The following is a 57,671-nucleotide window of genomic DNA, read 5'->3' as shown; positions in this document are numbered from 1 at the left end:
CTTCACATCTTCCCAGTCGGTATAATCGATCACCGCCTTAGGATCCGTTGGTCCTTTGGTGATTTTCATAATCAACTGGATCATCAGTCTGTCGTACCAGGGCCACGAGGGGTAATCCACCTTACCGGCGATAATCTTTAAATCGGCGGGAGTCCAAGGTGATAACGCAATGAATTTTTGCAGGTATTTATTGTTCTCAGGGATGCGTTTCTCAGGGTTACGCGCCACCACGTTGACGCAGAAGAAACTGTTTGGCAACGCGCTCAACGCTTGCGAATGTTGTTCAATAAACTGGAATACGCTTTTGTCATAGGTGCCATAGAGTACGCAAGCTCCCAAAGCCACCAGTTGATAATCGGGCCAGTTAATCCTTGTTGCAGCCGCACTATTGATGTCGACTAAGTCAACCTTAGCACCACGCAGAGTCAATTGCTGCGCGATTGCATTCGCAATCTTGGCCGTGTGGCCACCACGGGTAAAATAAAGCACCAAAATGCGTGTCATGGGGTATTCCCGTTCCGTTAAAGTGTGGCACCATTGTGGCAATCATCTGTTAAATAAACCCCTGATAGGATCACAAATCAGCGTTGTCTCATATTCTGAAATGCAAAAATTGAGATCTGAATTGCCGAGCAGTATGATTGCGTATAGAAACATGTTCAATTAGAATTATCTAATCAAAAGCGATCAAGTGAGTACCTTATGCAAAATGATATAGATGTAAATGCAATGGTAACTAATGCGGAAAGTGCGGCTAAATGGCTTAAAGCTATAGCGAATCCTTATCGCTTAATGATTCTGTGCCTTTTACTGGATAAAGAGCTGAGCGTGACGGAACTGAATGCGACAGTTCCTTTAAGCCAATCGGCACTATCACAGCATTTAGCAGTATTGCGAGCCGAAGACTTAGTCGATACCCGTAAGAGCTCCCAGATTGTGTATTACAAGCTTAAGAATGAACAAGTCACCCAAGTGATTTCCATTCTACATAGTCGTTACTGCGCGGTATAAATCGTTAAACGACGCCATGCAGTGATAAAGCCCTAGCTGAGACTAGGGCTTTATCATTTTTACAGCTTGCTAAAGTGCGTTCCGAAGGCTTCGACTTTACCCCAATCGGTAAACTCGAAGGTGCCCTTCAGGTCAGTCGGCCCTTTAGTCATCCACATGATAAAGCGGATCATGGTCCGGTCGAATAAGCCGTATTTAGGGTAATCAATCTTGCCTGCAAACACCGCCAATTGCTGTGGTTGCCACAGCGATAATTTAAGGAACTTTTGCATGTAAGGATTGGTTTCTGGCGTATTCTTTAATGGCTTACGCGCCACCACATTTACAGTGAAAAAACCGTTAATTTTTGCACTTAACACCGCGTGGTTGCGATTTACAAACTGATATAGCTCAGGTCTATGTTTACCATAACGAATACTCGCACCAATCAGCACTTTATCGAAATCGACAAGACTTAAGGCCTCGGCCTGTTCTAAGGTGACTAACGACACCTGCTCACCCGCTTGTTCGGCAAGCGTTTTGATTTTTTGGCAAATTTCCAGTGTTTGGCCATCGATTGTCGAATAGATTATTAATGTCTGCATATCAATCCTTCCAGAAAGTTGGCGTGAACAAAATCAACAAGGTAAAGACTTCGAGGCGACCAAATAACATGGCCACCACCAGCACCCATTTGGCGCCATCACCGATACTGGCATAGTTACTCGCCACTTCCCCAAGCCCTGGGCCAAGGTTATTTAAACAGGCAGCTGTGGCACTAAAAGCAGTAATATCGTCCAGCCCCATGGCCATTAGCGCCAACATACACAGTACGAAAACTAAAGCATAGGCAGAGAAAAATCCCCATACTGCATCGACAACCCGGTCAGGTAACGCCTTGGAACCGATACGAATCGAGAACATCGCCTTAGGGTGAACCAAGCGCTTAAGTTCACGAGAACCTTGCAATAACAGCAGGATAACCCGGATCACCTTAATCCCGCCCGCAGTTGAACCACCACAACCACCGATAAAGCTTGAGAAGATCAACAGAATCGGCAGGAAAAGCGGCCACATATGGAAACTTTCAGTACCAAAGCCAGCAGTTGTCGCCACAGAAACCGCTTGGAATAAGGCGTGATTTAAGGTTTCTTCTGGCGAGTCATAAATCCCGGAGTGATAAAGGGTTAAGAAACAAATCGCCGTTAGCACCAGCTGAATCGCCACCAGCATCTTGAACTCGGTATCTCGAAAATAGACTCTAAAATTGATACCGCGGCGCGAAAATGCCGCAAAGTGCACGCTAAAGTTCACCGCTGAGACAATCAAAAAGAACACACAAATCAGGTTGATTACAGGGCTGTTAAAGTAGCCCATACTGGCATCGTGGGTCGAAAAGCCTCCGATGGCGATGGTCGAAAACGAGTGACACACGGCATCGAATACGCTCATCCCCGCCAGCCAATAGGCGCCAGCACAGGTGATGGTTAGCAGTAGATAGATGTACCATAACGCCTTAGCCGTTTCGGCAATCCTCGGCGTCATCTTACTGTCCTTCACAGGCCCCGGGATCTCGGCGCGATACAGCTGCATGCCCCCAACGCCCAACACTGGCAGAATCGCCACAGCTAGAACGATGATCCCCATACCGCCGAGCCATTGCAGCAAATGTCGATAAAACAGAATGGCCTTAGGTAAGGAGTCCAGTCCGACAATGACTGTGGCTCCCGTGGTGGTCAGTGCGGAGAAGGATTCGAAGAAACTATCGGTCCAGCTGAGATCGGGTTGGCTTGAGAAGATAAAGGGTAAGGCACCGATGGAGCCAAGCACTGTCCAGAACAGGACCACAATCAGGAAACCCTCGCGAGTTCGTAATTCCTCTTTGCAGCGACGATTAGGATACCAGAGCCAAAAACCGATAAATAAGCTAACAAAAAATGCCTGAATAAACGCAGTACCACCGCCATCGTTATACCAAATGGCGATTAAGGCTGGCGGCAGCATAGTGATGGAGAACAGGCCGATAAGCAGACCTATGATTCTTATTATGGTTTTGTATTGCATTCCGCGTGTTCAATTATTCCATTGGCTGCAAAGGTATTTTCAGCATTTTGCATATTTTGGCATAATTTACGCAGGCATCACAGCTCAAACTCTGCTCGCAGGCTACCCTGACTCAACGTTGCCAGTGATTCATTCAATATACCCTGTTGCTGTTTGCCTATTTCAAAATGGATATCAACGGCTTCGGCAAATTGCTTATCGATGATCACCGCTTCTAACTGTTGTAATAAATGTTCGACATCCCTTAATTGAGTGTAATCACAATGCAGTTTGGCTGGATAACGTAATTGCTTCAATCGCGTCGGCAATTGCCCTAAACCTTGGCGTAATCCTGAGGTATAGGCACGCACTAAACCGCCCACACCTAACTTAGTACCGCCATAGAAACGCACCACCACGGCACCGACTTCACCAAGATTCGCGCCTTGTAATACTGCGAGCATTGGACGACCAGCGCTGCCCGCTGGCTCACCATCGTCACTCGAACCGATGGCAATGCTGTCGTTGGGCGCTCCAGTAATAAAGGCATAGCAGTAATGGCTGGCGCCGGGATAATCTCGCTTTATGTCAGTAAGTACCAACTTCAGCTGTTCTAAACTTGTGCAATGAAATAGAAAAGAGATAAAGCGGCTATGCTTTATCTCTTCTTCTATCTGCACATTTTCACTCGGTATCAGATAACTTTCGAGCACTCGCTCTCCCTAAAATCACGCTAAGCCCAGTTCGCGGGTCATATTTTCGTTTCGATCCTGATGCACAATCACATTATCTTCGATACGAATGCCGCCAAAAGGTCGCAGCTCATCAACGGTGCGCCAATTGATCTGCTGACCACGGCTATCTTGTTTTAGCTCATTGAGTAAAGTGTCGATAATGTATAATCCTGGCTCCATCGTAAGCACTTGGTTTGGCGCCAAAATACGGGTGCAACGCAGGAATGGATGGGCTTCAGGCGCCGGAATATGAGTGCCACGTTCATCGAAGGCAAAACCTCCCACATCATGCACTTGCAAGCCTAGCATATGACCGAGTCCATGGGGAAAGAAGGCACTGGTAATGCCTTGGTCGACTAAGCCTTGGGCATCGCCCGTGGCTAACTCAAAATCCAGCAGCATTTGTGCGACTTTACCATGGGTCGCCAAGTGTAAATCGGGATAACGCACACCCGGGCGCATCATATCGATCAGTTCGAGCTGCGCCTTGTTCATGGCAGTGAGCAATTCATCAAAGCGATTCTTCTCAAACGCATAGGTACGAGTGATATCCGACGCATAACCAAAATAACTAGCACCCGCATCGATTAAAAAAGATAAACGTCGCGCCGGATTTTGATGCTCGAGTGCGGTGTAATGCAAAATCGCCGCATTTTGGTTTAAGGCAATGATATTACCGTAGGGCACTTCGTTCTCGCCCTGTCCCACGGCAGATAAATACTGCTGCTGAATTTCAAACTCGCTGGCACCGTTATAGAAGGCATTTTTAGCCGCTAAATGCCCTTGCACCGCAATCTGGTTCGCTCGGCGCATACATTCGAGTTCATATTCGGTTTTAGTGGTACGGTGGAAATGCAGATAGCTCATCACAGAGTCAGGATTGCGACTGGTGAAACCCAGCACCTCAGCCACATCTAAATGCTCACCCAAATAAGCCCAGTTAGCGATATCGGCAGGCAATAGTTCGGCAACCTTATCGGCCTTAGTGAGTAATTTGATCTCAAAATGCTCGGTCCAGAACATCTCCGGCACGTCAGACACCTTATGCCAAAAATCCACTGGGCGATAAAAAATCAGTTGCGGCTTATCGCGACCATTCACCACTAACCAACAGTTAGGGTTATCCAACACAGGTAACCAAGCCTTGAAATGGGGATTGGCTTTAAAAGGATAATTAATGTCGTCCAAAAACATTCGATGTGGCTGACCCGAGTGGATCACTAAACCTGATAATGCTTCACGCGATACAATTTCAGCAACTCGACGATTAAGCTCGGCGATGTGGGCATGATAGTGATGAGCCAAGTGATCCATGTTTCATATCCTGTAATGAACGATAGTTAATAAAAAAACCGCAAATCTGACTAAGCCATATAGGCTCAGTGTTTTCCTCTACTTACGCCCTCATTTCGCACGGGGTAGCAAATTCTCGATTTAAGCCTATGCTTTTAATTCTAAAAATAAAATTACCCAACTAGCCAGCGAGTAATACCGCTAAAGTACAAATTCCCACTACGTACTCTTTCGCGTAATCTGGCACTTCTACACTTTGTGCAGTGTATCACAAAGCTGAAAATTCACTCTAGCCGACAAGAAATTAAACAGTCGTTTAAATTGGGTGTTGTAATTTATCGAATTTCGAAGCACACTGGCACACAACTGGTCAAATGATGGCCGAAGCTGCTGTGAGATAGAGAGTCGTACTAACACCAAAAAATAATGGTGGGTATCACTTTTAAGCCAAAAGGAAGCAAGCAATGATCTACCAAAGTCCTACAATTCAGGTTGAGTTACTCGAGGATAATATTGCCAAGCTGTGCTTTAACGCACCCGGTTCGGTGAACAAATTCGACAGAGAAACACTCGCCTCACTCGATGCCGCATTAGACAGCATTAAACAACAAACAAACATTCAGGCATTAGTGCTGACCTCAGGTAAAGATACCTTTATCGTAGGCGCAGACATTACTGAATTTTTAGGCTTATTCGCACAAGATGATTCAGTACTGCTCTCTTGGGTTGAACAGGCCAATGCCGTATTCAATAAACTTGAAGATTTACCTTTCCCAACCGCTTCAGCGATTAAAGGTTTTGCCCTAGGCGGCGGTTGTGAAACCATTCTGGCAACGGATTTCCGTATTGCTGACACCACAGCCAAAATCGGTCTACCCGAAACCAAGCTAGGCATCATCCCAGGCTTTGGTGGCACAGTGCGTTTACCACGTGTGATTGGTGCTGACAACGCCCTTGAGTGGATTACCACGGGTAAAGACCAAAGCGGCGAAGATGCATTAAAAGTCGGTGCGGTTGATGCCGTTGTTGCACCAGAAGCCTTAGAAGCTGCGGCGATTCAAATGCTAAAAGATGCAGTAGCAGAAAAACTTGATTGGCAAGCGCGTCGCCAACGCAAATTATCGCCACTGACACTGCCTAAACTCGAAGCCATGATGTCTTTCACGACCGCTAAAGGCATGGTTTTCTCTGTCGCAGGCAAACATTACCCAGCACCAATGGCAGCGGTAAACGTAGTTGAACAAGCGTCGACCAAAGGCCGCGCCGAAGCACTACAAATTGAACATCAAGCGTTTATCAAGTTAGCGAAAACCGATGTAGCCAAAGCACTAATCGGTATCTTCCTTAATGATCAATTCGTTAAAGGCAAAGCGAAGAAAGCGGGCAAACTCGCTAAAGATGTGAAAAGCGCAGCCGTATTAGGTGCTGGCATTATGGGTGGCGGTATCGCTTACCAAAGCGCCAGCAAAGGCACGCCAATCGTGATGAAGGATATCGCTCAACCTGCATTAGATTTAGGTTTAGGCGAAGCCGCCAAACTGTTATCTGCGCAAGTTGCTCGTGGCCGCTCTACCCCAGAAAAAATGGCTAAAGTGCTGAACAACATCACCCCAGCATTAGACTATGCCCCAGTGAAACATGCTGACGTAGTTGTCGAAGCTGTAGTTGAGCATCCCAAAGTTAAGGCACAAGTACTGGCGGAAGTTGAACAATACGTCAGTGAAGATGCGATTATCGCCTCTAACACTTCAACTATTTCAATCAACCTGCTAGCGAAGAGCATGAAGAAGCCAGAGCGCTTCTGTGGTATGCACTTCTTCAACCCAGTGCACAAAATGCCATTAGTTGAAGTTATCCGTGGCGAGCACAGCTCAGAAGAAACCATCGCATCAGTTGTCGCCTACGCCAGCAAAATGGGTAAAACCCCAATCGTTGTTAACGATTGCCCGGGCTTCTTCGTTAACCGCGTTCTCTTCCCTTACTTTGCTGGCTTTAACGGCCTGCTCGCCGAAGGTGGCGACTTTGCCGCTATCGACAAAGTGATGGAAAAACAATTCGGCTGGCCAATGGGCCCTGCTTATCTGCTAGACGTTGTCGGTTTAGACACAGGCCACCACGCCCAAGCAGTAATGGCCGAAGGCTTCCCCGATCGTATGGGCAAATCCGGCAATGACGCGATTGACGTGATGTTCGAGAACAAACGTCTTGGTCAGAAGAATGGCAAAGGCTTCTACGCTTACTCTGTGGATAGCCGCGGTAAGCCAAAGAAAGACGTCGACCCAACCAGCTACGAACTGCTAAAGGCTGCCTTTGGTGAACAAAAAGCATTCGATGCGGATGAAATCATCGCCCGCACTATGATCCCAATGATTATCGAAACCGTTCGCTGTTTAGAAGAAGGCATTGTGGCATCACCTGCCGAAGCGGATATGGGCTTAGTCTACGGTTTAGGCTTCCCACCATTCCGTGGTGGTGTGTTCCGTTACTTAGATACTATGGGCGTAGCCAACTTTGTCGCCTTAGCTGACAAATACGCACACTTAGGTGGTTTGTATCAAGTCACCGACGCCATGCGCGCCCTTGCAGCCAACAACGGTAGCTACTACCAAGCCTAATTAGCGGGAAAGGAATTTAATTATGAAACAAGCTGTTATCGTAGATTGCATTCGTACTCCTATGGGCCGTTCTAAGGCTGGGGTGTTCCGTAATGTACGTGCAGAAACACTCTCTGCCGAATTAATGAAAGGTCTATTACTGCGTAACCCGCAATTAGATCCCAATACGATTGAAGACGTTATTTGGGGCTGCGTGCAGCAAACCCTAGAGCAAGGCTTCAACATTGCCCGTAATGCATCATTGCTGGCAGGTATCCCGAAGACGGCTGGCGCCGTGACAGTCAACCGCCTATGTGGTTCTTCAATGGAAGCCATCCATCAAGCCGCTCGCGCAATCATGACTGGCATGGGCGACACCTTTATCATCGGCGGTGTTGAGCATATGGGCCACGTTCCGATGAACCACGGTGTGGATTTCCATCCTGGTTTAGCCAATAACGTTGCTAAAGCATCTGGCATGATGGGCTTAACCGCTGAGATGTTAGGTAAGCTTCACGGTATTACCCGTGAGCAGCAGGATGCCTTTGCCGTACGTTCACACCAACGCGCTTACGCTGCCACAGTTGAAGGTCGCTTTGCGAAAGAAATCTATGGCATTGAAGGCCATGATGCCACTGGCGCACTAATCAAAGTGCTACACGACGAGGTTATCCGCCCAGAAACAACTATGGAATCTTTAGCAGCGCTGCGCCCGGTATTTGATCCAGTAAACGGTACAGTGACAGCGGGGACTTCTTCAGCACTGTCTGATGGCGCTTCAGCCATGTTGATCATGGAAGAATCTAAAGCACGCGCACTTGGCTTACCAATTCGTGCACGTATTCGCTCTATGTCGGTTGCAGGTTGTGATGCGGCAATTATGGGTTACGGCCCAGTACCAGCCACGCAAAAAGCACTTGCTCGCGCCGGTATTACCGTTGCCGACTTAGATGTGATTGAACTTAACGAAGCGTTTGCTGCTCAGTCTTTACCTTGTGTGAAAGATTTAGGTTTAGCAGATGTGGTTGATGACAAAATCAACCTCAACGGCGGCGCAATTGCACTAGGTCACCCACTGGGTTGTTCTGGCGCGCGTATCTCTACGACGCTTATTAACTTGATGGAACACAAAGATGCAACCTTAGGTTTGGCAACCATGTGTATTGGTTTGGGCCAAGGTATTGCAACCGTTTTCGAACGCGTTTAATCCTTAACGATTCTTCCTTCAAAGCCGGACTTAGTTCCGGCTTTTTTATGCAGCTTTAAAATCATTGTGAAATAATGCAACGCTAAAACGTCGATGATAAAGTTGCTAAGCCAAAAAACGCTTATAGTTAGATTATCTCGATTTTATAGCAGCTATAAACTATAAAGGTCCCGTATTTTTTTATGATGAAGAGATCCATCCTATTCTCAAGCATTTGAGGAAGATTAGGGATCACGAAATAACATTGTTCCACGTGAAACATCTCACTAATCCTGACTCTCGAATAAATAAAACGGAATAAAACCAATTACCCGTTGCATCACAAAATCAGGCCGCCAACTTGGTTTATCCAAACCACTGGAGTAACATTAGCCAATTCTGTTTAACCGTTCAGTCGAGGTCATATGAACGACGTTTTCTCAACCGCACAACACAAACTGGATGCTCTTGGTTTGCGCTGCCCAGAACCAGTAATGATGGTGCGTAAAACGGTAAGACAAATGGCTCAAGGAGAAACACTGCTTATCATCGCGGATGATCCTGCTACTACACGTGATATTCCCAGTTTTTGTGAGTTTATGGATCACACACTGATCGCCAGTGAAACCAACCAAACACCCTATCAATATTTGATTAAAAAGGGACTCTAAGTCCCAATATCGACATTAGGATAAGGACATCAAACATGCCGAAACTAGTTGCTATCGCCTATAAAACGATTAAACGCGGACCAATGAATGAGGTGCTGTGCGCGAATGTCACCCAGCACAGCGGTATTGAAAAAGATGTATTTGGTCGCCCAGGCAAAAGGCAAGTCACAGTACTCTCGCTCCAGCAATGGCAAATAGCGTGTCAAAGTATAGGTGCAAATTTACCTTGGACGACTCGCCGAGCCAATCTTTTAGTCGATGGATTAACTTTTAGTCCTGCCGATGTGGGTAAGCAGTTACTGATTGGGGATCTCTGCCTCGAAGTCACAGGAGAAACTGATCCCTGTAAAAAGATGGACCAAGCTCATGCCGGCTTAGAGTCAGCACTAACACCTGATTGGCGAGGCGGTGTCACTTGCCGTGTTATCAATGATGCCATGATCCACATCGGCGATCCCGTCACATTAAACTAATCATCACTTCATGGAGAGTAAGCCGCATTACTCTCCCACAGTTTCTCCGCCTCAGCTGCTGCCCCTCGGTCATTAATTGAAACAGTATTTCCGTTTTCCTTACAGGGTATTTGTGCGATAACTTAGCGTAGCATTAACAAATATTTATCCAACCTGATAACAATCAAGCCCTAGAATAACGATAACAGGACATAACATGTTGAAACCTAAGCTGACACCGCTTTATATCGCCCTGATGCTTGGCCTTAACTCCCACGCTGTACAGGCAGCAGACGCCCAAAAAACGAGTTGGGACGTCAATGCGCCAGCCAATGCCCCGCTAGAAAAAGTGGCCATAGATGTAACCGAAGGCACTTGGATGAACATCAGTGTCAGTCCAGACGGCAAACATTTAGTATTCGATTTACTCGGTGATATTTATAAAATCCCAGTCACGGGTGGCGAAGCTAAACCATTAGCACAAGGCATAGCCTGGCAAATGCAGCCAGTTTATAGCCCTGATGGTAAACACATCGCCTTTACCTCGGATGCGGATGGTGGTGACAATATTTGGATTATGGATGCCGATGGCAGCAATCCACGCACCGTCACATCAGAAACTTTTCGCTTACTCAACAGCCCAGCGTGGAGCCCTGATTCGCAATATTTAGTGGGTCGTAAACATTTTACCGCCAGTCGTAGTTTAGGTGCCGGCGAAGTCTGGCTCTACCATGTAGCAGGTGGCGAAGGTGTAAAACTCACCGAACGCCCAAATGATGAGAAAGACTTAGGTGAACCCGCCTATTCACCCGATGGTCGCTATATCTATTTCAGTCAAGATGACACCCCAGGAAAAACCTTCCATTATTCCAAAGACTCAGTAAACGGCATCTATAAAATCAAGCGTTACGATACTAAAACAGGTGATATCGAAATTCTGATCGAAGGGACTGGCGGAGCCATTCGCCCAACCCCAAGCCCTGATGGCACCAAACTGGCCTACATCAAGCGTGATGATTTCCAATCATCCTTATATTTGCTTGATTTGAAATCCGGTGAAACCACTAAACTGTTCGGTGATTTAGACCGCGATATGCAAGAGACTTGGGCAATTCATGGTGTTTACCCGACGATGGCATGGACTCCAGACAACAAAGACATCTTCTTCTGGGCTAAGGGCAAAATTAACCGCCTCAACGTTGCTAATAAAACGGTCACCGATATTCCATTTTCTGTAAAAACCCAATTAGACGTTCAGCCTTCAGTACGCTTTAAACAAGATATTGATAAAGATGTATTCGATGTAAAAATGCTGCGAATGGCACAAGTATCCCCGGATGGTAGTAAGGTCGCCTTCGAAGCATTGGGTAAAATCTGGTTGAAGACACTTCCCGATGGCAAGATGTCGCGCTTAACCGAGTTAGATAACGATATAGAAGAACTCTATCCCCAGTGGTCGCGTGATGGCAAAAACATAGTCTTCACAACTTGGAATGACCAAGACCAAGGCACTGTACAAGTGATCAGCGCTAAAAGTGGCAAAGCGAAACAACTTACCACTGAGCCAGGAAAATACGTCGAGCCTACCTTTTCTCCCGATGGCGAACTTGTGGTGTATCGTAAAACCCAAGGCGGCCATCTCACACCTCGAACTTGGTCGCAAGAACCAGGTCTGTACAAGGTCGATTTAAAAACCAAACAAAATAAGAAAATCTCCGCAGAAGGCTATCAAGCACAATACGGAGCCTCAGCCGATCGCATTTTTTTTATGAATAGTGGTGAAGATGACACACCGCAGCTTGCCTCTATTAACTTGGATGGGTTTGATAAGCGCGTTCACTACAGCAGTAAACATGCAACCGAATTTAGAGTCTCACCCGACGGTAAACAGCTCGCCTTTGCCGAGCGCTTTAAAGTTTGGGTGACGCCCTTTGCTAAACATGGTGAAACCGTTGAAATTGGCCCTAACGCCAGCAATCTTCCAGTCACTCAGTTAAGTGTGCGAGCCGGCGAAAGTATCAGTTGGAATAGCAAGAGTAATCAACTCTATTGGACTCTTGGCCCAGAACTGTACCAAGCCGATGTTGATTCGCAGTATCTCAAAAAGGACGTGCAAGCTAAGCCAAGCATTATCAATTTAGGCTTTACTGAAAAAGCTGATGTTCCACGTGGAACAGTCGCCTTTGTCGGCGGTAAAGTGATCACCATGGAAAATGACCAAGTCATCGATAAGGGAGTCGTGATCGTCAAAGACAATCATATTGTTGCTGTTGGCGACGCTAACACGGCAATTCCAAAGGATGCACAAGTTATCGATATAAGCGGTAAATCCATTATGCCAGGTTTGTTTGACGCTCACGCCCATGGCGCCCAGGCCGATGACGAAATCGTGCCCCAACAAAACTGGGCACTCTACTCTGGATTATCCCTAGGCGTGACGACCATCCATGATCCATCGAACGATACCACTGAAATCTTTGCCGCTTCTGAGCAACAAAAGGCGGGGAACATCGTGGGCCCGCGGATTTTCTCCACTGGAACAATTCTCTACGGCGCAAATGCTCCCGGATACACCTCGCATATCGACTCACTCGATGATGCAAAATTCCATTTAGAGCGACTCAAAAAAGTCGGCGCCTTTAGCGTTAAGAGCTACAACCAACCGCGTCGCAATCAAAGACAACAGGTTATCGCTGCAGCTCGTGAACTCGAAATGATGGTCGTGCCAGAGGGTGGCAGCTTACTGCAACATAACCTGACCATGGTTGCCGATGGCCATACCACCGTAGAACACTCGTTACCCGTGGCAAATATTTATAACGATATTAAACAGTTCTGGAGCCAAACTAAGGTCGGTTACACTCCAACCTTAGTCGTCGCCTACGGCGGTATTTCGGGTGAAAACTATTGGTATGATAAGACCGATGTTTGGGCACATCCACGTTTGTCTATGTATGTGCCAAGCGATATTTTGCAAGCTCGCTCTATGCGTCGCCCCCATGCACCAGACGGTCACTACAATCATTTTAACGTTGCTAAAGTGGCGAATGAGTTTAATAAATTAGGCATTCATCCAAATATTGGTGCCCATGGTCAGCGTGAAGGTTTAGCCGCACATTGGGAAATGTGGATGTTCGCTCAAGGTGGCATGAGCAATATGGATGTACTCAAAACTGCGACCATTAACCCAGCCACCACCTTCGGCCTAGAGCATCAACTTGGCTCGATAAAGACAGGTAAGCTTGCAGATTTAATCGTTATTGATGGCGATCCATTAGCGGATATTCGAGTCACAGATAAAGTTACTTATACCATGGTCAATGGTAAGTTGTTCGATGCAGAGTCGATGAACCAACTCAATGGCAGCAAACAACAGCGTAAGCCTTTCTTCTTCGAGAAAATCTAATCTCAACAAGGTGAAATAACAAAAGGCATGTTCCACGTGGAACATGCCTTTTCTATTTCGCTGCCCATCAAAGCAAAATGAATTAATTATTGATGATCACAACAAGCTTGATAAGAAATACAGTCAACAAGATGATCGTTCACCATTCCCACCGCCTGCATAAAAGCATAACAAATTGTCGGACCAACAAAGTTAAAACCGAGCTTTTTTAATGCCTTGGACATAGCCTCTGATTCAGGTGTCTGCGCAGGCACCTGCGACATGGAAGTAAATTGATTAACCAAAGGCTTACCACCAACGAAGCTCCACAGAAATTCAGCAAAATCTTTGCCATCCGCAGTGTAGGCTAAATAGCCTTTTGCATTACGAATAATCGAATGGATCTTAAGGCGATTACGCACAATACCTGGATTGTTCATCAACTCTTCAACCTTAGCGTCGTCGAAAGTGGCAATTACTGTCGGCTCAAAATCCGCAAAAGCTTGTTCGTAGTTTTGCTGCTTCTTTAAGATAGTAATCCAAGACAACCCGGCTTGTTGGCCATCTAAACAGAGCTTGGCAAACAACTCCTTCGAATCATAAACTGGGCGTCCCCACACTTTATCGTGGTACTCACGATACAAGGGATCATCGCTGACCCAATTACAGCGGATTTCTTCCATGGCCTATCTACCTTAACGTTTTAACAAAGAAGGTAAAAAATAACCTACATAAGCAGAGATCTACAAGGTATAATCGAAACCATTTTCTATTCAAGCTGACGGCAGTAGACAAGTAGACATGACGACGAAACACGACGTAAAAACATTTCAGGGTTTCATTCTAACCCTACAGGAATATTGGGCGCAGCAAGGCTGTGCAATCGTTCAACCTTTAGATATGGAAGTCGGTGCGGGTACATTCCACCCACAAACTTTCCTACGCTCTCTAGGGCCTGAGCCAATGAGCAGTGCTTATGTGCAGCCATCGCGCCGCCCTACCGACGGCCGTTACGGTGAAAACCCAAACCGTCTGCAGCACTACTACCAATTCCAAGTCGTGTTAAAACCGTCACCTGATAATATCCAAGAACTCTATTTAGGTTCTCTGCAAGCCCTTGGTATTGATACACAAATCCATGATATCCGTTTTGTGGAAGACAACTGGGAATCACCAACGCTAGGCGCTTGGGGTCTGGGTTGGGAAGTCTGGTTAAACGGCATGGAAGTGACTCAGTTTACTTACTTCCAACAGGTCGGCGGCTTAGAGTGTAGCCCTGTCACGGGTGAGATCACCTACGGTTTAGAGCGTCTCGCCATGTATATCCAAGGTGTAGATAGCGTGTACGACCTCGTATGGACCGATGGCCCGATGGGTCGCATCACCTACGGCGATGTGTTCCACCAAAACGAAGTTGAGCAATCGACCTATAACTTTGAGCACGCAGACGTCGACTTTATGTTTGCCCTGTTCGATCAATGCGAAAAAATGTGCCAGCACTTATTGTCGCTTGAAAAACCATTACCTCTGCCAGCCTATGAGCAAGTGATGAAAGCCTCGCACGCCTTCAACCTGCTCGATGCACGCCACGCCATTTCAGTGACTGAACGTCAGCGTTATATCCTGCGCGTTCGTACAATGGCTAAAGCCGTTGCTGAATCCTATTATCAGGCACGCGAAGCGCTTGGCTTCCCAATGTGTAAGTAGAGGTAACACATGAATTTTGAAAACTTACTCATCGAGTTAGGCACCGAAGAACTGCCACCAAAGGCGCTGCGTAAACTGGCTGAGTCTTTCTTAGCGAACTTTACCGAAGAATTAATCAAAGCCGATTTAGCTTTTAAATCAGCTGTTTGGTATGCTGCGCCCCGCCGTCTTGCCATTAATGTGACAGAACTAGCGCTTGCTCAAGCGGACAAAATCGTTGAAAAACGCGGCCCCGCTGTGAGTTCAGCTTTTGATGCCGAAGGTAAACCAACGAAAGCCGCAGAAGGCTGGGCACGTGGTAACGGTATTACCGTTGACCAAGCTGAGCGTTTAGTGACCGACAAAGGCGAATGGCTGGTTTATAACGCCAAAGTCGAAGGCGTTGAAACTAAGAGCTTAATCGCAGCTATGACGCAACGAGCGCTGGATAAGTTACCCATTCCTAAGCCAATGCGCTGGGGAAGCAGCAAGACACAATTTATTCGTCCTGTTCACACCGCCACTATGCTGTTAGGCAGTGAGTTAATCGAAGGTGAATTGCTCGGCATTAAATCGGCACGTAATGTTCGTGGTCACCGCTTTATGGGTACAGGCTTCGAGCTTGACCATGCAGACAACTACCTGACACTGCTGAAAGAAAAAGGTAAAGTCATCGCCGACTACGAAAGCCGTAAAGCCTTAATCAAAGCCGATGCAGAAAAAGCGGCCGCTAAGATTGGTGGCACCGCCGATATCGAAGATGACCTGCTGGAAGAAGTCACCTCTTTAGTTGAATGGCCAGTCGTATTAACCGCAAGCTTTGAAGAGAAGTTCTTAAACGTGCCTTCAGAAGCCTTGGTTTATACGATGAAGGGCGATCAGAAATACTTCCCAGTATTCGATGATGCCGGTAAGTTACTGCCAAACTTTATCTTTGTCACCAATATCGAATCAAAAGATCCAGCGCAAATCATTGCTGGTAATGAGAAAGTGGTTCGTCCACGCTTGGCTGATGCTGAATTTTTCTTTAATACCGATAAGAAGCACACGCTGGAATCACGTTTGCCAAGCCTTGAGACTGTGTTGTTCCAGCAACAGCTCGGCACCTTAAAAGACAAAGTGACTCGTATCTCTGCCCTAGCCGCCTTTATTGCCGAGCAAACTGGCGCTAACGCAGTTGATGCAGCGCGCGCTGGTTTATTGTCTAAAACAGACTTAATGACCAATATGGTGATGGAGTTTACCGATACGCAAGGCACTATGGGCATGCATTACGCCCGCCTAGACGGTGAAACTGAAGCCGTAGCCTTAGCCATGGAAGAGCAATACAAGCCAAAATTCTCTGGCGATACGGTTCCAACAGCTGCCGTTTCTTGCGCAGTAGCCTTAGCGGATAAACTCGATACCTTAGTCGGTATCTTCGGTATTGGTCAGGCACCTAAGGGCGCTGCCGACCCATTCGCACTGCGCCGCGCCGCTATCGGTGTGCTACGCATTATCGTTGATAACAAGCTGCCACTAGACTTAGTGACCCTAATTGCTAAGGCTCAGGAACTCCATGGAACCAACTTAAGCAACGCGAATGCAAGCGATGAAGTGCTTGAGTTCTTGATGGCGCGTTTCCGTGCTTGGTACCAAGATAAAGGTATCGATGTTGACGTGATCCTCGCGGTATTAGCACGTCGCCCAACTCGCCCAGCTGATTTTGATAGCCGTATCAATGCGGTATCACACTTCAGAAGCTTAGAAGCCTCTAGCGCTCTGGCTGCGGCGAACAAGCGTGTATCTAACATTCTGGCGAAAGTGGAAGGCGAATTACCTACAGCAATTAATTCGGCTCTGTTAGCCGAAACCGCAGAACAAGCATTAGCCGCTAAGCTTGCCGAACTGCAACCTCAACTCGCTCCGCTGTTTGCAAATGCTGATTACCAACAGGCATTGACACTGCTGTCGAGCTTACGTGAAAGTGTTGACCAGTTCTTCGAAGACGTGATGGTTATGGCGGATGACGAAGCCCTGAAAAACAACCGTTTAGCCCTGCTAAATAACCTACGTGAGCAATTCTTACATGTAGCGGATATTTCTCTGCTTCAGTAAGTCGCACGTTAGGTGCCAATAAAAAACGCGCTGATAGCGCGTTTTTTATTGACTGCAATTTATTAAAATTGCTGGAGTTTTTCATGCAACGCCTCAAATTGAACTTGATCGAGTCCAACCAAGGCTAACAAGTTACTCAGCATGTCTGCAGGCAATTTACCCGCTTGCTGCAGCATCGAAATCTCACTGATGATATTCGCGCGCCAAACCACTGCGGCAATCCCCTCATGCGGCCGGGTATGTACGTGGGCAAGTTTATCCAGTTCAGCTTCAAAAATACTGGGCAACTGCCAATATCTTGCTAATAACGCACTTAAGGTAAGTGATTTGGCCGTCATCACTTGTCGGAATAACCAAGAATTTGGCTGCTCACCAGGCTCTGCTTGCACAAAAGCATCAAGCAACATTTTGAAGATGGCGAGCTTACCCACATCATGCAGTAATCCTAATAGGAATGCGGTGTCCCTATCTTCTTCACTCAGCTCGCTAGTTAAAAAGGCCACCTGCATTGAATGACGCCAAATCTCAGCGCCAAAACGCCGAAAATAAATGGGTTTAATATCTAGCATCTCACGCACTAGGCAGCTAGTCACAAAGCAACGTAACTGTTCACGGCCAAGTTGTACTAAAGCTTGCTGCAAGCTAGTCACTTCCCGCTCACCACGCTTAAAAGCCGGTGAGTTACACAGCTTAAGCACTTCGACGCTCAGTAAGGGATCTTGCTCGATTAACGCCAACAAGTCTTTAGTATCAAACTGTGGATCAGCTAACTTACGGTCTAACTCCAATACCTTAGAGGGAAGCTTCAGCACCTTTTCGGCTATCACTTGTGGCGATGCTAAGGCGAGCTCTATTTCAGCCATGACACGCCGTTCAAGGTTATTAGCAACGCCACCAGCATCTTTGGTTCTGGCGGGGAATAACAAACTATAAAACAGCGCCGCTAAGTCAATACTCATCGAAGTATCAAATTGCTCTTCTACACGTTTTTTAGGTGACGCTGTAGTTATAGGTTTGCTGAGATCGGTCTGACTAAAGCTTTTAGGTCGCTCAAGCGTTGCTTGTTCACGGATATTAAAAATTTTGTTGAATATGGACTTAATCAAAATATTCCAACCTATGAAAGCTGTGTGTACTGAGCCAGTATTACATTATCCGTCCATTGTAATTGATATGCTAGAGCAGCCACTATCAGTATTATGTGCAGCTTGAGTATATGTTGCCAAACTTAAGATAAGGTTACCAAGTCGAATTGTTTCACGTGAAACCATAGTCCAATTTAGCTTGATAGCGTGAGCAATTTGAATAGCTGAATATGAGCATGCAACAACTCAACGGCTCGGAGAAAAACAAACATAATGTATAGTGCTTAGCACGACTCAAAATTGGAAGGCGCTTATGAAACTCTATATCGGCAATAAAAACTACTCTAGCTGGTCGCTCCGAGCTTGGTTAATGGCTGCGAAATCAGGCGTTAAGTTCGATGAAGTGCTATTACAACTCGATACCGATAGCTTCTACCAGCAACTCCAATCCATTTCGCCAACGCTAAAAGTACCAACACTGGTCGATGGTGACATTACCGTTTGGGATTCACTGTCGATTTGTGAATATATCAATGATTGTTATCTTTCAGGCGCTGCATGGCCACAAGAGCCAAAACAAAAAGCCAAGGCTCGTTCCCTCGCCTGTGAAATGCATTCAGGCTTTCATGCCCTACGAAATGCCCTGCCTATGAATATCCGTACCCGTCGATATGTCGAGCTTAGCCCCGCTGTTCAGCAAGATATTGCACGCATCGAAAGCATTTGGTCTCAGCAAATGACTGAGTTTATCCCATCCCAAAATCAGGGCACTTGGTTATTTGGCGAGTGGTCAATCGCCGATATGATGTTTGCACCAGTGGTAATGCGCTTCTTTACCTATGAGATTGAAGTCTCGCAAGCGAGCCGAGCGTATATGGAATTTATTGTGAGCCAGCCAGAAATGCAGGCTTGGATAACTGCCGCAAAAGCGGAGACTGAAATTGTCGAAGCCGATGAGGCGGGTGTTGATAGGTAATTTTTTGCAAAACAAAAGGGAAAGCTAAGCTTTCCCTTTTTTATCAATCAGTTATATCTGTAAAAAACGATATTAAACGTCTAAGTTAGCTACGTTCAGCGCGTTGGCTTCAATAAACTCACGACGAGGTTCTACTTGATCGCCCATCAAGCAAGTAAACAATTGGTCTGCGCCGACGGCGTCATCAATGGTCACTTGCAGCATACGGCGTGATTCAGGATCCATTGTGGTTTCCCACAATTGCTCAGGGTTCATCTCACCCAATCCTTTATAACGTTGGATATAGAGACCACGTTTCGCTTCAGAAATCGTCCAATCTAGCGCTTCAATGAAGCTGCCAACTTCTTTCACTCGGTCGCCACGTTGCACATAACCACCGACTTCAATCAAGCCTTCTAGGGCTGCACCTAACTTAGCAATACGTTGATAATCCATTGATTGGAAGAAGTCATAGCTAAATAGGTAATGCGTGTCGATACCATGTTTACGAATGGTGATCTTTGGCAGATACACTTTACGCTCAGGATCGAGTACAGGCTCACCAGAATACAGCACGCCGCTGTTTTCTAATTCCACCAACTCATGGATAAAGGCGTCTATCCATTCCTTCATCTTAGCTTCATCGGCCAACATCTCATTGCTGATCATTGGGTGGTAAAGCATCCGATTAGTGATATGCGTTGGATAACGTTGCTCTAAACGGGCAACAATCGCCTCTACTTCGCGGTATTGCGTCACTAAACGCTCTAATGGCTCACCCGACATACCTGGCGCACCTTGAGATGGATAAATGCTGGTTCCATCTAACGCTTGAGTGGTCAGATACTGAGTCAGTGCTGCTTCATCTTTCAGATATTGTTCTTGCTTACCTTTCTTCACTTTGAATAAAGGCGGCTGAGCAATATACACATAACCACGTTCAATCAGTTCAGGCATTTGGCGGAAGAAGAAGGTCAACAGCAAGGTACGAATGTGCGAGCCGTCGACGTCAGCATCCGTCATGATGATGATGTTGTGGTAGCGAGTCTTATCTGGGTTGTATTCATCACGACCGATACCACAGCCAAGCGCGGTGATTAGTGTGGCAACCTCTTGAGAAGACAGCATTTTATCGAAACGGGCTTTCTCAACGTTTAAGATTTTACCTTTCAGTGGCAGAATCGCTTGATTCTTACGATTACGTCCCTGCTTAGCGCTACCGCCAGCAGAGTCCCCTTCCACTATGTAGATTTCTGAAAGACCAGGGTCTTTCTCTTGGCAATCCGCCAGCTTACCAGGCAAACCACCTAAATCGAGCGCGCCTTTACGACGCGTCATTTCACGGGCTTTACGCGCCGCTTCACGGGCACGAGCCGCATCAACAATCTTACCAACGATTAACTTAGCATCGGCAGGATTTTCAAGCAGATAGTCGTTTAGCTTTTCACCCATGGTTTGTTCAACCGCGGCTTTCACTTCGCTAGACACTAGCTTGTCTTTGGTTTGCGAGCTGAACTTAGGATCGGGCACTTTAACCGAGATAACAGCCGTTAAACCTTCGCGGGCGTCATCGCCAGTCGCGTTGGTTTTGCCTTTCTTGTTATAACCTTCGTTTTCCATGTAGTTGTTGAGGTTACGTGTCAACGCACTACGGAAACCGGCTAAGTGAGTACCACCGTCACGCTGCGGGATGTTGTTGGTAAAACAGAATATGTTTTCTTGGTAACCATCGTTCCACTGCATCGCCACTTCAACGGTAATGCCGTCGTCACGCTCCTGCATAAAGTGGAATACATCTTTGTTTACCGGCGTTTTATTACGGTTCAAGTAATCAACGAATGCGCTGATACCGCCTTCGTATTTAAAGAATTCGTTTTTATTATCACGCTCGTCGACTAAGCGAATCCCCACACCAGAGTTAAGGAACGATAATTCTCGCACCCGTTTAGCCAGGATTTCAAAGTGAAACTCAACATCACTGAAAGTTTGCTCACTTGGCCAGAAACGGATTTCGGTACCCGTTTTAGTTGCATCACCAATCTCTTTGATTGGCGCATCAGGTACACCATGGGTGTAAAACTGCTCGTGGACTTTACCATCGCGACGAATAGTTAATTGCAGCTTTTTAGAAAGCGCGTTGACCACCGACACCCCCACACCGTGCAGACCACCTGACACTTTATAGGAGTTATCGTCGAACTTACCACCAGCATGAAGAACCGTCATGATAACTTCTGCGGCCGATACACCTTCTTCTTCATGGATAGAGACCGGAATACCACGGCCATCATCCTTAACAGAAACCGAACCATCCACATGGATAGTAATTGTGATATCAGTACAATGGCCCGCTAAGGCTTCATCGATAGAGTTATCGACTACTTCGAACACCATATGATGTAGACCCGTACCGTCGTCGGTGTCACCAATATACATCCCAGGTCTCTTACGTACTGCATCAAGGCCCTTAAGGACCTTAATACTCGAAGAATCGTAACTATTCTCTGACATATTATTCTCTCAATGGTTATTCAATTACCGTTACACGTCCGTGTTCCACATGGAACATCCTACTGGGAGGCGTGTGTAACGAATCGACTATTGCTGCTGGCTCAATGGCGGTCACAAACACTTGTGCACCAGTGTCCACTAGCTGTTTCAGCAATAGCTGCCTATGCTGTGCATCCAACTCGGATGGAAGATCATCCACAAGATAAATACTGTGTTTATCTATTTGTTGTTTGAGCAACTTTCCCTGTGCAATACGCAGTGCACAGACTAATAATTTCAATTGGCCACGGGACAGGGCATCCTGCGCCGGCAAAGTGCCTACACGAAGTCTTAAGTCAGCTTTATGGGGACCGCTGACGGTATGACCCGTAGCCAAATCTCTGGGATATTGTGATTCGAGAAGTTGTGCAAAATCCGTTTTGCTATCCCAGCCGCGGGTAAATGAAACCTTAACATTCACCTGCGGTAAAAACTCCTCGATTATACCCTTAAGTAGCTCATTTAACGAGTCTACATAACGGTTTCGTATTTCGGTAACCTGCTCGGTATAACGGACAAACTCCCGATCCCAATATTGGATTTGATTATAGGGAGAATTATTTCTAAGCAGTTGATTTCGTTGTTTAAGAACTCGCCTCACATTCACCCACGCCGCATAAAACTGTGGGTCCGAATGAAAGGCCCCCCAATCAATAAACTGCCTGCGGGATTTTGGACCTTCAAACAATAACGAAAAGCTTTCCGGCGTGATGACTTGTATGGGCAAGGTTTCAGCTAAAGTCGATAGCCGTTTGACCTTTTCACCGTCAATTTTGACTTCGGTTTCGCCACTGCGAAAACGCCGCAGACCAATTTTACTGTCGCCGCGGGGTAAATTTAAGGTCGCAAACAGGGTTAGTTTGTCTTGGTCGTTATTGATGACTCGCTGGGATAAGTGGCTGCGAAACGAACGCCCCATCCCGAGAAAGTAAATCGCCTCAAGAATACTGGTTTTGCCACTGCCATTTTGACCATAGATCAGATTAATCCCTTCACTCGGGCTCAGTTGCGCCAATTGAATATTGCGAAAAGAATCAATATTAAGACGGATAAGGCTCATGCGTTACTCATCAAACCGCATCGACGGCTCAGGCCAAGACTCAGGACTGTTATCATACCGCAATTCACATCCATTAGAGTTAATAAGGCAACAAGGGATAAGGTCTGAAGACATATACGCCGCTAAAAAGCGGCGTATGGCACTGCGTAGAAAGAGGATGACTATAAGCGCATTGGCATAACCACATACATGGAATCTTCTTCCAAGTGGTTTTCCAATAAAGCACTCGAGTTACCATCGATTAAAGTGATACGCACATCATCGGACTTAAGGTTGTTGAGCACGTCCAATAAGTAACTGACGTTGAAACCAATTTCGAGTGGCTGATTGTTGTAATCCACATCGATGATTTCTTCCGCTTCTTCTTGCTCTGGGTTATTAGCGGTGATTTTCAGTAACCCCGCCTCTAACTGAATGCGTACACCACGAAACTTCTCATTCGATAAAATAGAAGCGCGCGTTAAAGCTTGCTTGAAGTGGTTACGGCTGGCGATAACGATTTTATCACCGCCCTTAGGTAACACGCGGCGATAATCGGGGAAACGACCATCGACTAATTTACTGGTAAAGACAGTAGTGCTGGTGGTCGCACGAATCGCATTATCACCAATGGCAATTGCGATATCTAAATCGTCGGCTTCCAACAAACGCGCCATTTCCATCACGCCTTTACGGGGCACGATGACTTGTTTTTCAGGTAATTGTGCATCTATGGTTCTGTGACTTAAGGCTAAGCGGTGACCGTCGGTAGCAATGGCGCGCAGCACATTACCTTCGGTTTCGAGCAATAAACCATTCAGATAGTAACGAACGTCTTGGTTCGCCATCGAAAACTGGGTCGCATCAATCAACGACTTCAGCACGCCTTGCTTAAGGGTGAATTCGATTTCCGCCTGAAAGGCTTCCACATTTGGGTATTCTTCTGCGGGCAGGGTTGCCAGCGAAAAACGACTACGGCCAGAGCGTAACAACCACTTGTTATCTTGCTGCTCGACCTTAAGCTCGCTTTGCTCAGGCAAAGATTTAACGATATCTAACAGCTTCTTAGCAGGAACTGTAGTTCGACCTTCTTCTATATCACCATGAATAACCGCCTGACCGACTAACTCAACTTCAAGGTCAGTACCTGTTAATTTGAGTGAGTGACCACTAACTTCTACAAGGAGATTTGCCAAAATAGGCAAGTTATGGCGTCTTTCTACCGCACCACAAACCAATTGAAGCGGCTTTAATAGGGCGTCCCTATCAATTGAAAATTTCATAGTGTCCAAATTCCTTGATTTTAAGAAGATAAGGTTCTAATCAAGTTAGCATAATCTTCTTTAATGTCGTGACTCTCTTCCCGTAGCTGAGCAATCTTACGACAGGCATGTAACACTGTGGTGTGATCTCGACCACCAAAGGCATCACCAATTTCCGGCAAGCTCTGGTTAGTTAATTCTTTGGATAACGCCATGGCCACTTGTCTTGGGCGCGCAACACTGCGCGAACGACGCTTAGACAACATATCAGCCATCTTGATTTTGTAGTATTCAGCTACGGTTTTCTGAATGTTGTCTATAGTGACTAATTTTTCCTGCAGTGCCAAGAGGTCACGTAGTGCTTCACGCACAAAATCAATCGTTATTGGGCGACCGGTAAAGTTAGCGTTGGCGATCACGCGGTTTAACGCCCCTTCTAACTCGCGTACGTTTGAACGTAAGCGCTTAGCAATAAAAAAGGCCACTTCATCAGGCAGGTTAATGCCGCTCTCTTGCGCTTTGCGCATCAAAATCGCCACGCGAGTTTCAAGCTCTGGCGGTTCAATAGCAACTGTTAAGCCCCAACCAAAGCGGGATTTTAATCTGTCCTCTACCCCGTCGATCTCTTTTGGATAACGATCCGACGTCAGGATGATCTGATGATTACCTTCAAGTAATGCGTTAAAGGTATGGAAAAATTCTTCCTGCGATCGGTCTTTATTGGCAAAAAATTGAATATCGTCGATAAACAGTGCATCGACACTGCGGTAATAGCGTTTGAATTCTTCGATCGCATTGTTTTGCAGCGCTTTGACCATGTCTTGCACAAAACGCTCGGAATGCATATAAACCACTTTAGCATTGGGATTATTTTTAATGATCCCGTTACCGACAGCGTGCAACAAGTGAGTCTTACCTAGACCAGTTCCACCATATAAGAATAGTGGGTTATATGCACCGCCTGGATTTTCAGCGACTTGCAATGCAGCCGCTTTACCAAGTTGGTTTGACTTACCCTCAACGAAGTTATCGAATTGATAAGTTGGATTGATATTGCTGCGATGGTTAGTGTTAGTAACTGGCTCGGTGGTATTAAATGATGTACCAACAGAAGCCTTAGTTTGGGGATTGGGCAAGCGCACTGCTGCGACGGGCGCAGGTTCTGGCTTTTTCGCGGACGGACGACTACCGATATCGAAGCGTAGCTTAGGCGCATCATTACCCATTTGCTCAGTAAAAAACTGATTAATGATATTGATGTACTTATCCCTAACCCAATCGAGCACGAAGCGGTTAGGCGCATATAACACCAATGTATCTCCATCCATTTCGGCTTGTAACGGTCTGATCCACATACTGAACTGCTGAGCAGAAAGCTCATCTTGCAGTCTTCCGATACATTGCTGCCAAAGTGAAACCGCCACTAAGTTATCCCCAAAAGATCATCAAAAAGAGGTGTATTCTATAGCGAGATCTCAAGGATCGCTATCCTTAAAAAATAATTATCCCCAACAAGATCATTCTTTGTCAGCATCCTCGATCATCAAAGATCAAATTCGATCCTTTTATTCAACAAATAGGGAAAATCCCGCTTTATTAAGCGATCCAGATTGATCTATAATGGCGCCCCTTTGATCTGTTAACAGATCCTCTTAACTACTAGATGTAGTGTCCATACACAGAGTTATCCACATCTTATAGTGTGTGGGGGGAGTTGATCTAAGGATACGCTGGCAGAAATAACCCACTTGCTGACTTTCGTTGTTGACGGGGACAAGTAAAGTGATTACAATTCGGCCTCTTTTTTACCCTTACCTCTATTCGTGGAGATAAGGATATGTTCACTAATAACAAAGACGGATTGCCATCATGAGTAAACGTACTTTTCAACCTAGCAACCTGAAGCGCAAGCGTTCTCACGGCTTCCGCGCTCGTATGGCTACTGCAGGCGGCCGTAAGGTGCTTGCACGTCGTCGTGCGAAAGGTCGCGCTCGTTTATCTGCTTAATTAAGTGGATAACTAGTTGACTAGCTATACCTTTACGCGGGAGTTACGCTTGCTAACTCCCGCGCAATTTAAATCTGTATTTTCCAATCCCATCAAAGCATCTTCTGCTGAAATAACCTTGCTTGCCATTCCTAATTCGGAACAACATCCGCGTCTGGGTCTTACTGTTGCTAAACGCTACGTAAAACGTGCCAATCAGCGAAATCGCATTAAGCGAGTGATCAGAGATAGTTTTCGCCTCAATCAACACAATATTCCTCATCTTGATATTGTTGTGCTGGTTAGAAATGGGGTAATGGAAATGGAAAATGCCGAACTCAACAAGTTGATAGAAAAGCTATGGCGCAAACTCAGTCGCCGCTACAATGGCTAGCAACCACGTTTATTCGTGGCTATCAAATCTTCATCAGCCCAATCTTGGGACCTCGATGTCGTTTCAATCCCACTTGCTCTCATTACGCCATTGAGGCAATAAAAGTGCACGGAACCGCGAAAGGTTGTTGGTTTGCATTGAAACGCATATTAAAATGTCACCCTTTGCATCCCGGCGGTAGTGATCCCGTCCCCCCTAAAAATGACAGGTGTAATAAATAGGCTATGGAATCTCAACGCAATATATTGCTAATAGGACTACTGTTTGTCAGCTTTTTGCTGTGGCAACAGTGGCAAGCAGACAAAGCTCCAAAACCCGTTGCAACCGAATCGTCTGTAGTGGCGAATGCGACCACTAATCACAGTGCTGATGTTCCAGAAGCGGATACTGGTGTGCCAGCAGCAGTCGCTGCGACGCAAAATCTAATCACGGTTAAAACCGATCAGCTCGATGTGCAAATCAACCCTGTGGGTGGTGATATTGTTTTTGCTGCACTGGTTTCACATAAATTGGAACAGGGTAAAGACCAGCCATTTGTTTTGCTTGAGCAAACCAAAGATTACACTTATATCGCTCAGAGTGGCCTAATTGGCCGTGATGGTATCGATAGCAGTGCTAAAGGTCGCGCCGCATTTGCCGCCAGCAAAACTGAATTTACCTTAGCCGATGGCCAAGACACCTTAGAAGTACCACTGACCTATGTGGCTGATAACGGTGTGACTTACACAAAAGTGTTTGTATTCCATCGTGGCAAGTTTAACGTTGATATCGATTACAAAATCAACAACACCTCAGCTGCTCCATTACAAGTTCAGATGTACGGTCAGATTAAACAGACCATCAAGCCATCTGAAAGCAGCATGATGATGCCAACTTACCGTGGCGCCGCGTTTTCGACTCAAGATGTACGTTACGAAAAGTACAAGTTTGAAGATATGAGCAAGAGCAACCTCAATCAACCGACTCTCGGTGGTTGGGCGGCGATGCTGCAACATTACTTCGTATCAGCTTGGATTCCACCAGCAACCGATAGCAACACCATTTTCTCGAGTGTAAGTGCTGGCGGTTTAGCGAACATTGGTTTCCGTGGCGCGGTATACGATATTGCACCAGGTGCAACGCAAGAAATTAGCTCACAGTTCTATGTTGGCCCTAAAGATCAAAAAGCGCTATCTGCGTTATCTGATACCTTAAACCTAGTAGTTGATTACGGTTTCCTTTGGTGGTTAGCCGTTCCAATCCACTGGTTATTGATGTTCTATCAATCATTTGTGGGTAACTGGGGTGTGGCAATTATCCTGATCACCTTAACCGTTCGTGGTTTACTGTTCCCGCTTACCAAAGCGCAGTACACCTCAATGGCTAAGATGCGTAACCTACAGCCAAAACTGCAGGAACTAAAAGAGCGTTTCGGCGATGACCGTCAAAAGATGGGTCAAGCCATGATGGAACTGTATAAGAAGGAAAAAGTTAACCCTATGGGTGGCTGTTTACCTATTATTTTACAGATGCCAATCTTTATTGCCCTATACTGGGTATTGCTAGAGAGCTTCGAGCTGCGTCACGCACCATTTATGTTATGGATCCACGACTTATCAGTACAAGATCCATACTACATTCTGCCGCTGCTGATGGGTGTGTCCATGTTTGTGATGCAAAAAATGCAACCCATCGCACCGACAATGGACCCAATGCAAGTGAAGATGATGCAATGGATGCCAGTGATCTTTACCGTATTCTTCCTGTGGTTCCCATCGGGTCTGGTACTGTACTGGTTAGTAGGTAACATTGTTGCCATCATCCAGCAGAAGATTATTTATGCAGGTCTAGAGAAAAAAGGCTTAAAATAAGCCCAAGCGCTAGATAGGAGCTAACAGCTCAGCATATTCAAAAAGGCGGCTTCATTGGCCGCCTTTTCCTTTAGGTAATTTGATCGATATTAATGGGTATTTCCGTGACAACTGACACTATCGTGGCACAAGCCACCGCGCCCGGACGGGGCGGCGTGGGTATCATTCGAATCTCTGGTGATAAGGCAACCGATGTGGCCATGGCCGTATTGGGTCATTTACCTAAACCCCGTTACGCCGATTACTGCGACTTTAAAAATGCCTCAGGCCAAGTGATTGACCAAGGTATCGCACTGTTTTTTAAAGGCCCTAATTCCTTCACGGGTGAAGATGTATTAGAGCTGCAGGGCCACGGTGGTCAAATCGTCCTCGATATGCTGATCAAACGCGTGCTCGAAGTCGAAGGCATTCGCATCGCCAAACCTGGCGAGTTTAGCGAACAGGCCTTTATGAACGATAAGCTTGACTTAACCCAAGCCGAAGCGATTGCCGACCTTATCGATGCCACCAGTGAACAAGCGGCTAAAAGCGCGCTGCAATCACTGCAAGGTGAGTTTTCGAAGGAAGTGCATGAGCTGGTGGATCAAGTCACCCATCTGCGTTTATACGTCGAAGCCGCGATTGATTTCCCCGATGAAGAAGTCGACTTTTTAAGTGATGGCAAAATTGCCAATGCACTCTACAAAATCATCGACAAACTCAGCGCCGTCCAAGCCAGTGCCAAGCAAGGCTCGATTATCCGCGAAGGCATGAAGGTGGTGATTGCTGGTCGCCCCAATGCCGGAAAATCCAGCCTACTCAATGCCCTCGCCGGTAAAGAGTCGGCGATTGTGACCGAAATAGCTGGCACCACTCGCGATGTGCTGCGCGAACACATCCATTTAGATGGTATGCCGCTGCATATTATCGACACCGCAGGTTTACGGGATACCACAGATACGGTTGAACAAATCGGTATCGAGCGCGCTTGGAATGAAATAAACAGTGCCGATCGGGTGTTGTTTATGGTCGATGGCACCACCACGGATGCCGTCGATCCCCACGATATTTGGCCGGATTTTATCGATCGTCTCCCCGCCAATTTAGGCGTGACCGTTGTCCGCAATAAAGCCGATCTCACAGGTGAAAACCTCGCCATGACCGAAGAAAAAGGTTACAGCGTGTATAGGATCTCGGCCAAAACAGGCCTCGGTGTTGACGAGTTAAAACAGCACCTTAAATCGCTGATGGGTTATCAGAGTAATCTCGAAGGTGGCTTTATCGCCCGTCGTCGTCACCTCGAAGCATTGGATGTTGCCGCAAGCCATCTGCAACTAGGTAAAGAGCAATTAGAGGTTTATCTCGCAGGTGAACTGTTAGCAGAAGAGCTCAGAATGGCGCAACTCGCCCTGTCTGAAATCACTGGCCGTTTTACTTCAGACGATCTACTCGGCAAAATTTTTAGCTCATTCTGTATCGGGAAGTAAAAGAGTAAACGCATCCGATAAATTAAAATCAATATTATGATTTTTAAGTATTTTATTGATGATTAAAAGGTTGCTACCAAAAAACATATGCCCCTCGTTAACATTTTAACGAGGGGCATTTTTTTGCAAAAAACTGGACCCTACCACAGAGAAGCTATTCCGCAGCCGCGCGGTTTAATCGATCCCAAATATCAGCCCAATCCTCTAGACGAGGCGGCGCTTCAACCAAAAGTGTTTTAATCCCCTTTAGGTCTAATGCGTAAAGAGAGGCATAAAGTGCTTGTCGATATCCTTGGTGGTTGTTCGGTAATATCAGCTTAAGTTGGCAATGGATATTTTCCATCTGTGCAGAATATCCCAATATCCCCGTAGCTTCAGGCTCTGCATAAAATTGCGTTGCAAGTGAAGCAGCAGCACAAATCACTACTTTGGCATTAGGTTGATAATGGACTTTCATATTGCCAGAAATCGCTTCTTGATGGCATTCAGGCGTAATAACGGGGAACGGTAAGTAGGGCTGAAAATCCCTCGCGGATAATGGACCACTTCGTAAAATCTCAGCTTGATTTTCACTTATCCGTAAAATAGTCGACTCAGTACCCACACAGCAAATCCCACCATCGAGTACAGCAGCAATCCTTCCATCAAGCCCACTCAATACTTGCTCTGCACTAGTCGGGCTCAGTTTTTTATGTAAGTTTGCAGATGGAGCAGCAACGGCAATATTGAACTGTTGCAGTAGTGATAAAAGCACCGGATGATCAGGCATTCTTATCGCAATACTGGGCAATCCACCGGTTATAACATCCGAAACCGAGGGATGACGCTCAAAGATAAGTGTCAGCGGCCCAGGCCAAAACGCCTCGGCAAGTGGCGCAACCCAATCAGGAATATCCTTAACCCATCGAGAAAGCTGATCGATGCTGCCAATATGAGTTATGAGTGGATGATTTCTAGGACGTTGTTTAGCAGAAAAAATCTTTTCAACCGCTTCAGGGTTGCTGGCATCCGCCGCGAGCCCGTAGACAGTTTCAGTCGGTACTGCGACTAGTTCGCCCGCAATTAGCAACTCTCCCGCACGTTGTAAATCAGCAGGATTCAGCGCATTAAGTCTTTCTGTTCTCATGGATTACACCAGTGGCAACGATAAGGATCAGCCACACTCTCCTCTTTGGTTTCAATTTGTTGATATTGGCAGTGAAGACATTGACGGATAAAAGCTTTAGCGAGATCTGTTGGCGTACCACACTCGCGGCAAGGCAAACCCACGATGCGATCGCGCAGCCAGAAATTCGCTTGATGACATTGTGGGCAATGTGTTTGAAGGCGCTCAACCAGTTGCTGTGCAGCCTTGATAATATATAGCTGCCGCAGCGGAGAATGCATCGCGCGAAGGTCTGGAGCGACATCAATTGGGCAAGCAAAACGACCATTTTCAGGCGCGAGATTCATCGCTTCTAATGTGGCTAGCAACATATCTAGATTAGCTACACCTTTGATCGTATGACCATCGACCTTAACTATCCACGCTTGACCCTCTTCGGCACCAGATAACGCCGCACTAAGTGCACTCACATCATCCCCTTGGTAACTTTGCAAGCTTACCGGACCAGATACATTCGCTACGATATCAATATTTTGCCTTGCATCATGCAGTACGATAAGCTCCGTATCCCAATTCATTATTCCAGGCAAAGGCCCTCCCCCAAAACTACCTTCGCTGCCTAACCCCGCCTCTAAACCGGTTAACTCACAGGCAAGTCGCGCTTTTTTCTTAGCGCACTCTAGTGGTGAAAGCGTTCGCTCAACTTCTCCAGAAAAGGTGCCCAGCATGTCGGTATCAAATGCATCCGTTGCGACAATTTCAATCCCAAGTGGCGACAGAATTGGCGCAATTTGTTCAGCCTTGCCATGTTTGCTTAACAGGGCAATTCGCTTTGGCATTTTATAATGTGATTGATGATCCATGATGAATACTCACTCCTGAAGTGAGGGGACAATTCTTAACTTTAAGCAAACCTAGCCTTACTCAATATTCTCTACAACGCGATAACGACGCTGAATAAGGAAGGCTATTGTTGCCGTATCAGTGATAGGATGTAAAATAGATAGATATTCACATAACGTTCTATATAAGTGAACGATTCTATGAGAAACCTCAATTTTCACCATCTACATTACTTCTGGACTGTCGCTAAAGAAGGACATTTAACTCGAGCCTCCCAGAGACTAAACGTTTCACAATCGGCTTTATCATCCCAGATCAGACAGTTAGAGGAACAACTAGGGCATGAACTGTTTCACCGTCAGGGCCGGGCATTATTACTGACAGAGGTTGGGCATCTCGTTCTCGAGTACGCTGAAGGAATTTTTAATTTAGGTCACGAATTGCTTTCAGTTATGGAAAATGGCGAGCACCAAAGGCTTCAGCTACTAAGAATAGGTGCAGTGGCGACCCTTTCACGCAATTTCCAAGAAAACTTATTACGCCCGGTCATTAAATTAAATAACGTCAAACTTGCTTTAAAATCATCCAACTTTGATGATCTTCTCGAACAATTGCGTGTACATAAATTAGATTTGATCCTCTCAAATCGCCCTGTAGCTTCGGACTCTTCAACCCCTTGGCGCTGTAAATTAATTGCTCAGCAAGGCGTATGCTTAGTCGGCCCAAATAAAGCGGAATTCAATGCATTACGCTTTCCAGAGGATCTCACAAAAGTAAAATTACTATTACCTGGCCCCGACAGTGATATTCGTAGGCAATTTGATTTGTACTGCGAGCAACATGGGCTCTCACTAACCCCTTATGCAGAAGTCGATGATATGGCGATGCTCAGACTATTAGCGCGGGATTCGGGTGCGGTAGCCGTAGTACCTGAAGTGGTTGTACAAGATGAGATTCAAGCGGGACTATTGAAAAACTACGCGGCCTTAGATTGTGTGACTGAAAGTTTTTATGCCATAACCGCTAAAAGACACGTTGATTTACCGATCTTGCATACTTTGTTAAGCACAAAAATGGAGTAACTGATATCACAATCAGTCGATTGGGATTGATTTTAGTTGCACATAAGCGGCTGGTGCGTTTATTCATCTATTAACCCGATCTGAGGTTAAATAGCATATGTTTGCCAGCCAATTTAGGGCTGAAATTGGCTGGCATTTTGCAGTATCATTGGCTTAAACCAATGAATTACCATAATTTAAACATCTTAACCAAAAAATATCAGCTCAATCATACCTGCCGATAGTGATCTTGCATTTGGTATGAACGGGCATACAGTGCAAACACTAATGCCGCCAAAATAGCAAAACCCGCAAAGAAAAACATTTGGAATGCCGTCACGCTCATCCCCGTTTGCATTATTTGCTCAGTCACAGCAGGACTTTTAACACTCACATTGGCAAGCAATACCCAGAGGTTACCAACGGTAACGGAAAGCGTCCAAAAACTCATGATTGTCCCTTTCATCGCTTTAGGCGCTTGGCTATAGGCAAACTCTAATCCTGTCGCCGAAACCAGAACTTCACCAAAAGTCAGCAAAGCGTAAGGTAAAATTTGCCAGAAGATCGAAAGGGCTGAACCACCATCCATCATCAATTGAATCGTCCCCACCACAATCCAACTCAATCCAGTAATGGCAATCCCCGCCCCCATTTTACGTAATGCGGTTAACTTAATCCCCATACGCTCAATCGCGGGGTATAACACAAAGTTATTGAATGGGATCAATAGCATCACTAACAGTGGATTTAAAGCCTGCATCATTGCAGGTTCAAACCACGAAGGTTTAACCATATCATTGGCCTGCAAAATCCAAGTCGAAGCCTTTTGATCGAATAACGACCAAAATGGGGTCACCAACGCAAATAAAACCAAAATTCGAAGGACTGAACGTACACCATCTACCGCAATATCAGGATGACAGCTTCGAGCACGCTCAAGTTGTAATGAGGCGCCCGCCCCAACAAATCCCATGAGTAGCACCATAGCACTACAAAGACCGGCAACAATCCCAAGTGTTGGAATATTGATTAGCGCATAAGCAGCTGATATTAATCCAATTAATGCCAGCACTAACCCGATATTTCCCTTACCTTCCACTTTAGTAAGCAAAGCACTACGGATCACAGGTAAAAAACCATGGGGATCCTTTGGTTCTGGCGGCATATGCACATAACGCTTACGACCTAACCAGAAAAATACCGTCGCAATAAACATCAGCACGCCGGGGATCCCGAAAGCAACAGCGGCACCAAAGTTTTTAAGTAACAATGGCATAGATAAGGATGCGAAGAAAGAACCAAAGTTGATCGTAAAGTAGAACATATCAAAGGCTTTTTGAGCCAATGACTTATTAGTCTGATCAAATTGATCGCCCATAAAGGAAGATACTAAAGGTTTTATCCCACCAGAACCTAAAGCAATTAAAAATAACCCAGTATAAAAACCTTGTACACTGTGCTCAAAAATCGCCAAAAAAGCATGGCCCACGCAATAAAGTAAGCTTAACCAAAGAATGGTGTTGTACTTACCAAAAAATCTATCCGCAATCCAGCCACCCAATAATGGGAAAAAGTACACACCAATTACAAAGGAATGGAACACATCCTTAGCCACAGCGCCACGGAGATCCTCCGGAATGGACAGCAAAAGTGCTGTCATTAAGAAAGGTGTTAGAATGTTGCGCATGCCGTAAAAGCTGAAACGCTCACAAGCTTCACTGGCAATAATATAGGGGATTTGACGTGGCCATTTTGGCGCATCAACAGGTGTAGTCATCTGTTATCCTATTATAATTGTTATAAAAAACTTAAGGTTATCGGTATAAAACCAAGATTGCAGCCAAGGATACTAACAGACTGCGAATCAATATTGGCTAAATTTATACAACAAAATACGCTAAGTAGATGTAAGCCCCAAAAATGATAGAAAATTAACGACCACAGAGAGCAGTAACAATGACCAAAATTGCTATATTAGTCGGTACCACCCTCGGCAGCAGCGAATATATTGCAGATGAAATGCAGGCTCAGCTGACCAAATTAGGGCATGAAGTAGACACTTTTTTAAGTCCAACACTGGATTTACTGCAACCCTATTCCCTCTGGATCATCGTTTCATCAACCCATGGCGCAGGTGATCTTCCCGATAATCTACAGCCATTTTGTAAAGAAGTTCTACTCAATACACCAAATCTACACCAAATTAAGTTCGCATTATGTGCCATTGGTGATTCGAGTTATGACACCTTTTGCCAAGGCCCAGAGAAGCTTGTTGATGGACTTGAATATAGCGGTGCAAAAGCGTTTGTGGATAAGATCCAGATCGATGTACAACAGGATCCTGTGCCAGAAGACCCAGCTTTAGCGTGGTTGGCACAATGGCAGGATCAAATTTAAGATCCTCATTTTCAAAATACCTGAAACAACCCACAGTTTAGATCTTATTTATCCACAAAAAACTATTTATATGTATATTTTTGTGGATAAACTATTATTTAGATCTGATCAACCTCTGTGCTATTCACATCATGATCCGCTCAAAGATCCACCCTGTGGATAAATAGCGGATCTATCCCCACCTTTAATGACAGTAGATCTCGGTTAGATCACAGGATCAAAAGCTCATTAACCACTGATATAAAAGAGAAATTAGCCTTACCCACAGGAAAGTGCGATCCTAATAGTAAACATAATAAGAAGATCTATATAAAGATCTTAAGATCTATTAGTCCAGATCCACTGGATCTATTTTCGAAAAATGATCATTCACCTCAATCAAAGCAAATGCTAAAATGAGCGGCTCTCATTGGGTCACTTAAGTTTTTAAAGGTAAGGTCATGCATTTTCATGAACGGTTTGATGTTATTGTAGTTGGTGGTGGTCATGCCGGAACTGAAGCCGCATTAGCCGCAGCAAGAATGGGCTCTAAGACATTATTGCTAACGCATAATCTTGATACTTTAGGACAAATGTCATGTAACCCTGCGATCGGTGGCATTGGTAAAGGTCATTTGGTTAAAGAAATCGATGCATTAGGCGGTGCAATGGCGATCGCAACCGACTATGCAGGGATCCAATTTAGAACCTTAAACTCGAGTAAAGGCCCAGCGGTTAGAGCAACTCGTGCACAGGCAGATCGCGCGTTATATCGTCAGAAGATCCAAAATATTCTGCAAAACCAACCTAACTTACGTATTTTCCAACAAGCTGTAGATGATCTTGTTGTAGAAAATGATCGCGTTATCGGTGTCGTTACCCAGATGGGATTAGCCTTCGAAGCCGCCGCAGTCGTATTAACCGCAGGGACTTTCCTCAGTGGTAAGATCCATATAGGGTTAGAAAACTACAGTGGCGGTCGTGCAGGCGATCCACCATCTATTGCACTCGCCCATCGTTTACGTGAGTTGCCTATCCGTGTTGGCCGTTTAAAAACCGGTACACCACCACGTATCGACGCTAATACCATCGATTTTACTCAGATGACAGAACAAAAAGGTGATACGCCATTACCTGTAATGTCATTTATGGGCGATTTGAGCCATCACCCGAAACAAATTTCTTGTTGGATCACCCATACCAATGAAAAAACACACGATATTATTCGTGGAGGTTTAGATAGAAGCCCAATGTACTCCGGTGTTATTGAGGGGATCGGCCCACGTTACTGCCCTTCTATCGAAGACAAGATCCATCGTTTTTCTGATAAATCATCGCACCAGATCTTTATCGAACCAGAAGGCTTAAACACCAATGAGATTTACCCTAACGGGATCTCTACCAGCCTTCCCTTTGATGTACAGTTAAATTTGGTTCGTTCGATCAAAGGGATGGAAAATGCTGAGATCGTACGTCCAGGATACGCGATTGAGTACGATTATTTTGATCCTAGAGATCTTAAAAACTCGTTAGAAACCAAAACCATTAATGGATTATTCTTTGCTGGCCAGATCAACGGTACAACTGGTTATGAAGAAGCTGGCGCCCAAGGTTTACTCGCTGGCATGAACGCAGCACTGCAAGTTCAAGGCAAAGAAGCTTGGTGCCCTCGTCGCGATGAAGCTTACATCGGAGTATTGGTTGACGATTTATCAACCTTAGGCACTAAAGAACCCTACCGCATGTTTACCAGCCGCGCCGAATACCGCCTATTGCTGCGTGAAGACAACGCCGATCTGCGTTTAACCGCAAAAGGTCGTGAACTGGGTCTGGTGGATGATGCGCGCTGGGCCTCTTTCAGTGAAAAACTGGAATCGATCGAATTAGAGCTACAACGTCTACGTAGCCAGTGGATCCATCCAAATTCTCCATTAGTGCCAGTGTTAAATCCGCACTTGAATACGCCTATTTCTCGCGAAGCATCTTTTGAAGAATTACTTCGTCGTCCAGAAATGGATTACAACAAACTGATGCAGATTGAAGGCTTTGGTCCTGGTCTTACCGATCCACTCGCCGCTGAGCAGGTCCAGATCCAAGTGAAATATTCTGGTTATATTCAGCGTCAGCAGGAAGAGATCAACAAAGCGGTACGTAATGAGAACACGGGCTTGCCATTGAACCTTGATTACAAAGAGGTTCCAGGGCTTTCAAATGAGGTGATTGCTAAGTTAAATAGCCATAAGCCCGAAACCATTGGTCAAGCGTCACGTATCTCAGGTATCACCCCAGCAGCGATTTCAATTCTGCTAGTACATCTGAAAAAACGTGGTTTATTACGCAAGAGCGCGTAAAAGCTAGCTTAATCGCCAGTTTGGTCGCAGAAGGGAAGCATTCAGGCTTCCCTTCGACGTTTCAGGGCTTCATAATAGCCGACGAGTTTATCATTGCATTTTTGTTGAGGTTGTTCAGTGTTATTTGCCCAGTTAGAGGCCTATTTAGCCGAAATTAATCTGCCCGCTACCGCTGAGCAGAAAAAGCAACTGCTTGATTTTGTTGGCATGCTCAACAAATGGAATAAAGCCTATAACTTAACCTCAATAAGAGATCCCGAGATCATGCTTGTCCGTCATATCATGGACAGCTTAGTGGTATCAAAACATCTGCAAGGTGAACGCTTTATTGATGTTGGAACTGGTCCTGGACTGCCTGGCATCCCATTGGCGATTATGAATCCTAGTAAAACTTTTGTGCTACTTGATAGCTTAGGTAAACGCATTCGTTTTCAAAAACAAGTAGCCTTCGAATTAGGCATTCATAATATCAGTTCAATAGAAAGCCGAGTTGAGGCCTATCAACCCGAGCAAAAGTTCGATGGTGTGCTAAGCCGTGCCTTTGCGTCAATCCATGATATGTTGACATGGTGCCATCACTTGCCTGCTGAGCATGGGCAATTTTATGCGCTCAAGGGACAACTGAGTGATGAAGAGATGCAACAAATCCCCGCTGGCTTTGCGATAACTGAAACCATCGAACTCAAGGTGCCAAAACTCGATGAGCAAAGACATTTACTCAAAATAATCAAAGAATAACAGGCTTAAAGCTCCTCATTTTGAATGGATTTTTAAGTAGGCAATAAACCAGAATTTACATACAGGGTGACATTGTGGGTAAAGTAATTGCCGTGGCCAACCAGAAAGGTGGCGTAGGGAAAACAACAACTTGTGTCAATTTAGCCGCCTCATTAGCCGCGACTAAGCGTAAAGTGCTACTGATCGATCTTGATCCACAGGGCAATGCCACTATGGGCAGCGGTGTCGATAAATACGAAGTCGAAAACACGGCTTACGAACTGCTGGTAGAAGAAAAGCCCTTCGATGAAATAGTGGTCAAAGACACCACGGGAAAATACGATCTAATTGCCAGTAATGGCGATGTGACTGCGGCAGAAATCAAACTCATGGAGTTTTTTGCCCGTGAAGTGCGCTTACGTAATGCACTCGCGCCGATAAAAGATCAATACGATTATATCTTTATCGATTGCCCTCCTTCGCTCAACATGTTGACAGTTAATGCGATGTCGGCGGCGGATTCTGTGCTGGTGCCAATGCAGTGTGAGTACTTTGCACTGGAAGGCTTAACCGCCTTGATCGATACCATCACTAAATTGGCTGCCGTAGTGAATCCTGGTCTTGGTATCGAAGGGATTTTACGCACTATGTATGATCCGCGTAATCGTCTTTCAAATGATGTGTCCGATCAGCTAAAACAACACTTTGGCGATAAGGTGTATCGCACTGTGATCCCGCGTAACGTGCGTTTGGCCGAAGCGCCGAGCTTTGGTGCACCCGCTATGTATTATGATAAATCGAGCGCGGGAGCTAAAGCATATTTAGCGCTGGCTGGTGAGATGATCCGCCGTTCCGAACAGAAAACTCAGGCTAAGCGAGCGTAAAGGAAAACCATGACGTTAAAGAAAAGAGGGTTAGGTAAAGGCTTAGATGCCTTACTGAGTAATAGCCACGCCGCGAGTAAAAAACACACGGAAGAAGTGGTCGTTGTCGATAAAAAAGAAGAACTTATCCATCTTGATCTCGACCTATTACAGCCGGGAAAATACCAACCTCGTAAGGACATGTCTCCCGAGGCATTGGAAGAACTTGCCCATTCCATCCGTAATCAAGGCATTATCCAGCCGATTGTAGTGCGCCGAGTTAGCAATAACCAGTATGAGATTATTGCCGGTGAGCGCCGTTGGCGCGCTTCCCAATTGGCGGGTGTTGAAAAAATCCCTTGTATCGTTAAAGCGGTTCCCGATGATGCCGCTATTGCTATCGCCTTGATCGAAAACATTCAGCGTGAAGACTTAAATGCCATGGAAGAAGCCATTGCATTACAACGTTTAATGCAAGAATTTGAACTGACTCACCAACAGGTCGCCGATGTTGTGGGAAAATCTCGGGCGAGTGTATCTAACTTGTTACGTTTAAACGGTTTAAATGAGCCTGTTAAGCGTTTACTCGAGTATGGCGATATTGATATGGGCCATGCGCGCGCTTTGCTCGCAATTGAGGGTGAAGAACAAACAAATCTGGCGAGATTAGTGGCTGCCAAGGAATTAACCGTTCGCGAAACTGAACGATTGATTAATCAAACCTTAAATCCACCCAAACCCGTCGAAACTACGACTAAAGATCAAGATGTTTGTCGTTTAGAGCAGCAGTTAATTGAAAGATTAGGTGCCAAGGTTTCGATCGCTCATAGCAGTAAGGGGAAGGGTAAAATTGTAATTAACTATCAGAATCTGGCTGAATTAGACGGAATTCTTAGCAAAATTCGTTAATGTCTGTTGATTAACAGTTTTTAATGTAAATTTGTGACATATGTTAATTTTGGATTTTGACTGTTTTGCCGCTATATCACGTTAAAAGTGCTGTTTTTCCTTATCTCAAAGTTGCAATGAAGGCGTGAAAAGGTATACTTTCGCAAGCTTTTTGTGCATCGACATAAATACGGATATTTGTCATCCGGTCATCGAAACAAAAAGTATAAATGCGGAGAGGATGAGTTGAGTAAGGTTTTAGCGCGTCGTGGCCGGTGGTCAGCCTATAAATTGGTGATGATGCAGGCGGCGGTGGCTGGGGGTGCTTCAATTCTCTTTTTCGTCGTGTGGGGAGTTCAGTTTGGCTATTCTGCATTAGCAGGTGGTTCAATTGCTGTGCTCCCTAATTTTGTATTCGCGACCCTCGCTTTCTCCCATACGGGAGCAAGTTCAGCTGCAAAAGTGATTAAAACTTTTTACTGGGGGGAAGCGGTAAAGTTGCTGTTAACCATCGCAATGTTTTCGCTAGTGTTTATCAATCTTAAGGTCGCATTTATGCCTCTTTTTGTTTGTTACGTGCTGACGTTGATCGTGCATTGGACAGCTCCTTTATACTTCAAGCAAAGTTAAGTGGGATGAATCATGGCTGCAACTGGTGAAGCGTTAACACCGCAGGGCTATATCCAGCATCACCTTACCAACCTACACGTTGGTGAAGGCTTCTGGACATGGCACATTGATTCGTTGTTCTTTTCGGTTGGTCTTGGTGTTCTGTTCCTGTGGATTTTCCGTAGTGTTGGTAAAAAAGCGACTTCAGGTGTTCCCGGTAAGCTGCAATGCTTTATCGAGATGATCGTGGAGTTCGTTGATAACAGCGTGAAAGAAAGTTTTCATGGCCGCAATGCCGTGATCGCGCCTTTAGCTCTGACCATTTTTGTATGGGTATTCATGATGAACTTCATGGATATGCTCCCTGTAGACTGGCTGCCTTGGCTAGCAAGTTTAGCGGGAATTCCATACTTAAAAGTGGTTCCGACGACTGATGTAAACATCACCTTCAGCTTAGCTATCGGTGTGTTTGTGCTGATTATTTACTACAGCATTAAGGTCAAAGGCGTGTCTGGTTTTGTTAAAGAACTGACGCTACAGCCCTTTAACCATAAGGCAATGATACCCGTCAACCTCCTATTAGAGACTGTTACCTTAATCGCTAAACCAATTTCATTGGCATTGCGTCTATTTGGTAACTTGTATGCAGGTGAGTTGATCTTCATCCTTATTGCGCTGATGTATGGTACCAACTTGTTATTATCTTCCCTAGGTGTGACTCTGCAACTAGGTTGGTTAATTTTCCACATTTTGGTTATCACGCTGCAGGCGTTTATCTTCATGATGTTGACCATTGTTTACTTAAGCATGGCCCATGAAGATCATTAAGGATTGCTGAAGAAATTTTAAACTAAATCATCAACTAATTAGATTTAGATTTTAGATACTGGAGATACAGATGGAAACGATTTTAGGCATGACAGCTATCGCTGTTGCTCTGCTGATTGGTATGGGTGCTCTTGGTACTGCAATCGGTTTCGGCTTATTAGGTGGCAAGTTCCTGGAAGGCGCTGCGCGTCAACCAGAAATGGCTCCTATGCTGCAAGTTAAAATGTTCATCGTAGCGGGTCTGTTAGACGCCGTAACAATGATCGGTGTTGGTATCGCATTATTCATGCTGTTCACCAACCCACTGGGTGCAATGCTGTAAGAAAACGCTTCTGTCTTAACTCTAAATAGGAGGCTGTTGTGAATTTCAACGCTACCCTAATCGGTCAGACGGTCGCCTTTATCATCTTCGTGTGGTTCTGCATGAAGTTTGTATGGCCCCCTTTGATGAATGCCATCGAAGCGCGCCAAAAAAGGATTGCTGACGGTCTAGCTGATGCTGATCGTGCGGTAAAAGACCTAGAGTTGGCTCAAGCGAAAGCTACTGACCAACTAAAAGAAGCCAAGGTGACGGCTAACGAAATTATTGAGCAAGCTAACAAGCGTAAAGCTCAAATAGTGGAAGAAGCTAAAGCCGAAGCAGACGCTGAGCGTGCCAAAATCATCGCTCAGGGTAAAGCAGAAATTGAAGCTGAACGTAATCGCGTGAAAGAGGATCTGCGTAAGCAGGTTGCTACTCTTGCCATCATGGGTGCTGAGAAGATCCTTGAGCGTTCTATTGATCCAGCCGCCCACAGTGACATAGTTAATAAACTAGTCGCTGAAATTTGATAAGGGGAGTTTGAGTTATGGCTGAATTAACCACCATCGCTCGCCCTTACGCAAAGGCAGCTTTTGACGTTGCTGTTGAACACAACGCAGTGGATACCTGGGCCGAAATGCTCACGTTTGCCGCATTGGTTAGTGAAAACGAAACCATGCAGCCACTGCTGACTGGCTCTTTAGCCAGCACCAAACTCGCCGCACTCTTTATCAGTGTGTGTGGTGAGCAAATCAATGAGCAAGGTCAAAACTTGATAAAGGTAATGGCTGAAAACGGTCGCTTAAAGGTACTACCTGCTGTATCTGAGCTTTTTGCTCAATACCGTAATGAGTGGGCAAAAGAAGTGGAAGCCGATGTGGTTTCTGCAGCTGAGCTCAGCTCTGAACAACAGCAGCAGATCAGTATTTCTTTAGGGAAACGTCTCGCACGCAAAGTTAAGCTGAATTGCAGCACTGACGCCGCGCTTATCGCCGGTGTAATCATTAAGGCAGGTGACTTAGTCATTGATGGCTCTGTCCGCGGTAAGTTATCGCGTCTGTCTGAAAAGCTGCAGTCGTAATTGGGAGTTTGAGCATGCAACTGAATTCCACTGAAATCAGCGATCTGATTAAGCAGCGGATCGAGCAGTTCGAAGTCGTTAGCGAATCTCGTAACGAAGGTACTATCGTTGCGGTTAGTGACGGCATTATCCGCATCCACGGCCTAGCCGATGTGATGCAAGGTGAAATGATCGAACTGCCTGGTAGCCGTTTTGCAATCGCGTTGAACCTTGAACGTGATTCTGTCGGTGCCGTAGTAATGGGCCCTTATGCTGATTTAGCAGAGGGCGTAAAAGTTAAAACTACTGGCCGTATTCTGGAAGTTCCAGTCGGTCGTGGCCTGTTAGGCCGCGTAGTTAACACTCTGGGTGAGCCTATTGACGGAAAAGGAGCTATCAACAACGATGGTTTCTCTCCTATTGAAGTGATTGCTCCTGGTGTTATCGAGCGTAAGTCAGTAGATCAACCAGTTCAAACTGGTTATAAAGCCGTTGACGCTATGATCCCAATCGGTCGTGGCCAACGTGAATTGATCATTGGCGACCGTCAAACTGGTAAAACAGCCATGGCGATCGACGCAATCATCAACCAGCGCGATTCTGGCATTAAGTGCGTATACGTAGCTGTAGGCCAAAAGGCTTCTACTATCGCTAACGTAGTGCGTAAGCTAGAAGAACACGGTGCATTAGCTAACACTATCGTTGTGGTTGCTACAGCTTCTGAAGCTGCTGCGCTGCAATACTTAGCACCGTACTCTGGTTGTGCTATGGGTGAATACTTCCGCGACCGCGGTGAAGATGCTCTGATCGTATACGATGACCTGTCTAAGCAAGCAGTTGCTTACCGTCAGATCTCGTTACTATTGAAGCGTCCACCAGGCCGTGAAGCTTATCCTGGTGACGTATTTTATCTACACTCTCGTTTACTAGAGCGTGCTTCACGCGTAAACGAAGATTATGTAGAAAAGTTCACTAAAGGTGCAGTAACAGGTAAAACCGGTTCGTTAACCGCGCTGCCTATTATTGAAACTCAGGCGGGTGACGTATCTGCATTCGTACCGACCAACGTAATTTCGATTACTGACGGTCAGATCTTCCTTGAGACCGATCTGTTTAACTCTGGCTTACGTCCAGCGGTTAACCCAGGTATTTCTGTTTCTCGTGTTGGTGGTGCGGCTCAGACTAAGATCATCAAGAAACTGTCTGGTGGTATTCGTACTGCTCTTGCACAGTATCGTGAACTTGCTGCGTTCTCACAGTTTGCATCTGACTTAGACGATGCAACTCGTGCTCAGCTAGAGCATGGTGTGCGTGTTACCGAACTGATGAAGCAAAAACAATATGCTCCTATGAGTGTAGCTGCTCAAGCTGTGTCTATTTTCGCAGCTGAAAAAGGTTACCTGAAGGGCATTGAGCTGAAAAAAGTTGGTGATTTCGAAGCCGCTCTGCTCTCGTACATGAACAGCGAGCATGCTGCTTTAATCAAGCTTATCAACGAGACTGGCGATTATAACGCCGATATCGAAGCTGAATTAAAAGCTGGCCTCGACAAGTTCGTAGCAACCCAAACCTGGTAACAATGATAGAGGTGTCTTAAGACACCTCAGGTCCAGATTGGAGAGTAGAGATGGCCGGCGCTAAAGAGATTAAAACCAAGATCGCGAGTGTAAAAAACACTCAGAAGATCACGTCCGCCATGGAAATGGTGGCAGCCAGCAAAATGCGCAGAGCGCAGGAACGCATGGCTGCGAGCCGTCCATACGCGGAAAACATGCGTAAGGTGATCGGTCACGTAGCGCAAGGTTCTCTCGAGTATAAACACCCCTACTTAGAGGTGAGAGAGGCTAAGCGGGTTGGTTACATTGTTGTAGCAACCGACCGTGGCCTTTGTGGTGGTCTGAACGTCAACCTCTTTAAAAAGGTTGTTGCAGACGTGAAAAGCTGGAAAGAGCAAGGTGCAGAATTTGAATTCTGCCCTATTGGTGCTCGTAGTGTGCAGTTTTTCAAAAGCTTCGGTGGACAGGTTTCTGCCCATGCTTCAGGTTTAGGCGATGCGCCAAAGCTCGCTGACCTGATCGGGACAGTACGTGTGATGCTAGATGCTTACAACGAAGGCAAACTGGATCGTCTGTATGTAGTGTTCAACAAGTTTGTAAACACTATGACGCAGACTCCTGTGATCGAGCAGCTGCTACCTTTGCCTAAATCGGAAGATGATGAGGTTGCTCATCGTTGGGACTACATCTACGAACCTGATCCAAAAGCCCTTTTGGATACCTTATTGGTTCGTTATGTAGAATCTCAGGTTTACCAAGGTGTTGTTGAAAACATTGCTTCCGAACAAGCTGCCCGTATGGTGGCGATGAAGGCGGCAACGGACAACGCGGGTACACTGATTGACGATTTGCAATTGGTCTATAACAAGGCTCGTCAGGCTGCGATTACGCAGGAACTGTCGGAAATTGTTTCTGGTGCCTCTGCGGTTTAGGTTAGGTAACGAATACAAGTTTTAGAGGATTAATCATGAGCACAGGTACTGTTGTCCAAGTGATTGGCGCGGTTGTGGACGTAGAGTTTCCACAAGATGCCGTACCTCAGGTATATGACGCTCTGAAGATCACAGGTGAAGGCTCCTGTAATGGTTTGGTGCTGGAAGTTCAGCAACAACTAGGTGGTGGTGTAGTTCGTACCATCGCTATGGGTACTTCTGATGGTCTGCGTCGTGGTCTTGAGGTAGTAAACTCAGGTTCACCTATTTCTGTTCCTGTTGGTACCGCCACTCTTGGCCGTATCATGAACGTTTTAGGCGACCCTATTGATGAAGCTGGTGCAATTGGCGAAGAAGAACGTTATGTGATTCACCGCAGCGCTCCTTCATACGAAGAGCAATCAAACACGACTGAACTGTTAGAGACGGGTATCAAGGTTATCGACCTTGTATGTCCATTCGCTAAGGGTGGTAAAGTAGGTCTGTTCGGTGGTGCGGGTGTTGGTAAGACAGTTAACATGATGGAACTGATTAACAACATCGCTAAAGCTCACTCAGGTCTTTCTGTATTCGCTGGTGTAGGTGAGCGTACTCGTGAGGGTAACGACTTCTACTACGAGATGAAGGATTCTGGCGTTCTCGACAAAGTAGCCATGGTTTATGGCCAAATGAACGAGCCACCAGGAAACCGTCTGCGTGTAGCACTGACCGGTCTGACTATGGCTGAAAAGTTCCGTGACGAAGGTCGTGACGTACTGTTGTTCGTTGACAACATCTACCGTTACACCCTAGCCGGTACTGAAGTATCAGCACTGTTAGGTCGTATGCCTTCTGCGGTAGGTTACCAACCCACTCTGGCTGAAGAAATGGGCGTTCTGCAAGAGCGTATTACTTCAACTAAGACGGGTTCTATTACCTCTGTACAAGCGGTATACGTACCTGCGGACGACTTGACTGACCCGTCACCAGCAACAACCTTCGCTCACTTAGATGCGACTGTTGTATTGTCACGTCAAATCGCTTCTCTGGGTATTTACCCAGCGGTTGACCCATTGGATTCGACTTCTCGTCAATTAGATCCATTAGTGGTTGGTCAAGAGCACTATGACGTAGCTAACGGTGTACAAACTGTTCTGCAACGCTACAAAGAGCTGAAAGACATTATTGCGATTCTCGGTATGGACGAATTGTCAGATGATGACAAGATGACCGTTTCCCGTGCACGTAAGATTGAGCGTTTCTTGTCTCAGCCTTTCCACGTAGCAGAAGTCTTTACTGGTTCTCCTGGTAAGTACGTTTCTCTGAAAGACACTATCCGTGGCTTCAAGGGAATTCTGAGTGGTGAGTTCGATCACATTCCAGAACAAGCGTTCTACATGGTTGGTTCTATCGACGAAGCAGTCGAGAAAGCTAACAAAAAGAAATAACTAAGTAGTCATACTTAGTTTTTTAAGGAGAACGGGATGGCAGCCATGACAGTACAGCTTGATATAGTAAGTGCAGAGAGCAGTATCTTCTCTGGTCGCGTAGCGAGCCTACAAGTGACCGGTTCTGAAGGTGAGTTGGGCATCATGCATGGCCACGCTCCACTGTTAAGCTATATCAAACCTGGCATGGCGCGCATCGTCAAACAAGACGGCAGCGAAGAAGTATTTTACCTTTCTGGTGGTTTACTGGAAGTACAACCTTCTTCTGTTTCTGTGTTAGCTGATGTGGTTATGCGTGCCAAAGATATTGATGAGCAGGCAGCATTAGAAGCCAAGCGTCGTGCAGAAGCCCATATGGCAACTGCGGGTGCGGACTTTAATTATGATGCCGCTATGGTTGAGTTAGCGAAAGCAATGGCTCAATTACGTGTTGTTGAAACCATCAAGAAAAACATTGCCAGATAAAGGTTATTGTTTGTAATAAAAGGCGGTTATCGAAAGATACCCGCCTTTTTTGTTGGTTTTTTCGCTGCGTTTTGAGATCTGCCTTTCGCTTTGCTGCGCCTTTCCGTTAAAATTACGCCATTAAATCGAGCTCAGTTAATCCCTTTGGGATGTTAATCAAGGATATGGCAATGGCATTAAATGTAGTGATCTTAGCGGCAGGAAAAGGAACTCGCATGCGCTCGGATCTTCCCAAGGTATTACATCCTATCGCCCACAAGAGCATGGTGCAGCATGTTATCGATACCGCCCACAGTATCGGCAGCGATGCCATTCAATTGGTGTACGGCTATGGTGCCGACAAATTAAAATCGGCCTTGGGTGAGCAGCAACTCAATTGGATGTTGCAAGCCGAACAGTTAGGCACAGGCCATGCGGTCGCTCAGGCGATTCCGAATATCGATGATAATGACACTGTGCTGATCCTTTACGGTGATGTGCCGTTAATCCAAGCCTCTACGCTTGAAGCTTTGCTTGCTGCGCGTCCCGATAATGGTGTGGCGATTTTAACCGTTAATCTCAGTAATCCAACTGGCTATGGCCGTATCGTGCGTGAGCACGGCAAGGTTGTCGGCATCGTCGAACAAAAGGATGCCAATGCCGAGCAACTCGCCATCAATGAAATAAATACGGGCATTATGGCTGTTCCTGGCAAGGCGTTAAAAACCTGGCTTGGCCGCCTATCGAATAACAATGCTCAGGGTGAATACTATCTAACGGATATTATCGCCATGGCCCACACTGAGGGGGTTGAGATTAATACCGCTCAGCCACAGTCTGCTATCGAAGTGGAAGGTGCTAATAACCGCGTGCAACTTGCACAATTAGAGCGCGCCTATCAGGCCCGCGAAGCTGAGAAGCTGATGATTGCTGGCGCAAACCTACGTGACCCAAGCCGTATCGATATCCGTGGTGAGGTGACGGTCGGTATGGATGTGATGGTCGATGTGAACGTGATTTTCGAAGGCAAAGTCGTGATTGGCAATAACGTTAGCATTGGTGCTGGCGCAATCCTGATTGACTGTGAAATTGCCGATAATGCCGAGATTAAACCTTACTCTATTATCGAAGGCGCTAAGCTGGGCGTTGCCGCCAGTGCCGGGCCTTTTGCCCGTTTACGCCCTGGTGCTGAGCTAATGCAAGATGCCCATATCGGCAACTTCGTCGAGATGAAAAAAGCCGTTTTAGGTGTGGGTTCTAAGGCGGGTCACTTAGCCTATTTAGGCGATGCACAAATCGGTGCGGGCGTGAATATTGGTGCAGGCACTATTACCTGTAATTACGATGGTGCCAATAAACACTTAACCGTGATCGAAGACAATGTGTTTGTGGGGAGTGATACTCAGCTGGTAGCGCCAGTGACCATTGGTAAAGGCGCGACGCTGGGTGCTGGGTCAACAATTACCCGTGATGTGGGTGAGGATGAGCTGGTGATCACCCGTGTTAAGCAAAAACATCTGACTGGCTGGCAACGTCCGGTAAAGATTAAGAAATAACGGCGCAGTACTCAGTCAATATAAAGCGGCTTATTGCCGCTTTATGTTTTTTGTCAAAGCTAAAAATCCTAACCAAACAAAAACTGGCTAAATTAATGTTGAATTAAGACTGTGGTGTTATGGCTAATTTATTGTTTTTATTGAAAGTTGATCCAGGTCACGCTGAATTGTAAATTCGTGTAAAGATGATTAAATAAAAACAATTCTTATTTATATTGCCTGCAATTCTAAGACGAAAGGTCTACTTGAGGTGTTGGCAATGGTATTTAAATATTCAGTGGTTGGTTTGGCCGTAGGGTCTGCATTAATGGCGATGCCGGTTATGGCCGAAGCGCCAAATGATGAAAACATTGAGCGCATTAATGTGACTGGCCGTACGTTTAACGACTATAAAGTCGGCAGTGCATCCGGTGCTATGCGTGGTGATATCGATTTAATGGATACACCACAATCTGTGAATGTTATCCCCGACTTTGTCACCGATGAACAATTAGCAACAAACCTTGCGGAAGTCTTAGTTAACGATTCGAGCGTAACGGCGGGTACTACTCGTTGGAACCGCCAAGTATTCAGTATTCGTGGCTTCGAACTCGATTCGGGCAACGGTTATCTCATCAACGGCCACCAGCAATGGTCTCATTACGTTCAACCTATCGAAACGCTGCAGCAGGTAGAAGTTCTTAAAGGTCCTTCAAGTATGCTGTATGGTCAATCCGGTCCTGGTGGTTTGGTTAATATGGTCACCAAAAAGCCGACCTACGATTCAATGCTCGATTTAGGTTTTGATACTGATGGCTACGGCTCTACCCGTGCGCAGTTAGATGTGGGTGGCAGCTTAAACGAAGCGCAGAGCATTCGTTATCGTGGCGTATTGGTTAAGCAAGACACTAAATACTGGCGCGAATATTCAACTACTAATGAAAACCAAGAGCGTGATCGTTGGTTAGGTTATTTAAATTTAGAATTTGATATCAGTGATGATGTTCTGTTATCAGTTAAGTATGACCATACCCAAGACAAAGCGGGCATCGATGCGGGTGGTTGGTTAGATAAACAAGGCAATGTGATTGGCGAGCGGAAAACCGTATGGGACGCGCCTTGGGCCTTTACCGATAATACTGTTTCAAATTTAGGTGCAGATCTGACTTGGCAAATGAGTAACGACTGGAAAGTGAAAGTCGGCTATAACGATCAACAATTTAATCGCCAACGTTTCGATTCTGCGCCAAGCTTAAAGAAAGGCTCTGAAGATCCATACAAAGATGGTTACACCATAAATCCGTTTGATCGTTATGACGATTGGCAGCATAAAACGGCCTATGTTGATTTCACGGGTGAATTTGCATTGGCAGGTATGGATCATCAGTTGTTAATTGGCGCCAATTACCTCGATTATTATTATGGTCAGTATATTGATAGATATGATGTTGCGACTAAAGGCACTATTACTGTTGTTCCTGGCCAACCGATAATAAAACCCGATTTAGATTATCATCGAGATACCACTAAGTCTGAAAGTGAATACAAATACTACGGTTTCTATCTGCAAGATTTAATGACTATCAACGAACAATGGAAATTGCTCGCAGGGGTGCGTTATGACGAGCAGAAAAAAGACGGCGAAGGGGAAAATAGCTATGCCGTATCGCCTAAATTCGGGGTGATTTATTCGCCTATGGATAATGGCAGTATTTATGTTAACTATTCAAAAAGCTTTACCCCGCAAGGATCTGTAACCAGTTCCGAAGATGTGAATCAAGGAGCTAATCTAAAACCTGAGTATGGCACTCAGTATGAATTGGGAACGAAGTGGGAGCTCTTTAATGACAGTCTACTGCTGACAGCTGCTCTGTTTGATATAACCGTGTCCAATGTCACAACAGTGCTAGATATTCCAGTAACAAGTGATGGTGATAAAACAATAACCACTCAAGGTGGTGAGCAACATCACCGTGGTTTTGAAGTTGGTGCCCAAGGCCAGTTAGGTGATAGCTGGTTTGTGACTTCATCTATGATGTATTTAGATGCGGAATATAATACGGGTGCAGGCAAAATCGGTGGCAAGAATTTAGATGGTAAAACTCCTATTGATGCCCCTGAGTGGTCTGCCAATATCTGGACTCGTTACGAAGTAACTGACAACTTTGCGATGAACTTTGGCGCTATCTACGTTGGTGAGCGTTTTGCTAATGATGTAAATACCATAACCAAAGATGGTTACGTCCGTTTTGATGTTGGTGCTGCCTACACTATGGATATTATGGGTAAAGACGTAAGCATCCGCGCAAACGTGAGAAACCTATTTGATACTGAATACTTAGATGGTGGTAGCGATAAGATGGTCACTATCGGCCAAGATCGTAACTTCAGCGTGGCACTTGAAGCTAAGTTTTAAGCTCAGCTCCCCTTTTTAAGTTTCATACAATTAAAGCAGTTTACCTTTGGGTGAACTGCTTTTTTATTATTTTTCATAAAGTTAATTAATCCAACTTAAAAGCGACCCATCTTGATTCGAAATTATCTTTCGAATACTAGCAAAAATGTTTCGTTTCTTTATAATATATCTTTCGAATCGAAAGTTAACTGAAAGGTTTTATGAATAAACGAAATACACAGCAACGACGCCACAGTATCATCAGCATCCTGAATGAACAGGGTGAAGTGAGTGTCGATGAGTTGTCATTACGTTTCGAAACCTCAGAAGTGACTATTCGTAAAGACTTAGCAGAACTTGAAAAAACCGGACTGCTGCTGCGCCGCTACGGTGGTGCTGTGGCTATTCCCGATGAAGTGACGCAACAGTTTTCTGCCAAGATTGCGCCTAATAAGTTATCCATCGCTAAAGCTGCGGCGCAGCTGATTAAAGATCACAATCGCATCATTATCGATAGCGGTACCACCACTTCAGGCTTAATTGCTGAACTCAACCACAAACGTGGGCTGGTGGTAATGACCAATGCTCTGCATTTGGCTAATGCGATTCACGAACTTGAAAATGAGCCGACCCTATTGATGACTGGTGGAACCTGGGATCCGCATTCTGAATCCTTTCAAGGCCAAGTGGCCGAACAGGTATTACGCTCCTATAACTTTGACCAACTGTTTATCGGTGCCGACGGTATCGATTTAGCGCGAGGCACCACCACCTTTAATGAGCTGACGGGGTTAAGTAAGGTGATGGCTGAGGTTTCCCGCGAAGTCATCGTGATGGTGGATTCGGACAAAATAGGCAAGCGGATCCCTAATTTAGAACTACCTTGGTCGCAAATCAGTGTACTAGTCACCGATGATCGCATCGAAGAGAGCGCCCTTAACCAAATTACCGAGCAAGGCGTAAAAGTCATCTTAGCGCCCTACTCGCCTTAGGCATTTGCCCGTGATAAGCCAGAGCAAATGACTCAAACAACTTCATTTTTATTTTTCATTTTATAGGTAAAAACTATGTGCGGAATCGTTGGCGCCGTGGCGCAAAGGGATGTGGCCGAAATTCTGGTCGAAGGTTTACGTCGTTTAGAATATCGTGGATATGACTCCGCTGGTGTTGCGGTGATCCACAATGGCGAACTCAATCGCACCCGCCGCGTGGGTAAAGTGCAGGAATTGTCTGCTGCACTCGAAACCGACCCATTAGCGGGCGGCACTGGTATTGCGCATACTCGTTGGGCAACCCACGGTGAGCCAAGTGAGCGCAATGCTCACCCACATTTATCTGAAGGCGATATTGCCGTTGTGCACAATGGCATTATCGAAAACCATCATAAACTGCGTGAAATGCTTAAAGAACACGGCTACCACTTCAGCTCTGATACCGACACTGAAGTCATTTGCCACCTAGTTCATCATGAATTAAAAACGCACGACACCTTACTGGCTGCGGTGCAAGCCACGGTTAAACAACTCGAAGGCGCTTATGGCACTGTGGTGATTGACCGCCGCGACAGCGAGCGCATGGTCGTGGCGCGCTCTGGCAGCCCTTTGGTGATTGGTTTTGGTTTAGGTGAAAACTTTGTCGCCTCCGACCAACTGGCACTGCTGCCAGTCACCCGCTCTTTCGCCTTTTTAGAAGAAGGTGACGTGGCCGAAGTGACTCGTCGCACCGTGAGCATTTTCGATGTATATGGCAATAAAGTTGAGCGCGAAGTTAAAGAATCAGAAATCACCCATGATGCTGGTGACAAAGGCGAATATCGCCACTATATGCTCAAAGAAATCTATGAGCAGCCACTGGCTCTGACGCGTACTATTGAAGGCCGCATCGCCAACAAACAAGTGCTCGACACGGCTTTTGGTGATAATGCCGCTGAATTCTTAAAAGATATTAAACACGTACAGATTATTGCCTGTGGTACTAGCTACCATGCCGGCATGGCTGCGCGTTATTGGTTAGAGGATTGGGCTGGCGTTTCTTGTAATGTCGAAATCGCCTCCGAATTCCGCTACCGCAAGTCGCATTTATTCCCCAACAGCCTGTTGGTGACTATTTCTCAATCCGGTGAAACTGCCGATACGCTTGCAGCGATGCGCCTAGCCAAAGAAATGGGTTATAAGGCTACACTGACCATCTGTAACGCGCCTGGTTCTTCTTTGGTGCGTGAGTCAGATATGGCGTACATGATGAAAGCGGGCGCCGAAATTGGCGTTGCTTCAACTAAAGCCTTTACCGTGCAATTAGCGGGTTTATTAATGCTGACTGCGGTGATCGGTCGCCATAATGGCATGTCGGAGCAAATGCAGGCCGAGATCACCCAAAGCCTACAGTCTATGCCTGCCAAAGTGGAGCAAGCATTAGGCTTAGATGATGCGATTGCTGAATTGGCAGAAGACTTTGCCGATAAACACCATGCCTTATTCCTTGGCCGTGGCGATCAATACCCGATAGCGATGGAAGGCGCGCTAAAACTTAAAGAGATCTCCTATATCCATGCTGAGGCATATGCTTCTGGCGAGCTGAAACATGGCCCACTGGCCTTGATTGATGCCGACATGCCCGTCATCGTGGTGGCGCCAAACAACGAACTGTTAGAAAAGTTGAAATCTAACGTTGAAGAAGTGCGTGCCCGTGGTGGTTTAATGTATGTGTTTGCCGATGTGGATGCGGAGTTTGAATCTGACGAAACCATGAAGGTTATCCCGGTTCCACACTGCGATATCTTTATGGCGCCGCTGATTTACACTATTCCATTACAGTTGCTGTCATATCACGTTGCGTTAATTAAGGGCACCGATGTGGATCAACCGCGAAACCTCGCTAAATCGGTGACGGTGGAATAAATCGGAAGCAATAAAAAACCGCCGCTTAGGCGGTTTTTTATTGGGGCATTATTAGAGTTATTTGCTGGTGGCTGAGTGTATTAAGCCGTTATTGCATTAAGTGCGTTCTGCTTTTTTGCCTCGAAACGTTTCCATACTTTATCGTGGAAATAAAACACCACAGTGTTAATTGCGGGCTCAACTAAGGCGACGGCACCACCGACTAAAACACTACCAGTTAATAAATAGGTAACGGTGAAGGCAACGCTGAAATGTAATACGGCAAAAGTAAGTGTCTTGGTCATGATTCTATCCTCTAATGTAAGCCCCTTTTGGGAATGATTAGATGATAACAATTCTCATTAAAGTTTAAAGCCGTATTTTGAGATTAGTTTAAACGGTTTTTTCTATCTATAAGCGCTAAAAAATATAAAGCCCTCAAATAAGGGCGTTATATGGCAATCAGCTTCGATCAGTAATGCCAAGGGAAGGCTGAGAAGTCTTGATCGCGTTTCTCAAGGAAAGCATCGCGCCCTTCTTGAGCTTCTGCACTGGCATAGGCTAAACGCGTGGCTTCACCCGCAAACAGTTGCTGGCCAACCATGCCGTCGTCTGTCATGTTAAAGCCGTACTTCAACATCCGCATCGCCGTTGGCGATTTCGAGTTGATTTCTTTTGCCCACATTAATGCTTCGGTTTCTAGCTCGGCATGGGGAACCGATTTATTCACCATTCCCATGGCAAAGGCTTCATCGGCACTGTAGTTAAAGCCGCAGAAGAAAATTTCTCTCGCGCGCTTTTGGCCAATCATCTTGGCAAGATAAGCACTGCCATAGCCTGAGTCGAAACTCGCGACATCGGGATCGGTTTGTTTGAAGACGGCGTGTTCCTTGGAGGCTAAGGTTAAGTCGCAAACCACATGCAAACTGTGTCCGCCACCCACGGCCCAACCAGGCACGACCGCGATCACTACTTTTGGCATAAAGCGGATCAATCGTTGGACTTCGAGGATATGTAAACGCCCCATTCTGGCTAAATCGGCTTTGCCCTCTTCGGCGCCTTCATATTTATAGCCATCTTTGCCGCGAATACGTTGATCTCCACCCGAGGAAAACGAATATTGTCCTTTGGCCGAGGGGCCATTGCCAGTGAGTAATACACAACCTACATCGGACCATTGGCGAGCGTGATCGAGGGCGATATATAACTCATCAACCGTTTTTGGACGAAAGGCATTGAGGCAATCTGGGCGATTGATGGCGATACGCACTGTGCCGTGGGCTTTGGCTCTATGGTAAGTAATATCGTCGAAGTTAAATCCGTCGACTTCATCCCACAGTGTGGGATCAAAAATATCTGATACTGGTTTAGTCATGATGCAAGGCCTATATAATTGAAGCTCAAAGGCTAGGCGGAATCATGTTTCTGGTCAATCGCCTAAGCACCATGCTTAGTGATGAATTGCAAAATTCCGTTTGCCTGTTAGTGGAATTAGAGGTTATCGCAGATAAATAGCAAGTTATCTCGGCTAAAAATGGGATGCTCAGTGGCTGTAGTGCCGCAGTAGTTTTCTTTAAAATCAGCAATGCCATCTTCGGTGAGTGGGATTTTATTAAACTCTTCAGCCTCAGATGCTGATAACCGCTCCAATATCTCTGTTCGTGCTTTCGTGAGATTTTGATTAATTTTAATTATCTGAGTGCCCATTGCTGAGCTCACTTTGCTTTCTATCTTTTGAACCATTTCCTCTGTTTTTGCTATAGGTGCATCTAGTTTGTCTGTTTCGGTGTATAAGTAATATAATGCACCACAAAGGAGCGCTAATATGATCCAACCTTTCATCTTTTAGTCCAACATAAGTGAATAACCATTAATAATATGGGTATAATAAGCCAGTTTTCGTCCAATATTAAAGCAGTAAAAGGCTGTCACGATGAACGCAGAATCTAATAACAAGGACTATTCGAAAACCAATCGAATTAAGATTCACCAGCCTGATGCAGATAAGGCTGATCGCTTTAACCCCCGTAATCGGATTTATGTCCGTGCAATCGATGGATTATGGAGTAGTTTACGCCGCCGCATGGGCTGGATAGCAATGCTCTTCTTCCTGATATTACCTTGGATCCCTTGGGGCGACCGTCAAGCCGTATGGTTTAACCTCGCTGAGCAGAAATTCCATGTCTTTGGCTTAACGATTTGGCCGCAGGATCTGACCTTACTTGCCGCTCTCTTTATGATAGCCGCCTTTGCGTTATTTTTTGTGACAACCTATCTCGGCCGAGTTTGGTGTGGTTACACTTGCCCGCAAACCGTTTGGACGTTTATGTTCATTTGGTTTGAGGAAAAACTCGAAGGTGCCCGTAATAAGCGCATTAAGCTAGATCAAATGCCATGGGGTTTTGACAAAATCTGGCGCAAAACCGCAAAACACACTGCATGGATAGTGCTTTCGCTCATCACAGCAATGACCTTTGTGTCCTATTTTGTGCCGAGCCGTGAAGTCTATGTCGATGTATTTACCTTTAATGCATCAGGCGCAATCTACTTCTGGGTGGTGTTTTTTACCTTAGCGACCTACGGTAATGCGGGTTGGATGCGTGAAATCATGTGTATCCATATGTGCCCGTACGCGCGTTTCCAATCGGCGATGTTTGATAAAAACACCTATATCGTTGGTTACGATGCAAAACGCGGTGAGACCCGCGGCCCGCGCTCACGTAAAGCTGACCCCAAAGAAATGGGTCTAGGTGATTGTATTGACTGCGACCTCTGTGTTCAGGTTTGCCCTACCGGTATCGATATTCGTAATGGCTTGCAATATGAATGTATTAACTGTGGTGCCTGCATTGATGCGTGCGACCAAACCATGGAGCGGATGGGATACCCTCTAGGGCTGATTAGTTACACCACCGAAAATAAACTCGAAGGTATTAAAGAGAAGGTACTGCGTCCGAAGCTGGTGGGTTATGGTGTGGTGCTGGCCGCGATGATACTTATCTTTATCTATGCGAGTGCGACAATTGCGCCAGTGCGTATGGATATTATCCGCGACCGTAATCAACTCTATCGAGAAAATGATCGAGGTTTGATTGAAAACACCTTCACCTTGAAGATCCTGAATAAGACAGAGCAAGCTCATGAATACACTATGAGTGTTGAAGGCCTCAACAACTATAAGTGGTATGGACCTACCTCAGTGACGATTGCTGGTGGAGAGGTATTAACTCTACCTATTAGTATCGGGGTCGATCCGGTCGAACTTTCGCGTTCAGTGACAAACATCGAGATAAAAGTGAAAACCCATATTGATGGTGAAGAAGTCGAAGTCGAGCAAGAATCGCGATTCTTCAGCCCATAGTTACTGTTTCGTTAACCAAATGAGTTTAAAAAGGGACTGTTTAGTCCCTTTTTTATTCATGTTGCTGGATATCTAGGCGTCTAGATGATTAATCATAATTTTCTGACAAAAAGCGCTTGCACAAAAAGTTTCGCTGCCTATAATGCGCATCCACTGACACGGCAGACAGCGAAAGCGAGCGCGGTTTCAGTGCGAATCGAATGCAAAATGTGCAGTTGATTCGAAAGCATCAAGAAGTTTGTAAAAACGCCTTGACGCGACAAGGGAAATGCGTAGAATACGCAGCCCTGACCCAGTGAGCGGTAACGCAAGCAATGAGGTCAAACGCTCTTTAACAATCTAAACAAGAAATCTGTGTGGACACTCACAGGTGTTGAGTTAATCGAAATTACTCTGCCGTTTGGCGAGTAATCAAAGAATTAAAT

General features: G+C 45.8%; 51 protein-coding genes (1 of these 51 running past the window's edge). 34 read left to right on the top strand and 17 right to left on the bottom strand.

The window, feature by feature from the left end; genetic code table 11:
- On the bottom strand, positions 1-504 hold the 5' portion of the coding sequence (gene hemG / locus HG547_RS18970; RefSeq protein WP_169548724.1) for a menaquinone-dependent protoporphyrinogen IX dehydrogenase. Its footprint begins 51 nt before the window's first position; the window shows 504 of its 555 coding nt (coding positions 1-504); the start codon lies at positions 502-504; the stop codon falls past the left edge of the window.
- Between the two features lie 198 nt (positions 505-702).
- On the opposite strand from hemG (HG547_RS18970), the gene HG547_RS18965 reads away from it, so the two are divergent.
- Positions 703-1,011, top strand: a complete 309-nt coding sequence (locus HG547_RS18965; RefSeq protein WP_011715321.1) for a metalloregulator ArsR/SmtB family transcription factor — start codon at positions 703-705, stop codon at positions 1,009-1,011.
- A 59-nt stretch (positions 1,012-1,070) separates the two neighbouring features.
- Here the strand turns inward: HG547_RS18965 and hemG (HG547_RS18960) are convergent, their stop codons facing one another.
- From hemG (HG547_RS18960) to pepQ, 4 genes are all read right to left on the bottom strand, one after another.
- On the bottom strand, positions 1,071-1,595 hold the full coding sequence (gene hemG / locus HG547_RS18960) for a menaquinone-dependent protoporphyrinogen IX dehydrogenase (protein ID WP_169548723.1): 525 nt from the start codon (positions 1,593-1,595) through the stop codon (positions 1,071-1,073).
- Position 1,596: 1 nt separating this feature from the next.
- Positions 1,597-3,054 carry a TrkH family potassium uptake protein gene (locus tag HG547_RS18955; protein ID WP_169548722.1) on the bottom strand — a complete coding sequence of 486 codons (1,458 nt, stop codon included), beginning with the start codon at positions 3,052-3,054 and terminating at the stop codon, positions 1,597-1,599.
- 77 nt (positions 3,055-3,131) lie between these two features.
- Positions 3,132-3,746, bottom strand: a complete 615-nt coding sequence (locus HG547_RS18950) for a YigZ family protein (protein WP_169548721.1) — start codon at positions 3,744-3,746, stop codon at positions 3,132-3,134.
- 15 nt (positions 3,747-3,761) lie between these two features.
- Positions 3,762-5,081, bottom strand: coding sequence for a Xaa-Pro dipeptidase (gene pepQ, locus HG547_RS18945; protein WP_169548720.1), 1,320 nt, complete (start codon positions 5,079-5,081; stop codon positions 3,762-3,764).
- A 443-nt stretch (positions 5,082-5,524) separates the two neighbouring features.
- On the opposite strand from pepQ, the gene fadB reads away from it, so the two are divergent.
- The 5 genes from fadB to HG547_RS18920 all read left to right on the top strand — a co-directional run bounded on the left by fadB (position 5,525) and on the right by HG547_RS18920 (position 13,369).
- The gene (fadB, locus tag HG547_RS18940; protein WP_169548719.1) at positions 5,525-7,675 is read left to right on the top strand and encodes a fatty acid oxidation complex subunit alpha FadB; all 2,151 of its coding nucleotides are present in this window, start codon (positions 5,525-5,527) and stop codon (positions 7,673-7,675) included.
- Between the two features lie 22 nt (positions 7,676-7,697).
- Positions 7,698-8,861 (top strand): acetyl-CoA C-acyltransferase FadA, encoded by a 1,164-nt coding sequence (fadA, locus tag HG547_RS18935; RefSeq protein ID WP_169548718.1) that lies wholly within the window; start codon positions 7,698-7,700, stop codon positions 8,859-8,861.
- 404 nt (positions 8,862-9,265) lie between these two features.
- Positions 9,266-9,511 carry a sulfurtransferase TusA gene (gene tusA / locus HG547_RS18930; RefSeq protein ID WP_023266036.1) on the top strand — a complete coding sequence of 82 codons (246 nt, stop codon included), beginning with the start codon at positions 9,266-9,268 and terminating at the stop codon, positions 9,509-9,511.
- A gap of 35 nt (positions 9,512-9,546) precedes the next feature.
- The gene (locus HG547_RS18925) at positions 9,547-9,984 is read left to right on the top strand and encodes an MOSC domain-containing protein (RefSeq protein WP_037413487.1); all 438 of its coding nucleotides are present in this window, start codon (positions 9,547-9,549) and stop codon (positions 9,982-9,984) included.
- Positions 9,985-10,180: 196 nt separating this feature from the next.
- The gene (locus HG547_RS18920) at positions 10,181-13,369 is read left to right on the top strand and encodes an amidohydrolase family protein (RefSeq protein ID WP_169548717.1); all 3,189 of its coding nucleotides are present in this window, start codon (positions 10,181-10,183) and stop codon (positions 13,367-13,369) included.
- Positions 13,370-13,455: 86 nt separating this feature from the next.
- On the opposite strand, the gene HG547_RS18915 is transcribed toward HG547_RS18920, so the two are convergent.
- Positions 13,456-14,031: a DNA-3-methyladenine glycosylase I gene (locus HG547_RS18915; protein ID WP_037413482.1), complete on the bottom strand. Its 576-nt coding sequence runs from the start codon at positions 14,029-14,031 to the stop codon at positions 13,456-13,458.
- Positions 14,032-14,149: 118 nt separating this feature from the next.
- Here HG547_RS18915 and glyQ point away from each other — a divergent pair, with 118 nt between their 5' ends.
- Together glyQ and glyS are read left to right on the top strand one after the other, a co-directional pair.
- Positions 14,150-15,055, top strand: a complete 906-nt coding sequence (gene glyQ, locus HG547_RS18910) for a glycine--tRNA ligase subunit alpha (protein ID WP_011070431.1) — start codon at positions 14,150-14,152, stop codon at positions 15,053-15,055.
- 9 nt (positions 15,056-15,064) lie between these two features.
- A complete protein-coding gene (gene glyS, locus HG547_RS18905; RefSeq protein ID WP_169548716.1) occupies positions 15,065-17,131 on the top strand; it encodes a glycine--tRNA ligase subunit beta in 2,067 nt (688 codons plus the stop codon).
- A 62-nt stretch (positions 17,132-17,193) separates the two neighbouring features.
- Here the strand turns inward: glyS and HG547_RS18900 are convergent, their stop codons facing one another.
- Positions 17,194-18,237 (bottom strand): HDOD domain-containing protein, encoded by a 1,044-nt coding sequence (locus tag HG547_RS18900; protein WP_169548715.1) that lies wholly within the window; start codon positions 18,235-18,237, stop codon positions 17,194-17,196.
- A gap of 292 nt (positions 18,238-18,529) precedes the next feature.
- Here HG547_RS18900 and HG547_RS18895 point away from each other — a divergent pair, with 292 nt between their 5' ends.
- Positions 18,530-19,192, top strand: coding sequence for a glutathione S-transferase family protein (locus HG547_RS18895; protein ID WP_169548714.1), 663 nt, complete (start codon positions 18,530-18,532; stop codon positions 19,190-19,192).
- Positions 19,193-19,264: 72 nt separating this feature from the next.
- Here HG547_RS18895 and gyrB read toward each other — a convergent pair whose 3' ends face one another.
- The 4 genes from gyrB to dnaA form a co-directional block, all read right to left on the bottom strand.
- Entirely contained in the window at positions 19,265-21,682 is a 2,418-nt protein-coding gene (gyrB, locus tag HG547_RS18890) for a DNA topoisomerase (ATP-hydrolyzing) subunit B (RefSeq protein ID WP_088586444.1), read from the bottom strand.
- Positions 21,683-21,698: 16 nt separating this feature from the next.
- Positions 21,699-22,781 carry a DNA replication/repair protein RecF gene (recF, locus tag HG547_RS18885; RefSeq protein WP_169548713.1) on the bottom strand — a complete coding sequence of 361 codons (1,083 nt, stop codon included), beginning with the start codon at positions 22,779-22,781 and terminating at the stop codon, positions 21,699-21,701.
- Between the two features lie 161 nt (positions 22,782-22,942).
- On the bottom strand, positions 22,943-24,043 hold the full coding sequence (gene dnaN / locus HG547_RS18880) for a DNA polymerase III subunit beta (protein WP_037429330.1): 1,101 nt from the start codon (positions 24,041-24,043) through the stop codon (positions 22,943-22,945).
- Positions 24,044-24,063: 20 nt separating this feature from the next.
- A complete protein-coding gene (gene dnaA / locus HG547_RS18875) occupies positions 24,064-25,446 on the bottom strand; it encodes a chromosomal replication initiator protein DnaA (RefSeq protein ID WP_169548712.1) in 1,383 nt (460 codons plus the stop codon).
- A 445-nt stretch (positions 25,447-25,891) separates the two neighbouring features.
- Here dnaA and rpmH point away from each other — a divergent pair, with 445 nt between their 5' ends.
- The 5 genes from rpmH (at position 25,892) to mnmE (ending at position 29,718) form a co-directional block, all read left to right on the top strand.
- Positions 25,892-26,029, top strand: a complete 138-nt coding sequence (gene rpmH / locus HG547_RS18870) for a 50S ribosomal protein L34 (protein WP_011070423.1) — start codon at positions 25,892-25,894, stop codon at positions 26,027-26,029.
- 16 nt (positions 26,030-26,045) lie between these two features.
- Complete coding sequence (gene rnpA, locus HG547_RS18865; protein ID WP_011070422.1) at positions 26,046-26,402, top strand: ribonuclease P protein component; 357 nt, start codon at positions 26,046-26,048, stop codon at positions 26,400-26,402.
- Positions 26,369-26,623 carry a membrane protein insertion efficiency factor YidD gene (gene yidD, locus HG547_RS18860; RefSeq protein ID WP_037413461.1) on the top strand — a complete coding sequence of 85 codons (255 nt, stop codon included), beginning with the start codon at positions 26,369-26,371 and terminating at the stop codon, positions 26,621-26,623. Before rnpA ends, yidD begins: the two co-directional genes overlap by 34 nt.
- A 3-nt stretch (positions 26,624-26,626) precedes the next feature.
- A complete protein-coding gene (gene yidC / locus HG547_RS18855) occupies positions 26,627-28,252 on the top strand; it encodes a membrane protein insertase YidC (RefSeq protein WP_037429332.1) in 1,626 nt (541 codons plus the stop codon).
- 104 nt (positions 28,253-28,356) lie between these two features.
- Complete coding sequence (gene mnmE / locus HG547_RS18850; RefSeq protein ID WP_047540589.1) at positions 28,357-29,718, top strand: tRNA uridine-5-carboxymethylaminomethyl(34) synthesis GTPase MnmE; 1,362 nt, start codon at positions 28,357-28,359, stop codon at positions 29,716-29,718.
- 154 nt (positions 29,719-29,872) lie between these two features.
- On the opposite strand, the gene HG547_RS18845 is transcribed toward mnmE, so the two are convergent.
- Positions 29,873-30,844: an L-threonylcarbamoyladenylate synthase gene (locus HG547_RS18845; RefSeq protein WP_088586442.1), complete on the bottom strand. Its 972-nt coding sequence runs from the start codon at positions 30,842-30,844 to the stop codon at positions 29,873-29,875.
- On the bottom strand, positions 30,841-31,686 hold the full coding sequence (locus tag HG547_RS18840; protein WP_169548711.1) for a DUF6671 family protein: 846 nt from the start codon (positions 31,684-31,686) through the stop codon (positions 30,841-30,843). Before HG547_RS18840 ends, HG547_RS18845 begins: the two co-directional genes overlap by 4 nt.
- Before the next feature lie 180 nt (positions 31,687-31,866).
- Between HG547_RS18840 and HG547_RS18835 the strand changes: the two genes are divergently transcribed.
- Positions 31,867-32,748, top strand: coding sequence for a LysR family transcriptional regulator (locus HG547_RS18835; RefSeq protein WP_037413454.1), 882 nt, complete (start codon positions 31,867-31,869; stop codon positions 32,746-32,748).
- Positions 32,749-32,956: 208 nt separating this feature from the next.
- Here the strand turns inward: HG547_RS18835 and HG547_RS18830 are convergent, their stop codons facing one another.
- The gene (locus tag HG547_RS18830; protein ID WP_099457185.1) at positions 32,957-34,504 is read right to left on the bottom strand and encodes a POT family MFS transporter; all 1,548 of its coding nucleotides are present in this window, start codon (positions 34,502-34,504) and stop codon (positions 32,957-32,959) included.
- Positions 34,505-34,683: 179 nt separating this feature from the next.
- Here HG547_RS18830 and mioC point away from each other — a divergent pair, with 179 nt between their 5' ends.
- The 18 genes from mioC (at position 34,684) to glmS (ending at position 53,906) form a co-directional block, all read left to right on the top strand.
- The gene (gene mioC, locus HG547_RS18825) at positions 34,684-35,124 is read left to right on the top strand and encodes an FMN-binding protein MioC (RefSeq protein WP_037429343.1); all 441 of its coding nucleotides are present in this window, start codon (positions 34,684-34,686) and stop codon (positions 35,122-35,124) included.
- A gap of 440 nt (positions 35,125-35,564) precedes the next feature.
- Positions 35,565-37,454 (top strand): tRNA uridine-5-carboxymethylaminomethyl(34) synthesis enzyme MnmG, encoded by a 1,890-nt coding sequence (gene mnmG / locus HG547_RS18820; RefSeq protein ID WP_037413447.1) that lies wholly within the window; start codon positions 35,565-35,567, stop codon positions 37,452-37,454.
- Between the two features lie 117 nt (positions 37,455-37,571).
- Entirely contained in the window at positions 37,572-38,192 is a 621-nt protein-coding gene (gene rsmG / locus HG547_RS18815; protein WP_169548710.1) for a 16S rRNA (guanine(527)-N(7))-methyltransferase RsmG, read from the top strand.
- Between the two features lie 74 nt (positions 38,193-38,266).
- The gene (locus tag HG547_RS18810) at positions 38,267-39,055 is read left to right on the top strand and encodes a ParA family protein (protein ID WP_011718840.1); all 789 of its coding nucleotides are present in this window, start codon (positions 38,267-38,269) and stop codon (positions 39,053-39,055) included.
- Between the two features lie 9 nt (positions 39,056-39,064).
- The gene (locus HG547_RS18805) at positions 39,065-39,943 is read left to right on the top strand and encodes a ParB/RepB/Spo0J family partition protein (protein WP_169548709.1); all 879 of its coding nucleotides are present in this window, start codon (positions 39,065-39,067) and stop codon (positions 39,941-39,943) included.
- 225 nt (positions 39,944-40,168) lie between these two features.
- Positions 40,169-40,552: an ATP synthase subunit I gene (locus HG547_RS18800; protein ID WP_011074336.1), complete on the top strand. Its 384-nt coding sequence runs from the start codon at positions 40,169-40,171 to the stop codon at positions 40,550-40,552.
- Positions 40,553-40,564: 12 nt separating this feature from the next.
- Entirely contained in the window at positions 40,565-41,359 is a 795-nt protein-coding gene (gene atpB / locus HG547_RS18795; RefSeq protein WP_037413438.1) for a F0F1 ATP synthase subunit A, read from the top strand.
- Positions 41,360-41,429: 70 nt separating this feature from the next.
- Entirely contained in the window at positions 41,430-41,681 is a 252-nt protein-coding gene (atpE, locus tag HG547_RS18790; protein WP_006083840.1) for a F0F1 ATP synthase subunit C, read from the top strand.
- A gap of 38 nt (positions 41,682-41,719) precedes the next feature.
- Positions 41,720-42,190, top strand: a complete 471-nt coding sequence (gene atpF, locus HG547_RS18785; RefSeq protein ID WP_011624650.1) for a F0F1 ATP synthase subunit B — start codon at positions 41,720-41,722, stop codon at positions 42,188-42,190.
- A 17-nt stretch (positions 42,191-42,207) separates the two neighbouring features.
- On the top strand, positions 42,208-42,741 hold the full coding sequence (gene atpH / locus HG547_RS18780; protein WP_037413434.1) for a F0F1 ATP synthase subunit delta: 534 nt from the start codon (positions 42,208-42,210) through the stop codon (positions 42,739-42,741).
- A gap of 14 nt (positions 42,742-42,755) precedes the next feature.
- Positions 42,756-44,297: a F0F1 ATP synthase subunit alpha gene (gene atpA, locus HG547_RS18775; RefSeq protein ID WP_037413433.1), complete on the top strand. Its 1,542-nt coding sequence runs from the start codon at positions 42,756-42,758 to the stop codon at positions 44,295-44,297.
- Positions 44,298-44,347: 50 nt separating this feature from the next.
- Positions 44,348-45,208 (top strand): F0F1 ATP synthase subunit gamma, encoded by an 861-nt coding sequence (atpG, locus tag HG547_RS18770; RefSeq protein ID WP_037413431.1) that lies wholly within the window; start codon positions 44,348-44,350, stop codon positions 45,206-45,208.
- Between the two features lie 35 nt (positions 45,209-45,243).
- Entirely contained in the window at positions 45,244-46,635 is a 1,392-nt protein-coding gene (gene atpD / locus HG547_RS18765) for a F0F1 ATP synthase subunit beta (protein WP_037413426.1), read from the top strand.
- 36 nt (positions 46,636-46,671) lie between these two features.
- Positions 46,672-47,100, top strand: coding sequence for a F0F1 ATP synthase subunit epsilon (locus tag HG547_RS18760; protein ID WP_011624645.1), 429 nt, complete (start codon positions 46,672-46,674; stop codon positions 47,098-47,100).
- A 170-nt stretch (positions 47,101-47,270) separates the two neighbouring features.
- Positions 47,271-48,635 (top strand): bifunctional UDP-N-acetylglucosamine diphosphorylase/glucosamine-1-phosphate N-acetyltransferase GlmU, encoded by a 1,365-nt coding sequence (gene glmU / locus HG547_RS18755; RefSeq protein ID WP_169548708.1) that lies wholly within the window; start codon positions 47,271-47,273, stop codon positions 48,633-48,635.
- A gap of 259 nt (positions 48,636-48,894) precedes the next feature.
- On the top strand, positions 48,895-51,030 hold the full coding sequence (locus HG547_RS18750) for a TonB-dependent receptor (protein WP_169548707.1): 2,136 nt from the start codon (positions 48,895-48,897) through the stop codon (positions 51,028-51,030).
- A gap of 200 nt (positions 51,031-51,230) precedes the next feature.
- On the top strand, positions 51,231-52,001 hold the full coding sequence (locus tag HG547_RS18745; RefSeq protein WP_169548706.1) for a DeoR family transcriptional regulator: 771 nt from the start codon (positions 51,231-51,233) through the stop codon (positions 51,999-52,001).
- Positions 52,002-52,076: 75 nt separating this feature from the next.
- A complete protein-coding gene (gene glmS, locus HG547_RS18740; protein WP_169548705.1) occupies positions 52,077-53,906 on the top strand; it encodes a glutamine--fructose-6-phosphate transaminase (isomerizing) in 1,830 nt (609 codons plus the stop codon).
- An 80-nt stretch (positions 53,907-53,986) separates the two neighbouring features.
- On the opposite strand, the gene HG547_RS18735 is transcribed toward glmS, so the two are convergent.
- The 3 genes from HG547_RS18735 to HG547_RS18725 form a co-directional block, all read right to left on the bottom strand.
- Positions 53,987-54,190 (bottom strand): DUF2061 domain-containing protein, encoded by a 204-nt coding sequence (locus tag HG547_RS18735; RefSeq protein ID WP_169548704.1) that lies wholly within the window; start codon positions 54,188-54,190, stop codon positions 53,987-53,989.
- 167 nt (positions 54,191-54,357) lie between these two features.
- Positions 54,358-55,260: a 1,4-dihydroxy-2-naphthoyl-CoA synthase gene (locus tag HG547_RS18730; protein WP_169548703.1), complete on the bottom strand. Its 903-nt coding sequence runs from the start codon at positions 55,258-55,260 to the stop codon at positions 54,358-54,360.
- Between the two features lie 116 nt (positions 55,261-55,376).
- Complete coding sequence (locus HG547_RS18725; protein WP_037424115.1) at positions 55,377-55,727, bottom strand: hypothetical protein; 351 nt, start codon at positions 55,725-55,727, stop codon at positions 55,377-55,379.
- Between the two features lie 91 nt (positions 55,728-55,818).
- On the opposite strand from HG547_RS18725, the gene ccoG reads away from it, so the two are divergent.
- A complete protein-coding gene (gene ccoG, locus HG547_RS18720) occupies positions 55,819-57,246 on the top strand; it encodes a cytochrome c oxidase accessory protein CcoG (protein ID WP_099457188.1) in 1,428 nt (475 codons plus the stop codon).
- The last annotated feature ends 425 nt before the right edge of the window (positions 57,247-57,671 follow it).

It is taken from the genome of Shewanella sp. DNRA4 (genome assembly GCF_012843185.1).
Classification (GTDB): Bacteria; Pseudomonadota; Gammaproteobacteria; order Enterobacterales; family Shewanellaceae; genus Shewanella; species Shewanella xiamenensis.
This window is presented reverse-complemented; position numbering and strand designations above follow the sequence as displayed.

Coding starts and splice junctions, on each gene's coding strand:
- mnmG (WP_037413447.1), top strand. CDS start 35,565: ATGCATTTTCATGAACGGTTTGATGTTATTGTAGTTGGTGGTGGTCAT.
- HG547_RS18835 (WP_037413454.1), top strand. CDS start 31,867: ATGAGAAACCTCAATTTTCACCATCTACATTACTTCTGGACTGTCGCT.
- glyS (WP_169548716.1), top strand. CDS start 15,065: ATGAATTTTGAAAACTTACTCATCGAGTTAGGCACCGAAGAACTGCCA.
- pepQ (WP_169548720.1), bottom strand. CDS start 5,081: ATGGATCACTTGGCTCATCACTATCATGCCCACATCGCCGAGCTTAAT.
- atpG (WP_037413431.1), top strand. CDS start 44,348: ATGGCCGGCGCTAAAGAGATTAAAACCAAGATCGCGAGTGTAAAAAAC.
- HG547_RS18840 (WP_169548711.1), bottom strand. CDS start 31,686: ATGGATCATCAATCACATTATAAAATGCCAAAGCGAATTGCCCTGTTA.
- HG547_RS18805 (WP_169548709.1), top strand. CDS start 39,065: ATGACGTTAAAGAAAAGAGGGTTAGGTAAAGGCTTAGATGCCTTACTG.
- yidD (WP_037413461.1), top strand. CDS start 26,369: ATGGCGCAAACTCAGTCGCCGCTACAATGGCTAGCAACCACGTTTATT.
- HG547_RS18925 (WP_037413487.1), top strand. CDS start 9,547: ATGCCGAAACTAGTTGCTATCGCCTATAAAACGATTAAACGCGGACCA.
- atpH (WP_037413434.1), top strand. CDS start 42,208: ATGGCTGAATTAACCACCATCGCTCGCCCTTACGCAAAGGCAGCTTTT.
- gyrB (WP_088586444.1), bottom strand. CDS start 21,682: ATGTCAGAGAATAGTTACGATTCTTCGAGTATTAAGGTCCTTAAGGGC.
- dnaN (WP_037429330.1), bottom strand. CDS start 24,043: ATGAAATTTTCAATTGATAGGGACGCCCTATTAAAGCCGCTTCAATTG.
- HG547_RS18745 (WP_169548706.1), top strand. CDS start 51,231: ATGAATAAACGAAATACACAGCAACGACGCCACAGTATCATCAGCATC.
- atpE (WP_006083840.1), top strand. CDS start 41,430: ATGGAAACGATTTTAGGCATGACAGCTATCGCTGTTGCTCTGCTGATT.
- HG547_RS18845 (WP_088586442.1), bottom strand. CDS start 30,844: ATGAGAACAGAAAGACTTAATGCGCTGAATCCTGCTGATTTACAACGT.
- HG547_RS18750 (WP_169548707.1), top strand. CDS start 48,895: ATGGTATTTAAATATTCAGTGGTTGGTTTGGCCGTAGGGTCTGCATTA.
- HG547_RS18725 (WP_037424115.1), bottom strand. CDS start 55,727: ATGAAAGGTTGGATCATATTAGCGCTCCTTTGTGGTGCATTATATTAC.
- HG547_RS18955 (WP_169548722.1), bottom strand. CDS start 3,054: ATGCAATACAAAACCATAATAAGAATCATAGGTCTGCTTATCGGCCTG.
- mioC (WP_037429343.1), top strand. CDS start 34,684: ATGACCAAAATTGCTATATTAGTCGGTACCACCCTCGGCAGCAGCGAA.
- fadB (WP_169548719.1), top strand. CDS start 5,525: ATGATCTACCAAAGTCCTACAATTCAGGTTGAGTTACTCGAGGATAAT.
- glmS (WP_169548705.1), top strand. CDS start 52,077: ATGTGCGGAATCGTTGGCGCCGTGGCGCAAAGGGATGTGGCCGAAATT.
- HG547_RS18830 (WP_099457185.1), bottom strand. CDS start 34,504: ATGACTACACCTGTTGATGCGCCAAAATGGCCACGTCAAATCCCCTAT.
- HG547_RS18895 (WP_169548714.1), top strand. CDS start 18,530: ATGAAACTCTATATCGGCAATAAAAACTACTCTAGCTGGTCGCTCCGA.
- HG547_RS18965 (WP_011715321.1), top strand. CDS start 703: ATGCAAAATGATATAGATGTAAATGCAATGGTAACTAATGCGGAAAGT.
- HG547_RS18915 (WP_037413482.1), bottom strand. CDS start 14,031: ATGGAAGAAATCCGCTGTAATTGGGTCAGCGATGATCCCTTGTATCGT.
- glyQ (WP_011070431.1), top strand. CDS start 14,150: ATGACGACGAAACACGACGTAAAAACATTTCAGGGTTTCATTCTAACC.
- HG547_RS18730 (WP_169548703.1), bottom strand. CDS start 55,260: ATGACTAAACCAGTATCAGATATTTTTGATCCCACACTGTGGGATGAA.
- HG547_RS18760 (WP_011624645.1), top strand. CDS start 46,672: ATGGCAGCCATGACAGTACAGCTTGATATAGTAAGTGCAGAGAGCAGT.
- ccoG (WP_099457188.1), top strand. CDS start 55,819: ATGAACGCAGAATCTAATAACAAGGACTATTCGAAAACCAATCGAATT.
- atpD (WP_037413426.1), top strand. CDS start 45,244: ATGAGCACAGGTACTGTTGTCCAAGTGATTGGCGCGGTTGTGGACGTA.
- fadA (WP_169548718.1), top strand. CDS start 7,698: ATGAAACAAGCTGTTATCGTAGATTGCATTCGTACTCCTATGGGCCGT.
- tusA (WP_023266036.1), top strand. CDS start 9,266: ATGAACGACGTTTTCTCAACCGCACAACACAAACTGGATGCTCTTGGT.
- atpB (WP_037413438.1), top strand. CDS start 40,565: ATGGCTGCAACTGGTGAAGCGTTAACACCGCAGGGCTATATCCAGCAT.
- atpA (WP_037413433.1), top strand. CDS start 42,756: ATGCAACTGAATTCCACTGAAATCAGCGATCTGATTAAGCAGCGGATC.
- HG547_RS18735 (WP_169548704.1), bottom strand. CDS start 54,190: ATGACCAAGACACTTACTTTTGCCGTATTACATTTCAGCGTTGCCTTC.
- rpmH (WP_011070423.1), top strand. CDS start 25,892: ATGAGTAAACGTACTTTTCAACCTAGCAACCTGAAGCGCAAGCGTTCT.
- hemG (WP_169548723.1), bottom strand. CDS start 1,595: ATGCAGACATTAATAATCTATTCGACAATCGATGGCCAAACACTGGAA.
- HG547_RS18920 (WP_169548717.1), top strand. CDS start 10,181: ATGTTGAAACCTAAGCTGACACCGCTTTATATCGCCCTGATGCTTGGC.
- recF (WP_169548713.1), bottom strand. CDS start 22,781: ATGAGCCTTATCCGTCTTAATATTGATTCTTTTCGCAATATTCAATTG.
- glmU (WP_169548708.1), top strand. CDS start 47,271: ATGGCATTAAATGTAGTGATCTTAGCGGCAGGAAAAGGAACTCGCATG.
- yidC (WP_037429332.1), top strand. CDS start 26,627: ATGGAATCTCAACGCAATATATTGCTAATAGGACTACTGTTTGTCAGC.